Here is a 56488-nt window from a genome sequence, read left to right as displayed (position 1 = left end):
TCATCCTCGCGCTGGTCGGGCGGCTGGTCGGCGGGGCGGCCGAGCGGGACGTGGGCGCCGGCGTCGAGGCCGGTGTGCTGCGGCGAGCGGACGTGCACCCAGCGGTCCTCGGAGGCGGTGCCGGCGGTGCGCAGCGGGCCGTCGAGGCCGTAGTGGACCTCGCGGACCCCGGGGGAGGGCCAGGGGTCGTCGCCGGTCCACCGACCGGCGCGCCAGCTGCGCACGGCGGGGGCGGCGAGGGCGCCGGCGTCGATGTCGCGCAGCCAGTGGTCGTACCAGCGCAGGGCCTCGGGGAGGAGTTCGTCGGGCAGGCCGTGCGGCCAGGGGCCGAGGACGGCGCGCACGGCGGGCCCGGTGGTGGCGGCGGCGAGGGCGAGGACGGTGGCGGCGGACGGGTCGGACCAGCCGGCGGCGGCCAGGGTGGGGACGGCGGCGACCGGTGCGGGGGCCGGGGCGGCGGCGAGCCAGTCGGCGAGCGGCGGTTCGAGGGCGTCGAGCCGGGCCAGCCACATCGCCCGCCAGGCGTCGCCGACGTACCGCGGGTCCGGCGGGCGGGCCGCGTCGGCGAGCCGGTCGGTGGCGCGGGTGTGGCCGCCGGAGGCGAGGACGGCGCCGCCGAGGCGGTGCGGGCCGTCGGGGCAGACGACGACCGCCGCGTGGACGGCGTCCGGGGCGAGGGCGGCCAGGCGCAGGGCGGTCTCCCCGGCGGCGCCGGTGCCGAGCAGGCCGACCCGGCCGCTGCACCAGGGCCGGGCGGCGAGCCAGCGGACGACCTCGGCGCCGTCGCCGGCGAGGCCGTCGGCGGTGGGCGGGACGCCGCCGGAGTTGCCGTGGCCGCGGGCGTCGACCCGGACGGCGGCGTGGCCGTGGCCGGCGATCCAGGGGTGGCGGCGGGCGTCGTCGGTGGCGGTCCAGTCGGTGAGGCGGCCGGTGGAGTACTCCAGCACCACGGGGACGGGCTCCTCGGTCACCGGGCGCCAGAGGCGGGCGAACAGCTCGGTGCCGTCGGGGAGGGGGACGCGCAGGTCCTCGCGGGTGGTGCGGTAGGGGTACGAGGGCATGGCCGCTCCATCGGGTCCCGGTCGGTGCGCATCGGTGCACATCGGCGTGGATCGGCGCGGATCCCTGTGGATCGGCGTGGATCGGCGAGGATCGGTGCGCATCGGTGCGGATCATTCCGACAGTAGGGGAGGAAGCGGGCGCGCGCCCGGCGAAGGGGCGGTCGGGCGCGCGGGAGGCGGCAGGGGTGTCAGGCCTTGCTCAGCCAGGCGGTGGCGTTGAGGGCGAGGGCGGCGTCGGTGCCGGCCGGGTCGTTCCAGCCGTCGTGCAGCGCGTTGTGCGGTTGCCCGGTGCCGTCCTCGGGGGGCGAGCTGTCGCCCCAGGCGGCGATCCGGCCGTTGCCGAAGGTGCTGGTGACGAAGAAGGCGCCGGTGTTCCCGGAGGAGTCCGGCCGGTAGACGATGCCCTTGACCGTCGGGTTGTCGGCGGGGTGCAGGGTCATCGTGGTCCCGTCGCGGATGATCGAGCCGGTGACGGTGCCGAACGGGCCGTGCAGCACCGGGTCGGCCGGGTCGTCGACGGCGCGCGGGTTCTCGTTGTGGATCTTCACGAGGTCGACGCTGAACCCGAAGGGGTCGCTGTTGTCGACGCCGTTGTTCGTGAACAGGTCGTTGATGATCGCGGGCGAGTCGAAACCGTCGTTGTTGCGATCGCTCATGGTGTGGTCGGAGATCAGGAACAGCCCTCCGCCGTTCTGGACGAAGTGCATCAGGGCGGCCTTCTCGTCGGGCGTGAACCTGATGTTCGGCTCGGGGATCACCACGGTGTCGAAGTTGGCCAGGTCCAGCGGGGCGCCGGTGCCGAAGGTGAAGGTGCCGCCGGGCGGCAGGGTCTTCAGGCTGTACTGGCCGGTCTGCTGGAGGGCGATGCCCCAGGAGGACAGCGCGCCGGTCCAGTTCTTGTCGGTGGTGGGGTGGGCGTTCTCGGCCAGCGGATCGGGCTGGGCGGTGGAGACGATCCAGTCGGCGTTGCCGGCCGTCTCGGCCTTGCTGTTGTCGAACAGCACGCGGTGGGTCGTGACGGCGGAGGCGGTGGGCGTCACAGGGGCGCCGGGTGCCGTGAGGCCGACGGTGACTAAGGCCGTCGCGAGCAGTGCGGCGGCCGTGCGCAGGCGGGGCATGAGCGGTACCTCCCGAGGGGCGAGCGTGCGGGAGGTGAGGCCGGTACTCCCATCATCCTCCTGTTCGACTGCCACCCGGTGACCAGTTCGTAATTGCGCATGACTTGCAACTAATTGCGGCGAGAAGGAAAGATGGCCCAGCTCCGAGGCCCGGACAGGCCCCCGGAGCTACGACGGCCTCATGAAAGGACCCCCGATGACCGGCCCCCGCTGGCGCGACCGGCTCACCCGTGAGGAGTGGATCCGCCTCGCAGGCATGGGCGGCTTCATCCTCGCCCTGCACGTGATCGGCTGGTTCACCCTGCTGGCGCTCGTCGCGCCCGAGCAGTACGACGTCGGCGGCCAGGTCTTCGGCGCCGGCATGGGCCTCACCGCGTACACCCTCGGCATGCGGCACGCCTTCGACGCCGACCACATCGCCGCCATCGACAACACCACCCGCAAGCTGATGGGCCAGGGCAAGCGGCCGCTGTCGGTCGGCTTCTGGTTCTCCCTGGGCCACTCGTCGATCGTCTTCGGCCTCTGCGCGCTGCTCGCCTTCGGCATCCGCTCGCTGGCCGGCCAGATCGAGTCGGACGACTCCACCCTGCACGAGACCACCGGCCTGATCGGCGTCACCGTCTCCGGCACCTTCCTGCTCGCCCTCGGCCTGATCAACCTGGGCGCGTTCAACGGCATCCTCAAGGTCTTCCGCCGGATGCGCGAGGGCGAGTTCGACGAGGCCGAGCTGGAGGCGCAGCTGGAGAAGCGCGGCTTCATGAACCGCATCCTCGGCCGGGTGACCAGGGCCGTCACCAAGCCCTGGCACATGTACCCGGTCGGGCTGCTCTTCGGCCTGGGCTTCGACACCGCCACCGAGGTGTCGCTGCTGGTGCTGGCCGGCGGCGCGGCGGCGTTCCAGCTGCCCTGGTACGCGCTGCTGGTGCTGCCGATCCTGTTCGCCGCCGGGATGAGCCTGCTGGACACCATCGACGGCTCCTTCATGAACTTCGCCTACGAGTGGGCGTTCTCCAAGCCGGTCCGCAAGATCTACTACAACCTGACCGTCACCGGCCTCTCCGTGCTGGTCGCCCTGGTCATCGGCTCGATCGAGCTGATCGGGCTGCTCGGCGAGAAGCTCGACATCACCAGCGGGCCGGTCGGCTGGATCGGCGAGCTGAACCTCGACCTCGTCGGCTACGCCATCGTGGGCCTCTTCGTGCTGACCTGGGCGGCGGCGATCGCCTACTGGAAGTTCGGCAACGTCGAGGAGAAGTGGTCCGCCGGGCTCACCGCCGCGGCGGCCGACAAGGCCGAGTAGCGCGGGAGCCGGATCCGGGAGCGCAGCGCGGAAGGCCCGCCCGACCTGGTGGTCGGGCGGGCCTTCCGTTTCGGGCCTTCCGTTCTGTTTCGGGCCTCCGGCCTCAGCCGGGCGTCCGGATCAGCAGCTGTACGTCCAGGACCGCACGCCCGGGAAGGGCAGCGAGTTCCAGCCGGCCGCGCCGATGGCGATCGCCAGGCACCGGTGGTGGTAGTACGCCTTCGAGGCCATGTGCTGGACGTAGCCGGAGTAGGCGCCCGCCGCGAGGGCGAAGCCCGCGCCGACCGGTCCGAGCAGGCCCACGCCGACCCAGATGGGGCCGTAGACGTAGTGGGCGTTGCGGCCGATCTTCCCGGTGTACGCGCGGTTGAAGTAGAAGGTGAGCTGCGCCAGGTACTTCAGTCCGCGCCAGCCGAAGTGCGCCTCCATGTGCGCCCAGAGCCGGCCCCAGGAGTAGTAGCGGGTCTTCGACCAGCTCCAGCGCCCGTCCAGGTCGAAGGAGTTCACCGGGTCGGTCGGGTAGGTGTAGGCGTTGGCGTTGCCGCCCGGGACCGGGTCGGCCTGCAGGAACCGGCCGAGGCTCGGGTCGTACAGTCGCGAGCCCATCAGGATGACGCCGCTGGCGGTGGAGGAGTCGCGCTGCTCGCCGCCGACCCAGCCGTAGCCGGTCACCGGGTCGCCGAGGCTGACGCCGTACTCGTCGAAGACGCGCACGCTCAGCGACTGGGCCGGGTCCAGCGGGAGCTGGACGGACACGTCACCGTGCAGGTTGGTGAGCTGCAGGACGGTGCCGTCGGTGGCGCCGGTGATGGCGCCGAGGGTGCCGCCGAGGTCGGTCACGCTGCGGGCGACCGCGCCGTTGCCGGCCTTGGACCAGGTGGGGCTGTCACAGGCGCAGCCGTAGTGGTTCACGCTGGTGGCCGTGGTGCTCCAGGTGCCGTCGCCGGCCTGGGTCTCGGTGGTGCGGGAGGCCAGGCGGCCGGCCGCGTCCAGCGCCCAGGTGCTGCGCTGGGTGCCCGAGGTCTCGGTGCGGACCAGGTCGTTGGCGTAGTAGCCGAACTGGGCGCCCTTGGGGTGGGTGGTGGTGCGGCCGAAGGCGTCGTAGACGGCGCCCTTCAGCCGGTCGGCCGAGTCGTACAGCGAGCCCACCGTGCTGCTGGTGGAGTCGACGGTGGCCGGGTCGCAGTCCTCCTTGGTGGTGGTCAGCGCGGTCCGGTTGCTGTTCTTGTCGAACGTGTAGGCGCGGGTGGTGCAGCCGCCCAGGGCCTTGTCGGCGGCCTTGGTGAGGCGGCCGGAGGCGTCGTAGCCGAAGGCCGACTCGACGCTGGCGCCGGCGGTCAGCGCGTGCCCGGCCTGCTGGCCGTGGACGGTGAAGTCGGCGTAGTCGGCCAGCACGACGGTGCCGTCGGCGGCGGTGTAGACCTTGCCGGTGAGGATGCCCTGGGTGTCGTAGGTGTTGGTGAGGACGTAGCCGCCGGGCAGGGTCTGCTTGGTGAGCCTGCCCTCGGAGTCGTACTCGGCGGTCATGGTGCCCGCCACCGAGTCCGTGAGGGACTGCGTCCGGCCGTAGCCGTCGTAGGCCAGGGTGGTGGTGGACGGGGCCGAGTCGCCGCGCTTGACCGGGCGGTCCGCCACGTCGTACTCGGTGGTGGTGACGCTGCCGGCGCCGTCGTCGTAGCCGACGACACGGCCGAGCCTGTCGTACGCCGTCTTCACGGTGGTGGTGCCGTTGGAGGTGCTGAGGGTCCGGCCGGTGGCGGCGTCGTACCCGATGGTGGTGTCCGGCACCGCGGTTCCGGTGCCGCCGGTCACCGCGACCTTGGTGGTGCGGCCGGCCGCGTCGGTGGTCGTGGTGGTGGTGCGGGTGACGCCGTTGGCGGTCTCCCGGACCACGGCCGGACGGCCGTAGCGGTCGTACTCGGTGGTGCTGGTCGGGGTCTCCGCCGGGTTGCTCCCGGCGTCGGTCGCCGCGGCGGCCGGGCCGGTGGCGCAGGGCAGGTCGGCCCACTCCGGGCGGCCGGCGCAGGCGCCGGTGCCGGTGGCGGACCAGTAGGTGGTGACGGTGGTGCCGACGTCGGTGCCGTTCGAGTTGGGCAGGGAGGTCCTGACGGCCCGGCCCTGGCCGTCGTAGGCGACCGTCTTGGTGAGCTTCAGGCCCGCCGGGTCCTCGGTGGTCCGGGTGGCCAGGCCCTTGGCCCAGTCGTAGGCGGTGGCGGTGGTCCGGACGTCCGCGTCGGCGGCGTAGCCCTCGACGCGCGCGCCGATGGTGGCGGTGGTGGGCTCGTTGCTGACCGCGGCGTCGGCCGGGCGGCCCTCGTCGTAGGCGGTCGCGGTGTGCGTCCGGGCCGGGAGCTCGTCGCCGGCCGGGCGGGCCGGGCTGGAGCCGGAGGCGGCCAGGTCCCGCTCCAGGGTGACCAGGTGCAGCGGGCCGAACTCGTCGGTCTGCCGCTCGCCGTCCGCCGAGTAGACGGTCAGGGTGGACAGCGCCTGGGCGCGGTCGGCGGTGCTCGCCTTGTCGAGGCCGAGCGCGCTCAGCCTGGCCAGGCCCTCGGGGGAGGTGGACAGCGCGAGCGCCCGGTTCTCCGCGCTCAGCTTGCGCACCGAGTTGCCGAAGGCGTCGTACTCGGTGGTGGTGACGCCACCCGCGGAGGCGGTGTTGACCTCGCGGCCGGAGGCGTTGGTGTAGGTGATGCCCGCCTTGGCGAAGTCGCCCGAGCCGAGCAGCCGGCCGTCGTGGCTGGCCGGCGGCGCGTCGGCGGGGAAGATCGCGGTGGCGTCGGTGGGCGCGTTGGTCTGGCCCCACGCGGCGACGTCCGTGATGCCCAGCTTGTACGGGGCGTTGGCGCCGCTCAGCGGCACGTCGTAGACCAGGTTGGTCGCGGCGGTGCCGTTCACCACGTCGGTGCTGCCCTGCTGGAGGGACGGCCGGGAGGCCGCCAGCAGCATGCCCTCACCGGCGGTGGCGGCGTTGCCGGCCTTGCCGTAGGTGAAGGTCCAGGCGAGCTCGCCGGGCGGGGTCAGGGTGATGACCCGGCCGGCCGCGTCGTAGCTGTACGCGGTCTTCAGCGCGGGGCTGATCCGCGGGTCCCACTCCTCGCGCAGGCGGGTCATGTCGTCGTAGCGGTACTCGGCGACGGCGACCGCGGTGGCCGCGGTGGCACCCGGCAGGTCGGACCAGAGGCGGACCTGCTTCACCTGGCCGGCCACGTCGCCGAGCGCGGCGGTGGTGGCGGTGGTGGCGTCGGCGTAGACGTACTCCAGGACCCGGCAGCCGTTGGCGGCGGGGTTGGCGGCGCAGGTGGAGTTGGCGACGGCCGTGGTCGGCGCGACGACGAACTTCGGGCGGGCCAGGGTCTTCCCGCCGACGACGACCTTCTCCGAGACCACGGTGGTGGTGGAGTTGTCGGTGGCCGTCGAGGAGGTGGTGACCTGCCAGGTGGTGGCGGCCGGGTCGACCTTGGCGAAGTCCGTGGTGGCGCCGTTGGTGCTCTTCAGGGTGAAGGTGCCGGTGAGCGCGCCGGTCAGGGTGAGCGTCTCCGCGCCGGGCTCGGGCTTCCAGCCGCCGCCGGTGGTGGCGGTGAAGCCGGTCTCGCGGCCGGTGGCGTCGACGACGGACACCGAGGTGGGCGAGGTCTGCCGGACGTACGCCCAGTCCGAGGCGGTGAGCTCGGCCATGGTGCCGGCGCTCCACTGCGGGCCGAAGATGGCCGCCTGGCCCTCCTGCGCGGCGCCGTTCTCGGGGTGCCGGGAGGAGAAGGTGCGGCCGGTGCTCAGGCCGAAGGCGGCGGCGTCGTTCGCGGTGAGGGTGTAGTCGCCGGTGAGGGTGTTGACCCGGCCCGGGCCGACCTCGGCGTCCGGCGCGTTGCCGCCGTTGCGGTCGACGGTGATGGTGTTGGGCTCCGAGGCGTCGGTGCCGGTGCCGACGGTGAAGACCGCGCGGACGTCGACCGGGCCGTCGGTGGCCAGGGTGTCGGTGAGGTTCCAGGTCAGCGGCGCGGGCTTGCCGCCGGTGACCGCGAACGGCCAGGCGGCGACGGCGCCGCCGGTGGCGGTGGTGACGTTGGCGACCGGGATGTCGGTCCAGGCGGCCGTCTCGCCGCGGCGGTACTGGTAGCGCACGCCGGTCGCGGTGGTCTGGCCCTCGGCCGCCAGCGTGGTGCGGCGGGCCGACCGCTCGCCGGCGCCGGGCGAGGTGAGGGCGGCGCCCTTGCCCGCGTTGAACACGTAGGTGGTGTCCGCGGAGACGTTGCCCGCCGCGTCGCGGGTGTGCGCGGTGACGGTGTGCTGGCCGCCCTTGAAGGTGAGTGCCGCGTTCACCGGCGCGCCGGTGGTCGGGACGGTCACCCAGGCGCCGCCGTCCAGCCGGTACTGGATGTCCTTCACGTCGCCGGCCGGCGGGGTGAAGGTGAAGGAGCCGGTGAAGTTGCCGGAGGCGTCCGGGGAACCGGCCCACTGGCCGGCCGGGAAGTCGCCGGAGGAGACGGCGGTGGTGGCCGGGGCGGTGGTGTCCACGGTGAAGGTGCGGAAGCCGGACCAGGCGCTGTTGGCGGTGCCGTCCCAGGAGCGGGAGCGCCACTTGTAGCCGCCGGCCGGCAGCGCGGTGCCCGGGGTCCAGGTGAAGGTCGAGCCGGAGGCCGCGTAGGCGGTGCGGCCGGACTGCAGGGCGGCGGTGCCGTTGGACGCCCAGACCTCGAAGTCGAGCAGGACGTTGCCGCCGTCAGGGTCGGTCGCCTTGGCCGACAGGGTCGGCGTGGAGTCGCCGGTCAGCGCGCCGTTCGCCGGGGAGACCAGGGTGGAGACGGCCGGGGCGGTGTTGTAGGTCACCGACAGGTACGGCGTGCTGGAGGCGGCGTTGCCGGAGTAGAACTTCTTCCAGCCGTACGGGTCGTTCTCGTCGGTGGCCCGGATGCCCAGGGTGTTGTTGGCGTTGCCGTTGCCGGCCCAGGCCTGCACCAGCGAGGTGATGTCGGTGTTGGTCCAGCCGTCGGCGCAGGCGCTGGAGTAGCCCTTGGTCGCCGTGGTGGAGGCCCACTTGCGGTTCCAGCCGGGCTGGGCCGTCCAGCGGGAGGCGGTGGTCGCCGTGCCGGTGTCCCAGATCTCCCAGCTCTTGGCGGTGCAGGACCAGGAGTGGAACTCGTACAGGTTGAGCTTGGCGGCGGTGACCTGCTTGCCGCTGATGGTGCCCATCGGGAACTGCAGGAAGGAGCGGGCCACCTGGCCGGAGCCGTTGTTGCCCAGCTTCAGCTCGGTCTGCGAGGAGACGTCGGTGCCGTAACCCTCCTGGACGAAGGTGTCGAAGCCGACGCCGATGTTGACCGCGGGGTCGATGGTGACCGGGTACCGGGTCTTCGGGTCGTTGAGGAACGCCGCGTCCGGGGTGAGCGTGAGATCGACGGCGTTGCCGTTCTGGGTGACCTTCAGCGCGACCGGGGCGGTGCGGACGTGGTCGCCGCTGCGCTCGTCGACCTGCGCGTCCCACATCACCGGGGCGGGCAGCTGGCCCTTCTCCTCGCCGGTCTTCGGGTCGAGGAAGGAGACCGAGTTGTCCTCGTTGTGGCGGGCCTGCAGGCCCGCCGCGTCCAGGGTCATCGTGACGGTGCCGTTGGCGCCGACCGCGGAGCGGTCCTTGAGCTCCAGGAACTGCTCGAAGCCGGTCCGGGTGGACTCGATGATCAGGTCCGTCGCGGTGAGCGCGTTCTCGTAGCGGGCCTTGGTGCCGTCCACCGTGGGGGCGGGCAGGGTGCCGCGCCAGGACAGCGACATGGCGGTGCCGCTGCCGTTGTCCAGCGAGACCAGCGGGACGGACGGGGCCTGCTGGTCGCCCGCCGGGGCGCCGGCCGCCTTGAACTTGGAGGCGGCGGCGGGCGGGGTGGCGCCGGCCAGCGAGAGGCCGAGCGGGTGGCCCTTGGCCTTGACGGACCCGTCGGGCTGCTGGGCCAGGGTGACGTCGATCGGCTGGAGCCTGCCGGAGCTGTCCTTGTACCGGACCGGGCCGGTGGCCATGTCCAGGGTGGTGGTGCCGTCCGGGTTGATCCAGCTGGTGGTGGACTCGGTGCGCTCGCCGACCACCTCGATCCGGCGGTTCTCCAGCCGGGCCTTGAGGTGGGCGGAGGCGATGTCCTGGGCCTCGGCGGGGCCGAGGGCCTGCGCGGACCTGGGGGCGGCGGGCTTGTCCGGGCTGACGGCGAAGGACTGGCCGCTGGTCAGGGCGACGACGGCGGTCTCGGCGGCCAGGACGACCGCCAGCGCGACGGCGGTGTTGCGCAGCACGCCGTTGCGGCGGCGTGACGCGGGGACGGCTGGCACGGTGTCCCCGGCGCGGGGCCGGGGTGGTGTGCCGGTCGGGTGAGACATGGAGCTCCTCGACGGTCTTGGGTGAGGGGGGTTCGTTGTCGACGGCGACGCGCGCCCGTCCATCCGGGCACGGCGGCGCGGACCCGGGGGGACCGGGCCCGGACGGGCCGTACTGGATGGGCGTGCGCATGTCATGAGGCCGGTCGTGCCGGTAGGCATGAATCGGCCAAATTTGCGAGTGAGGGCAACCGTCCGAAAACCGGACGGAAGATCAGGAAGTGTCTGGCGGAGGGCCCGGCGGCCTACGGTGGAGCCGCCACCGCGTAGCGGCGCACGGGACCCTCCGCCAGTGCCCGGTCGAGCAGGGCGTGTGCCCGCAGCTCGGCCGCCTCCCGGTCGGGCGCGCGGACGTACAGCACCAGGCCGACGCCTCCCGGGACGGCTCCGGCGCGCACGTGTTCCAGGCCGTCGCCCGGAACCGCGCGCGCCCACAGGGCGTCCTGGACGCCGGCGGGTCCGGCCTCGCCCGTCGGCGCGGTCGAGACGTCCAGGAGAGTCAGATGGACGGCGAACATGGGAACGGTCAGTCCCAGCCGATGCCCGGCCCGTCGGCCGGAGCGGTGTCCCAGCCGATGATCCGGACGCTCGGGGCGTCCCAGCCGATGCCGGGGCCGTCCCAGCCGATCCCCGGCCCGGCGGCGGGGGCGGTGGCGGCGAGGGTGACGGCGGCCGCGGCGGCCTGCGGGGCGGAGAAGGCCGGGGCGGCGGCGGTGGCGAGGGAGAGCGCGAGGGCGGCGACGGCGAGCAGCCGGACGGTCTTCGGCACGGCGGTTCCTGTTCTGTGCACGGTGGTTCAGGGCGTGGTGGGCGGTGCGTTGCGCGCAGACCGAATACTTCCGGTACCGGGCCCGCCGCGGGAGGGTGATCGGCGGGCAGCATCCGGCCAGGCAGCATGCTGCAACCCCGCGGCGGCAACCGGGGGTGGCGCGGTCGGCCGGGCACCGTCCACGGAACAGACCGGATGGTCTGGTTCTGGGTGGGTGACCGGATCGCCCCTTGTGGCGGCGTGTGCACCGGCGGAAGATCGGGGATCGGCGGCCCGGGCGGACACACCGTTCGGGGTGGGGGGATGCTGTGTGACGATCAGGGGTCGTTGACGTGCTGGAACTGCTGGGCCTGGACGCCACCGCGGAAGCCGTGTACCGCGAGATGCTCGCGGATCCGGAGGGCGGAGTGGCCGAACTCTGTGAACGCCTCGACATCTCCGAATCCGTCGTGCGGGCGGCCCTCGACCGCCTCGGCGACCTGACCCTGCTGCGGGCCTCCCGGGAGCGCCCGGGGGCCCTGTGGCCGGTCAGCCCGGAGCGCGGACTGGAGCTGCTGCTGCGCCGTCAGGAGGAGGAACTCGCCCGCCGGCAGCAGGAGCTGGCCGTCTCCAAGGCCGCCGTGGCGCGCGCCGTCGCGGAGTACGCCACGCTCCGCTCGGCCACCCTGGTGGACGGCGGCGAGCGGTTGGTCGGCCTCGACGCCATCCAGTCCAAGCTGGAGGTGCTGACCGCCCGGCTGACCACCGAGTGCCTGGGCGTGATGCCGGGCGGCGCGCAGTCCGCGGCCAGCCTGGCCGCCTCCCGCCCGCTCGACGAGGACGCCCTGCGGCGCGGCGTCAGCCTGCGCACCATCTACCAGGACAGCGTCCGCAACGACCCGGAGACCTTCGCCTACACCCAGTGGATGGCCTCGCTGGGCGGCCGGGTCCGCACCGCCCCGGTGCTGCCGCCGCGGATGCTGGTCTTCGACGGGACCACCGCCGTGGTGCCGATCGACCCGGAGAACACCCGGGCCGGCGCGCTGTGCACCGAGGAGCCCGGGATCGTCGCCTCGCTGGTCGCGCTGTTCGAGCAGACCTGGGAGACGGCCGTCCCGCTCGGCGGCGACCCCCGCCCCGAGGACGCCGCCACCGGGCTGAGCCCCGGCGAGCGCGAACTGCTGCGGCTGCTGTCCACCGGGCTGACCGACGACGCGGCGGCCAAGCGGCTGGGCGTCTCGGTGCGCACGGTACGGCGGCAGATGGCGGCGCTGATGGAGCGTCTGGAGGCGGCGAGCCGCTTCGAGGCGGGTCTGAAGGCCGCTCAGCGGGGCTGGCTGTAGTCGCCCGGGGCGGCCGTCGCGGCCGCGGGGCGACGATTGTCGGACGTAACGGAGAAGTTCACTTCCGGGCTCTTGTCCGGCCATTTTCTACGCGCGTATCTTTGGGCGCTGCGGGGGGCGGTTCCCGGCTTCCGCACGGCTTTCTACGCGGGTAGCGGGGCCCTGCGCGCGGTGCGCCCGGCCGACCGACCCTCACCCACAGCTAGGAGTCCCGTTCCGGTGACCACCCCCACTGCTCCCCGTCCGCGCTCCCGCCGCGCGCTGCTGCGCGCCGCGGTCCTCCCGGCCGGTCTGGCCGCCTCCCTGGTGCTGGCCCCGCTGCCGGCCGCCGTGGCCGCGCCCTCCGCCGACGCGCTGATCGCCGAGGTCTACGGCGGTGGCGGCAACTCGGGCGCCACCCTGAAGAACGACTTCGTCGAGCTGGCCAACAAGGGCGGCGCCGCCTTCGGCCTGGACGGCTGGAGCGTCCAGTACATATCCGCCGCCCCCGGCGCCAACTCCCAGTGGGGCGTCACCCCGCTGACCGGGTCGATCGCCCCCGGCGGGCGCTACCTGGTCGCCGAGTCGGCCGGAGCGGCGGGCACCGTCGAGCTGCCCACCCCGGACGCGGCCGGCTCGCTGGCGCTCTCCGGCACCAGCGGCACCGTCGCGCTGGTCCGCGGCACCGACCCGCTGACCTGCAAGACCGCCGCCGACTGCGCCGCCGACGCGCGGGTGCGCGACCTCGTCGGCTTCGGCACCGCCGTGGTCCACGAGGGCTCGGCCTCGGTGCCCGGCGCCTCCAACACCGCCTCGGTGGCCCGCAAGGCCGGCCTGCCCGACACCGACGACAACGCGGCCGACCTCGCGGCCGGCGCCCCGACGCCGACCAACAGCCGCGGCGAGGTCGCCGAGGGCTCCACCCCGACCGGCCCGACCGAGCCGGGCACCGTGCGGATCCACGACATCCAGGGGCGGACCCGGGTGTCGGACCGCACCGGCAAGACCGTCGCGGGCGTGCCCGGTGTCGTCACCGGCGTGCGCGCCTACGGCTCCAAGGGCTTCTGGATCCAGGACACCGCCCCGGACGCCGACCCGGCCACCAGCGAGGGCATCTTCGTCTACACCGGCTCCGCCAACCCGACCGTCAAGGTCGGCGACTCGGTGCTGGTCACCGGCAAGGTGACGGAGTACTACCCGAACTTCAACGGCGGCTCGCAGTCGCTGACCCAGCTGAGCAACCCGGCCGTCACCGTGGTCTCCTCCGGCAACCCGCTGCCGGCCGCGGTGGTCGTCGACACCCGCAACATCCCCGGCACCTACAGCCCCCGGGCCGGCGCCGACGGCACCGTCAACGGCGTCACCCTGGACCCGGAGAAGTACACCCTCGACTTCTACGAGTCGCTGGAGGGCATGCTCGTCGAGGTCCGCGACGTTCGGGTGGTCCAGGCCACCGACAAGTACAACGAGCTGTGGGTGGCCGCCGACCAGCAGGACCAGAAGAGCAAGCGCGGCGGCCTGCTCTACGAGTCCTACGCCGAGCCGAACGTCGGCCGCCTGATGGTCCAGCAGCAGGCCCCGGTCTCCCAGCAGCCCTTCCCGGTCGCCAACGTCGGGGACGTGCTGACCGGTACCACCTCCGGCCCGCTGGACTACAACCAGTTCGGCGGCTACACCCTGGTCGCCGGCGCCCTCGGCGCGCTCCAGGACAACCACCTGCAGCGCGAGGTCACCGCGCAGGCCGGCGAGCGCGAACTCACCGTCGCCACCTACAACGTGGAGAACCTGGCCGCCACCAACCCCGACGCCAAGTTCGCCGAGCTGGCCGCCGGGATCGTCACCCACCTGCGCTCGCCCGACGTCGTCGCCCTGGAGGAGATCCAGGACAACAACGGTGCCAAGAACGACGGCACGGTGGACGCGAGCGCGACCGTCGCCAAGTTCGTCGCCGCGATCAAGGCGGCCGGCGGCCCGGCGTACGACTGGCGCTCGGTCGACCCGCAGGACGGCAAGGACGGCGGCGAGCCCGGCGGCAACATCCGCCAGGTCTTCCTGTTCAACCCGCAGCGGGTCTCCTTCACCGACATCCCGGGCGGTGACGCCACCACCGCCGTGGACGTCGCCGGCACCGGCGCCGCCGCCTCGCTGACCGCCTCGCCCGGCCGGATCGCCCCCGCCGACGCGGCGTGGGCCAACAGCCGCAAGCCGCTGGTGGGCCAGTTCTCCTTCCGCGGCAAGAAGGTCTTCGTCATCGCCAACCACTTCAACAGCAAGGGCGGCGACCAGGGCATCGACAGCCGCTTCCAGGCCCCGACCCGCTCCTCCGAGGTCCAGCGGATCGCCCAGGCCACCGTCGAGCAGGCCTTCGTCGCCAAGCTGCTGGCCGCCGACAAGGAGGCCAAGGTGGTCTCGGTCGGCGACTTCAACGACTACCAGTTCTCGCCCGCGCTGGCCGCGCTCACCAAGGACGGCGTGCTGCGCGACCTGGTGAACGAGCTGCCGGAGAAGGAGCAGTACTCGTACGTCTACCAGGGCAACTCGCAGGTGCTGGACCACATCCTGGTCAGCCCGGAGGTCGGGTACGCCAAGTACGACGTGGTGCACATCAACGCCGAGTTCGCCCGGCAGGCGAGCGACCACGACCCGCAGGTGGTCCGCATCAAGCCGTGAGGCGGACGGGCGCACGACCGAGGGGGCGGTGACCGGGGTCGGGTCACCGCCCCCTCGGGGCTCCCGGCGTCCTCGGGCGGGTCTCAGCGGAGCGCGGCGAGGACGGCGTCCGCCATGACCCGCTCGCCGGTGGCGTTCGGGTGGAAGGGGACGGCCGGGGAGCCGGGCAGCGCGCCCTCGATCCAGCGGTCGTCCGAGCAGACGTCGTGCCCGCGGGTCGGGGCGGCGGTGTCCACGTAGGTGGCGCCGGCCGCCGCGGCGGTGGACCGCAGCATCGCGTTCAGCCGCCCGAGCACGGCGTGCAGGTAGGGGACGTCGCGCGGGGCGAGCGGCTGGCGCAGGACGCAGGACGCGCCGTCGGCGGGCAGCACCGAGGGGTAGCCGACCAGCAGGATCCGGGCGTTCGGGGCCTTGGCGCGCAGCGTGCTCAGGGCGGCGGCGAGCCGGGGGCCGGTGGCGTCGATCCGGTCGGCGAGGTCGTCGTTCCCGTACTGCCAGGACCAGTTGGACCAGTCCCAGTGGCCGTGGTGGTAGACGTCGGTGCAGGGGGTGCCGAGCGGGTTGACCACCGCACCCGCGATGCAGGTGGCGATCACGTCGCCGATCCCGATGTCGCTGTCGCCCAGGTCGTTGCCGCCGATCCCGAGGGTGATGAGGTCGGTGTCGGCGGTCACCGCGTCGATCTGCGGGTCGTTGACCCGGATGAAGGCGTCGTACTGGGGCTGGGTGATCGACTTGACCTTCGCGGCGGCGCAGGTGACGTCGCGGTAGGCGGTGGCGTTCAGGGCGGCGGCGACCAGGTGTCCGTAGTTGCGGTCGGAGCGCAGGCAGAGGCCGGCCGACTGGTTCGGGACGCCGGCGCCGGCCGCGTAGGAGTCACCGAGGGCGACGTAGCGGTGCGGGGCGGGAGTGGCGGCCTGCGCGCCGGTGGCGGTCATCGCCAGGGCGGCGCCCAGCGCGGCGGAGGTGAGCAGCAGGGAATTCCGGGCACGGCGGAGCACGGTTCCTCCTGGGGGAGAGAAACGGGTGGGTGGGGGGCGTACGAGCCGGGCCACAGCTACTACCGACAGGTAAGTTACTGGCAGGTTTCGGTGCCGTCCATGCCGCGCGCGCATATTTCCGAAAATCCGTCAAAGGTTTCGCCGGTCGCTTCGGCGGGAATTTCGAATTTCGCTCCACGGTGTATCGAAGACATTTCCGGAACGAGGCGGAGCGGAATGCGCGGGACCGTTCGCCGCCGGCCTTGAGGAGCTGCCCGGATGGCCCTGGACGCCGACGTCATCGTCATCGGAGCCGGACTCGCGGGCCTCGCCGCGACCGCCGAACTCGCCGACGCCGGGCGGCGGGTGATCCTGCTCGACCAGGAGCCCGCGGCCTCGCTCGGCGGCCAGGCGCACTGGTCCCTCGGCGGCCTGTTCCTGGTCGGCTCGCCCGAGCAGCGCCGGATGCGGATCCGCGACTCGCGCGCCCTCGCCCGGCGGGACTGGCTCGCCGCCGCGGGCTTCGACCGGCCCGGGGACGACTGGCCGCGCCGCTGGGCCGAGGCCTACGTCGACTTCGCCGCGGGGGAGCAGCGGGCCTGGCTGCGCGCGATGGGCGTGCGGTTCTTCCCGGTGGTCGGCCGGGCCGGGCGCGGCGGGCCGCTCGCCGACGGCCCCGGCAACTCCGTCCCGCGCTTCCACGTCGTCTGGGGCGCCGGCCCCGGGCTGCTCGAACCCTTCGTCCGCCGGGTCCGCGCGGCCGCCGCCCACGGCCTGGTCGACCTGCGCTTCCGGCACCGCGTCACCGGCCTGGCGGCGAGCGCCGGCGCCGTCGACACGGTGACCGGAGAGGTGCTCGTCCCGAGCGCGGCGGCGCGCGGCGAGGCGAGCTCCCGCGAGGCGGCCGGCCGCTTCGAGCTGCGCGCGCGGGCCGTCGTCCTCGCCTCCGGCGGCATCGGCGGCAACCACGAACTCGTCCGCGCGGCCTGGCCCGCCAGGCTCGGCACCCCGCCCGGGCGGATGCTCTCCGGGGTGCCCGCGCACGTGGACGGGCTGATGCTCGGCGTCGCCGCCGACGCCGGGGCCGCCCTGGTCAACGGCGACCGGACGGGGCACCGCGCCGAGGGCATCGCCGACTGGGACCCGGTCTGGGCCCGGCACGGCATCCGCGTCCTGCCCGGCCCCTCCGCGCTCCGGCTCGACGCCCTCGGCCGGCGGCTGCCCGCGTCGCCGTTCCCCGGCCCCGACACCCCTGGCTTCGGCACCCCTGGCTCCGACATCCCTGGTTCCGACACCCCCGGCCCCCTGGAGCAGCTCGGGGCCACCGGGTACGACCACAGCTGGCTGGTGCTCAACCGGGGGATCGTCGAGAGGGAGTTCGCCCTCGCCGGCTCCGCACAGAACCCCGAGCTCACCGGCCGCTCGCTGCGCGGCGTGCTGCGGCGCGCGCTGCCCGGCGTCCCCGGCCCGGTCCGCACCCATCTCGCCCACGGCCCGGACTTCGTCGTCGCGGGCACCCTGCACGACCTCGCCCGCGGAATGAACGCCAAGGCGCGGGCCCGGCTGATCGACACCGCCGACCTGCGCCGCGTCGTCGAGGACCGGGACCGCCGGATCGCCGGCCCCTTCGGCGCGGACCCCCGGGCGGCCGCCGTCCACGGTGCCCGCCGCCGGCTCGGCGACCGGCTGCTCCGCGCCGCCGCGCCGCGCCGCATCCTCGACCCGGCGGCCGCCCCGCTGATCGCCGTCCGGCTGTCCGTCCTCACCGGCGCGTCGCTCGGCGGGCTGCACACCGACCTCTCCGCCCGCGTGCTGCGCCCCGACGGCTCCGTCCTCGACGGCCTCTACGCGGCGGGCGAGGCCGCCGGATTCGGCGGCGGGGGCCTCCACGGCCACCGCTCCCTGGAGGGCACCTTCCTCGGCGGCTGCCTCTTCTCCGGCCGCACCGCCGGCCGCGCGGCCGCCGCGGCGACGGCGTAGGGCGGGTCCGACGGGCCGCCGTCAGTCGAGGGTGAGGCCGATCCAGTAGAAGAACACGGTCGTCGCGGCGAACAGCACGCAGGCGTACCCCAGGAGCCCCACGCCGTCGGCGCTGGGGTGACCGAGGACGACCACGTTCCGGGGGTGGCTCCGGTGGTAGGCGATCTCGACCAGGTCGCCCGGCTCCAGCCCCGTCGGGCCCCGCAGGGAGATCGACGTCGCCGCCTCCACCACCGCGCCGTCCGGGAGTTCGAAGCGCACCTTGACGTCGTCCTGGACGCCGCCCTCGTCGCCCACGGGCCGGCTGTCGACCTCGGTGACCCGGGCGCGCAAACGCTGGCCGTACCGGCGGATCCGGAACGTCCGCACGGACCGCGACCCGGTGTAGTACGAACTGCCGCCGAGGACCGTCCCGATCGTGAGCGCGAGGAGGTTCACGGCCCGCAGCCTAGTGCCGGGGTGCTCCCGTGCCCACCGTTACGGCGATCAACTGCCGTTCGTTGGCAGGGAGTTCGCCCTTCCGTTGTCGACGATGCCGAGGCGGAGGTGGTCGACGTGGTAGACCGCCTGGTCGAGCAGGGCGGCGACGTGGCCGTCGTGCAGGGAGTAGACGACCGAGCGGCCGCGGCGCTCGCCGACGACCAGGCCGAGGTTGCGCAGCAGGCGCAGCTGGTGGGAGCAGGCGGACTGCTCCATGCCGACGGCGTCGGCGAGTTCGGTGGCGGCCCGCGGCCCTTCGCGGAGCTCGGCGAGGATCAGCAGCCGCGAGGGGGTGGCGAGGGCCTGGAGCGTGCTCGCCACCTTGGCGGCGTTGGACGCGTCCAGGCGCATCCGCGGCACGGCGTTCTCGGCGGCTGCGTGTCCCATGGGGGAATCCTACGGGGCGCGGCCGCGGGGGAGCCGGGGGCCGATGGAACAGGTCATATGAACACATGAAGGTGTGTTCATGTATTCCTGTAGGGTGACGGCCATGTCCGTCGCCACGCCGCCCACCCCGCTCACCCGGCCCGCCGCCCCGGCCCCGCCCGCCGGGCCGCCGCGCCCCCGCCGCACCCGGGTGCTCGCCCTGCCCGAGGCCCGCTGGGCGGCCGGCAGCCTGGTCGCCTTCCTGGCCGCGCTCGGCCTCCAGCTCGGCGGCGCCCCCGGCTGGGCGTCCGGCGCGCTGTACGCCGTCGCGTACGCCGCCGGCGGCTGGGAGCCGGCCCTCGCCGGCCTGCGCGCGCTGCGTGAGCGGACCCTGGACGTGGACCTGCTGATGGTCGTCGCCGCGCTCGGCGCCGCCGCCATCGGGCAGGTGCTGGACGGCGCGCTGCTGATCGTCATCTTCGCGACCAGCGGCGCCCTGGAGGCCCTGGCCACCGCCCGCACCGCCGACTCCGTCCGCGGCCTGCTCGACCTCGCCCCCGCCACCGCCACCCGGCTGCGCGCCACCACGGCCGTCGCGGTCGGCGGGGTCGGCGGGGGTGCGTCAGGCGGGGGTGGGGTCGGCGGGGACGCGGTCGGCGGGGACGTCGAGGAGACCGTCCCCACCACCGCCCTCGCCGTCGGCGACACCGTGCTGATCCGCCCCGGCGAGCGGATCGGCGCCGACGGCCGCGTCCTCGACGGCGCGAGCGACGTCGACCAGGCCACCATCACCGGCGAACCGCTGCCCGCCGCCAAGCGCCCCGGCGACCAGGTGTACGCGGGCACCCTCAACGGCGCCGGCGTGCTGCGGGTGCGCGTCGAGCGGGACCCCGCCGACACCGTGATCGCCCGGATCGTGGCCATGGTCGAGGAGGCCTCCGAGACCAAGGCGCCCACCCAGCTGTTCGTCGAGAAGGTCGAACAGCGCTACGCCGCCGTCCTGGTGGCCGCCACCCTGCTGCTGTTCGCCGTCCCGCTCGCCCTCGGCGCCGAGCTGGCCGACGCCCTGCTGCGCGCCATGACCTTCATGATCGTCGCCTCGCCCTGCGCCGTCGTGCTCGCCACCATGCCGCCGCTGCTCTCCGCGATCGCCAACGCCGGGCGGCACGGCGTCCTGGTCAAGTCGGCGGTGGTGATGGAGCGCCTCGGGCAGGCCGACACCGTCGCCCTCGACAAGACCGGCACCCTCACCGAGGGCACCCCCCGGGTCACCGAGGTGCACCCGCTCGACGGCATCGCGGCCGACCGCCTGCTGGCGCTCGCGGCCGCCGCCGAGCACCCCAGCGAGCACCCGCTGGCCCGCGCCGTGGTCGCCGCCGCCCGTGAGCGCGGCCTCGCCGTCCCGCCCGCCACCGACTTCACCGCCACCCCGGGCGTCGGCGTGCGGGCCGTGGTCGGCGGTGCGGTGGTCGCCGTCGGCGCCCCCGGCCCGCACCGCGACCACCCCGCCGTCGCCGCCCTGGAGGCGGACGGCCGCACCGCCGTCCTGGTGCTGCGCGACGGTGAGCCGGTCGGCGTCCTCGGCCTCGCCGACCGCCCGCGCGCCCAGGCCGCCGGAGCCGTCCGCGCCCTGGCCGCGCTCACCGGCCGCCCGCCGGTGCTGCTCACCGGCGACAACCCGCGCGCCGCCGCCCGGCTGGCCGCCGAGGTCGGCCTCGGCGACGTCCGGGGCGGGCTGCTGCCGCACGAGAAGGCCGCCGCCGTGCAGGACCTCGCCGCCGCCGGCCGCCGGGTGCTGATGATCGGCGACGGTGTCAACGACGCCCCGGCGCTGGCCGCCGCGCACACCGGCATCGCGATGGGCCGGGCCGGCTCGGACCTCGCCCTGGAGACCGCCGACGCCGTCCTCGTCCGCGACGAACTGGCCGCCGTCCCGGCCGTGGTGGCGCTCTCCCGGCGGGCCCGCCGGCTGGTGGTGCAGAACCTGGTGATCGCGGGAGCGGCCATCACCGTCCTGGTCGCCTGGGACCTGGCGGGTACGCTGCCCCTGCCGCTCGGCGTCGCCGGGCACGAGGGCTCCACCGTGATCGTCGGCCTCAACGGCCTGCGGCTGCTGCGCGAACGGGCGTGGCGGCGGGCCCTGCGGAACGAGGAGGGCTGAGGGAGCATGAGCCGACGCGAGCGCGAACGCGAGCGTGAACGGACCGGCGGGAAGGGCGGCGGGCGCGGCCCGGCGTCCCCGGTGACCGTCACCGTCTGCCGGGGCTGCTGCTGCGGCACCCAGGAGAAGCACCCCGGCGTCGACCACGCCGGCCAGTACGAGCGGCTGCGCGCGGCGGTCGGCGACGCGGGCCGGGTCCGGGCCGTGAAGTGCCTGGACACCTGCGCGCACTCCAACGTCGTCGTGGTCGGCCCGTCCAGCGAGGGCCGCGCGGCCGGCGGCCGCCCGGTCTGGCTGGGCTGGGTGCTCGCCGAGGACATGATCGACGAGATCGCCGCGTGGGTGCACGCCGGCGGCCCCGGCCTCGCCGACCCGCCGGGGATGCTCGACCTCCAGGAGATCGCCGTCTCCCGCCGCGTCAGCGCGGGTCTGCCGGGCTGACCGGGGCCCGCTCGGGGAGGAACGGCCAGCGCCTACGATGGCCGGAAGACAGGGCCTAGGTTCCGACCCGGGAGGAAGACGATGACCACGGTCTGCCGCATCTGCGCGGGCACCGGCCGCACCGCCGGCCTCAGCTGTCGGACCTGCCAGGGCACCGGCACCACCGAGGTCGGCGGCGGCGGCGGCAACTGCTTCCTCTGCGACGGCACCGGCGTCTACGTCCGCTACCGGGTCGACGCCACCGGCGCCAAGCACGCCTACCGCGACGAGATCTGCCGCACCTGCGACGGCACCGGCAACCGGGCGGCGTCCCCCTGGGACGAGGCGCCCTGAGCACGGCGCCGGACCGGCCCGGAAGGTGACGGTTGGTCTGAGCGGGTACGTCCGCACACGGTCAGCGTAGGTGAGCACCCTTCGGGCGGCCGTGCCTCGACGAGCTGACGGACGCTACGACTATGGCTTCCCTCAACCGCTTGTTCGACCGCGTCCGCCGCAAGGCGGTCGCCCTGGCACTGCCGTGCACCATCGTGTCGGCCCTCGTCCCGGTCCTCGCGCTCGGCCCCGGCGCCGTCCCCGCCGCGGCCGCGACCCTTCCGGGCGGGCTGGGGCCCTGCGTCCCCGGCAGCTGTCCCGACCCCTTCCCCCCGATCAGCAACGGCCCGATCGCCGGGCGGGACAACGGGATCAACATCTTCGTCGGCTCGGACTTCCTGGTCCGCGGCCGCGCCGCCGAGGCCGAGGGCCGGATCGTCGTCGTCCACGACTTCGACCAGTCCAAGGACGTCGGCGCCAGCTCCATCTACAACATCGGCATCGTCGGCGCGGGCTCCCGGGTCCCCCCGCCGGACGGGGCCGACTTCCTCACCACCGGCGACGACGTCGTCGTCACCGCCGGCCAGACCCTGGTGGCCGAGGGCGGTGTCGTCCGCTACGCCAGCACCGTCACCGGCAACGTGACCGGCACCCTCGTCCAGGACCCCAACGCCATCCAGCCCTACGCCGGCCTGCGTGACCAGCTCTCCACCGCCTCCGACTGCTACGCCCGGGTCAACGGAGTGCCGCGCACCCCGACCGGCATCGCCGTGAACGCGGGCTTCGAGACCCTGTTCACCGGTGACGGCGTGTCGGCGCTCCAGGTCTTCAACGTCGACTTCGACCTCGCCGGCCCGGGCGGCGGCCAACAGGGCATCGCCTTCGCCAACATCCCGGCGGGCGCCACCATCCTGGTCAACCTGACCGGGGCCGCCCGGACCATCAACACGTACAGCGGCGACATCGCCGACACCGACCCGCTCAACGCCTACCGCGAGCGCCTGCTGTGGAACTTCCCCGACGCCACCACGGTCAACCTGGTGGGCACCGGCCAGTTCCAGGGCAGCATCCTGGTCGGCGAGCAGGCCTCGCAGACCACGGTCACCCTGCCCGGAATCAACGGTCGCGTCTTCGTCACCGGCGACCTCATCCACACCAGCTCGCCCACCGGGGGCGGCGGCCAGGAGTTCCACGCCTACCCCTTCGACGGCAGCCTGCCCGACTGCGCCGTCGCCCCGGTGACGGGTGAGGTGCGGGTGCTGAAGACGGACGTGGTGACGGGTGCGCCGCTGGCGGGCGGTGTGTTCGAGCTGTGGGAGGAGACCAACGGGATTCCCGGTCTCCAGACCACCGGCGTGAACCCCGACACCCAGGTGGGCACCACCTGCACCACGGGTGCGGACGGCCTCTGCCGCCGGACGGTGCCGCTGGGCACCTACTACTGGCGGGAGACCGCCGCGCCGGCCGGGTACGACCTGCCGATCGACCCGGTGTTCGGCCCGCTGGTGCTGACGGAGGCGAACGCCCCGGCCGGTGTGCAGGTGACGGCTCCCGACGTGCCGCAGGTACCGGTGACCGGTGAGGTCCGGGTGCTGAAGACGGACTCGGTGACGGGCCTGCCGCTTGCGGGCGGCGTGTTCCAGCTGTGGGAGGAGACCAACGGCATTCCGGGCCTCCAGACCACTGGCGTGAACCCGGACACCGAGGTGGGGTCGGCCTGCACGACGGGTGCGGACGGCCTCTGCAGCCGGACGGTCGCGGTCGGCACGTACTACTGGCAGGAGACCGCCGCGCCTCCCGGGTACGTGCTGCCGGCCGATCCGGTGTTCGGGCCGCTGGTCCTGACCCCCCTGAACGCCGCCGAGGGCGTGCAGGTGACGGCCCCCGATGTCGCGCAGCCCCCGGTGACGGGCGAGGTCCGGGTGCTGAAGACGGACGTGGTGACGGGTGCGCCGCTGGCGGGTGGTGTGTTCGAGCTGTGGGAGGAGACCAACGGGATTCCAGGCCTCCAGACGACCGGCGTGAACCCGGACACCCAGGTGGGTGCCAGCTGCACCACCGGTGCGGACGGTCTGTGCCGTCGGACGGTGCCGCTGGGCACCTACTACTGGCGGGAGACCGCCGCGCCGGCCGGGTACGACCTGCCGATCGACCCGGTGTTCGGCCCGCTGGTGCTGACGGAGGCGAACGCCCCGGCCGGTGTGCAGGTGACGGCTCCCGATGCCCCGGTCGCGCCGGTGACGGGTGAGGTGCGGGTGCTGAAGACGGATTCGGTGACCGGTGCCCCGCTGGCGGGTGGCGTGTTCGAGCTGTGGGAGGAGACCAACGGGATTCCCGGTCTCCAGACCACCGGCGTGAACCCGGACACCGAGGTGGGTGCGGCCTGCACCACCGGCGCGGACGGCCTGTGCCGTCGGACGGTCGCGGTCGGTACGTACTACTGGCAGGAGACCGCCGCACCTCCCGGGTACGTGCTGCCGGCTCAGCCGGTGTTCGGGCCGCTCGTGCTCACTCCGGCGAATGCCGCCCAGGGTGTGCAGGTGACGGCTCCCGACGCGCCGGTGGCTCCGGTGACCGGTGAGGTCCGCGTCCTGAAGACGAACGCCGAGACCGGTGCGCCGCTGGCGGGTGGTGTGTTCGAGCTGTGGGAGGAGACCAACGGCATCCCCGGTCTCCAGACCACCGGCGTGAACCCCGACACCCAGGTGGGCACCACCTGCACCACCGGCGCGGACGGTCTCTGCCGCCGCACGGTGGACGTCGGTACGTACTACTGGCGGGAGACCGCCGCACCTCCCGGATTCGTGCTGCCGGCCCAGCCGGTGTTCGGTCCGCTGGTGCTGACCCCGGAGAACGCCGCGGCCGGTGTCCAGGTCACCGCCCCCGACGCGCCGCAGCCGGTGACGACGGGTGAGGTGCGGGTGCTGAAGACGGACGCCGAGACCGGTGCGCCGCTGGCGGGTGGTGTGTTCGAGCTGTGGGAGGAGACCAACGGGATCCCCGGTCTCCAGACCACCGGCGTGAACCCGGACACCCAGGTGGGCGCGGCCTGCACCACCGGCGCGGACGGCTTCTGCCGCCGGACGGTGGACCTCGGTACCTACTACTGGCGCGAGACCGTGGCGCCTCCCGGGTACGACCTGCCGGCCGAGCCCGTCTTCGGTCCGCTGGTGCTGACGGCGGCCAACGCCGCCGAGGGCGTCCAGGCCACCGCCAGTGACTGCCCGTCGCCGAAGCCGCCGGGCGACGGCGCGATCCACCTGACCAAGAGGGACGCGCATTCGGGCGAGCCCGTGGGCGGCGCGGTGTTCCAGCTGTGGCGGGAGAGCAACGGCGTCCCCGGCCTGCAGGCCGACGGCGCCGCCCCGGACACCCAGGCGGGTGACTGCACCACCGCCTCCGACGGTGGCTGCGACTTCTCCCACCTGCCGGCCGGGCAGTACTACCTGCGGGAGACCGCGGCGCCCCACGGCTACCAGTTCCCGCGTGACCCGGTCACCGGTCCCATCCAGGTGAACGCCGACGACTGCGTCACCGTCGACCTCACCAACAAGAAGAAGAAGGACGGCCACGGCCACGACTGCGACCACGGCTACGGCCATGGCTACGGCTACGGTCACGGCTATGACTACGGCTTCGGACACGGCTTCGGCTGGTAGTCGGCCGGTGGACGGTTGAACCGAGGACCGCCCGGAGCAGCACCGCTGCTCCGGGCGGTCCCGTTCGCTCAGCCGAGCACGTGGCGCAGGCCGCCCAGCAGGTGGCCGCGGAAGGCCCGGTCGGCGTACGCCTCGGGGGCGTGGCCGAGCGCGGTGTAGAAGGTCGGCGCGCCGTCGTGCTCGCCGCACCAGGCGAGCGGGTGACGGTCGGCCAGGCCCATCGCGGCGCCCGTGTAGTCGGCCTCGTCCACGGTGAGCAGCACGCGGGCGCCGCGGTCGCGCGGGTCGGAGCGGAAGTCGTACCACTCGTCGGTCCACTCCCAGCGGGCCGGCAGGTGGGCGGTGGCCGGGTGGTCGGCGTCGGCGACCCGGACCGGCGCGGTCTGGATCGCGGGGTGCCGGTCGAACCGGGCGCCGACGAGCCCCTCGAACCACGGCCACTCGTACGCCGTGCTGGACGCCGCGTGCACGCCCAGCCAGCCGTGACCGGCGGTCAGGTGGTCGCGCAGCGCGTCCTGCCCGGCCTCGTCGAGGACCGGGCCGCCGGTGGAGAGGAACACCACGGCGGCGTACCGGCGCAGGGCGGCGGGCCGGAAGACAGCCGGGTCCTCGCTGGCGTCGACGGTGAAACCGTGCCGTTCGCCCAGCTCGCCCAGCGCGCGGGTGCCGTCGACGACCGAGGCGTGCGGGAAGCGGAGGTTGCGACGGTAGATCAGGATCCGGGCCATGGTGGATGATCCTGCCAGCCCCGGTCGCGGCGCCCGTGCGGGGGGCCGGGAAGCGCGTTTCGCCTGCGTACGGCTTTGCCGAGCCATGGTCGAACATTGGCGGTCGACTGACCGGCACGCCCGGGCGCGTTCACCGCGCGTCCGTGTCCGGTCAACGGGTGGCTGGAAGAGTCCCGCGCATGGAAACTCCGAACATGGGCGTGCCGGTCGAGCTCGCCGAACGCATGAGCATGGCCGAGCAGCACGAGTACCTGCGGGCCCGCTTCTCCCGCCGCCGGATGCTGCGCGCCGGCGCCGTCTCGGTGGGCGCGCTGGCCGTGGGCGGTGCGCTGGGCAGCGGCACCGCCTCGGCGGCCCCGGTCTCGCCGCAGCTGCTGGCCGGCGGCGCCACCGCGGGCGTCGACGGCTCGCTGGTCGCCCCGATCGGGCGTCACCTCTCGTTCGGCCCCGAGCCGGACACCCAGTTCCGGGTCTCCTGGCAGGTGCCGGCCCCGGTGAAGCGGCCGTTCCTGCGCTACGGCAGGAACCCGTGGGACCTCGGCCACAAGATCGAGGCGGAGGTGCGCACCCTGCACACCCCGGCGCTCACCCCCACCGGCCGGCCGGTGGACCAGTACTACCTGCACGTGGCGCTGGAGGACCTGCACCCCGACACCACCTACTACTACGGTGTCGGCCACCAGGGCTTCGACCCGGCCTCGCAGCAGGCCGTCTCCACCCTCGGCACCTTCCGCACCGCGCCCTCGCGCGAGCACCGCTGGGGCAAGGTGTACGAGCCGTTCACCTTCACCGCCTTCGGCGACCAGGGCGTCAGCGACCACGCCAAGGGCAACGACCACATCATCCTGGCCCAGGACCCGGCCTTCCACCTGCACGCCGGCGACATCTGCTACGCCGACCCGGCGGGCTCCGGCCAGGACTCCGACAAGTCGGTGTTCAACGCCACCACCTGGGACGCCTTCCTGGTGCAGACCGAGACGGTCGCCTCGAAGGTGCCGTGGATGGTCGCGTACGGCAACCACGACATGGAGGCCTGGTACTCGCCGAACGGCTACGGCGGCGAGAACGCCCGCTTCTACCTGCCGGACAACGGCCCGGACAAGCGCAGCGTCCCCGGCGTCTACTCGTTCCGCTACAAGAACGTCGGCGTCATCTCGCTGGACGCCAACGACGTCTCCTACGAGATCCCGGCCAACTTGGGCATCTCGGCGGGCCGGCAGACCCGCTGGCTGGAGCGCACCCTGAAGGACCTGCGGGGCGACGAGACGATCGACTTCGTCGTGGTCTTCTTCCACCACTGCGCCTTCTCCACCACTCACCAGCATGCCTCCGAGGGCGGGGTGCGGGAGGCCTGGGTGCCGCTGTTCGAGAAGTACCGGGTCGACCTGGTGATCAACGGTCACAACCACGTGTACGAGCGCACCGACGCGATCCTCGGCAACAAGGTCTCCAAGGCGGTGCCGAGCGGCGCCGCCGTCGAGCCCGCCAAGGACGGCGTGGTGTACGTGACGGCGGGCGCGGCCGGCCGCAGCCTCTACCGGTTCGACGCCCCGGACACCTACGAGGGCCACGAGAACCGCCTGGACTCGGTGGACACCTACTACTTCGCCAAGGGCGGCGGGAAGGTCACCGAGAAGGTCGAGTGGTCGCGGGTCCGCTACACCGGCTACTCCTTCATCAAGGTCGACGTGAAGCCCGCCCACCTGGGCCAGAAGTCCGAGATGACCGTCACCGCCCTGGCGGAGGACGGCACCCGGGTCGACCACTACACCGTCCTCCGCAAGGTCGGCGAGGGCTGGGACAGCGACCACGACGACGACGGCCAGGGCGGCGGCTGGGGCCGGTAGCCCCCCCGCCCCGCACGCCACCGGCCCCCGCAGGCACCGCCTGCGGGGGCCGGTGGCGCGGGTCAGGTCTGGCGGTAGGTGGCGAGGAAGCGGCCGATGCGGTTGATGGCCGTCTCCAGGTCGTCGGCGCGGGGGAGGGTGACGAAGCGGAAGTGGTCGGGGCGGGGCCAGTTGAAGCCGGTGCCCTGGACCACGTGGATCTTCTCGCGGAGCAGGAGGTCCAGGACGAAGCGCTCGTCGTCGACGATGCGGTGGACGGCCGGGTCGAGTTTGGCGAAGGCGTAGAGCGCGCCGCGGGGCTTGACGCAGCTGACGCCGGGGATCTCGTTGAGGGCGCGGAAGGCGACGTCGCGCTGTTCGGCGAGGCGGCCGCCGGGCAGGACCAGGTCGTTGATGGACTGGTGTCCGCCGAGCGCGGCCTGGACGGCGTACTGGGAGGGCACGTTGGGGCACAGCCGCATGCCGGAGAGCATGGTGAGGCCCTCCAGGTAGTCGCTCGCGTGCTGCTTGGGGCCGGAGACGACCAGCCAGCCGCTGCGGAAGCCGGCCACCCGGTAGGACTTGGAGAGGCCGTTGAAGGTGAGGGTGAGCACGTCGTCGGCCAGCGCGGCCAGGCAGTGGTGCTCGACGCCGTCGTAGAGGATCTTGTCGTAGATCTCGTCGGCCAGCACCATCAGCTGGTGGCGGCGGGCGAGGTCGAGGATGCCCTCCAGCAGTTCCTTCGGGTAGACCGCGCCGGTGGGGTTGTTGGGGTTGATGACCACGATCGCCTTGGTGCGGGCGGTGATCTTGGCGGCGATGTCGTCGAGGTCGGGGAACCAGTCCGCCTCCTCGTCGCAGGCGTAGTGCACCGCCTTGCCGCCGGCCAGCCGGACCACCGCCGTCCACAGCGGGTAGTCGGGCATCGGGACGAGCACCTCGTCGCCGTCGTCCACCAGGGCGGTGACGGCCATCTGGATCAGCTCGGACACGCCGTTGCCGAGGTAGACGTCGTTGACGGTCACGCCCTCGACGCCGCGCTGCTGGTAGTACTGCACGACGGCGCGGCGGGCCGGCAGGATGCCGCGCGAGTCGCTGTAGCCGTGCGCCCGGGGGAGGTTCCGGATGATGTCCTGGAGGATCTCCTCCGGCGCCTCGAAGCCGAACGTGGCGGGGTTGCCGGTGTTCAGCCGGAGCACGCTGTGCCCGGCTTCCTCCAGTGCGTTGGCCTGGTCGACCACCGGGCCGCGGATCTCGTAACACACGTCATTCAGCTTGCTGGACTGCCGAAACTCCATCTGTGGCCTCCCGACCGTCACCCCGCGTCGATCCTGGTTGCTTTGTTCTACCAAGTAGGCACTTGGAAAGTCCAACCTCTTGGCTATGCTGATCCACATGTCACGCCGAAGCTACGACCAGTACTGCGCCGTCGCCCGCGCCCTGGACGCGGTGGGGGAGCGCTGGAGCCTCCTGATCGTCCGTGAACTCCTGGCCGGCCCGCGCCGCTACACCGACCTGCACGCCGACCTGCCCGGCGTCTCCACCGACATCCTCGCCGCGCGGCTCAAGCAGCTGGAGAGCGAGGGCCTGGTCGAGCGGCGCCGCCTCGAACGGCCGGCCAACGCCACCGTCTACGAGCTGACCGGGCGCGGCGCCGAACTGCGGCCGGTCGTGGCGGCGCTCGGCGTCTGGGGCCTCGACGCGCTGGGGGAGCAGCGGCCGACTGATGCCGTGCGCACGCACTGGGTCACCGGCGTGGTGGAGCAGGCGGGGGAGGAGACGGCGGGGGAGACGGCGCGGGTCTGACCGGCCGGAAGGCCGCGGTCGGCGGCGCACCCGGAACTCCGGGACCGATTCCCCCCCGGTACCGGTCCAGGATCCGTCGGGCAGCGCCGCCGACCCGCACCACTCTGCCCGGCCCCGATGAACGGAGGATCGGCGACCGATTGCCGCCGCCGTTGATCCGCGGGCCCGCGGCGTTCCGCGGCGCGCGCCCGAGGCCGCCGGATCCCGCCGCGGGCCGCGCGCGTACGATCGTCGGGCCATGGAGAACACGGAGAACACGCCCACCGCCTTCCGCAGTTACGTCGCCGTAGGGGACTCCTTCACCGAGGGCATGTGCGACGACCTGTTGCCCGACGGCCACTTCCGGGGCTGGGCCGACCGCGTCGCCGCCCGGCTCGCCGCCGACCACCCGGCCGGCGCCTTCCGGTACGCCAACCTCGCCGTGCGCGGCAAGCTCATCGGCCAGATCCACGACGAGCAGCTGGAGACCGCCGCCGCCATGGGCGCCGAGCTGGTCACCCTGGCCGGCGGGCTCAACGACGTGCTGCGCCCGCGCTGCGACGTCGCCCGGGTCGAGGAACTGCTGGGCGCCTCCGCCACCCGGCTGCGCGCCACCGGCGCCACCGTGGTGATGTTCACCAGCACCGACCCGACCCGCCGGATGGCCGGCTCCGCCCGGCTGCTCCCGGCGATCCTGCGGATGAAGGCCTTCGTGCACGAGCTCGCCCAGGACCCGGGCATCGCCGTGGTCGACCTCTTCTCCGCGCCCTGTTTCGACGACCGCGGGCTCTGGGCGGAGGACCGGCTCCACCTCTCGCCCGAGGGGCACCGCCGGGTCGCCGAGGCCGTGCTGGAGGCGCTCGGCCGCCCCGCCGGCTTCGACTGGCGCGCGCCGCTGCCGGCCGCCGCGCCGCCGACCCGCGGCGAGAAGCTCGCCGCCGACGCCCGCTGGGCCCGCACCCACCTCGGCCCGTGGATCGGCCGCCGCCTCACCGGCCGCTCCTCCGGCGACGGCCGCCCGCCCAAGCGCGCGGAGCTGCTGCCCTACGAGGGCTGAGGACCGAGGGCCGAGGACCGAGAGCTGCGGGCTGCGGCTGCGGCTGCGGCTGCGGGAGTCTCAGCCGCGGAAGAGGTTGTGGCCCACGTCCGACGGCACCTCGTCCTGGTACGGGGTGGAGTCCGGGCCGGGCACCTGCTCGCCCGGGACCGGCTCGGTGCCCTCCCGGTGCAGCAGGTGGACGCCGTCCTCCGACCAGACGGTCCGGTACCCGTGCGCCAGCAGCAGCTCGATCCGGGCCGCCTGCTCCCGGTCGGTCCGGAACGGGAAGGACCGCTTGTCCGCGCGGATCAGCACGTACTCGCGCCCGCGCGGCTTCTCGTCGACCAGCACCACGTCCGCCCGGGCGGTCAGCCGCGGCGCCGCCTGGTTGTCGGCCTCGACCGAGGCGCCGTCCGGGACCAGCGCCGCGCCGCGCAGCAGCGCCGCCTCGCTGGCCTTCGGCTGCCAGTACGCCGGCACGAACAGGTTCGCCACCCCGAGCGGCAGCGCGGCCGCGACGGTCAGGGCGGCCGCCGCCACGCCGAGCCGGCGGGTCAGCGCGCGGTCGTGGCAGCGGCCCAGCACCTCCACCGCGGCGACCAGCAGGATCGGCCAGAGGAACGCGTCGTAGTGCCGGGCGATCGACCAGTGGTTGGGGTTGCTGGAGAGGACCCGCTCGGCGAGCAGCGGGACGGCCAGGAGCACGGTCGCGGAGCGCAGCGGGAGGAGGAACAGGGTGCCGAAGAGCCAGAGCAGCAGCAGCGGCTTCAACGGGGCGTCGAAGAACGCCGAGACCAGGCGGGTCGGGTCGGCCAGCACGTTGGCGACCGCCGACCCGCCGTCCTCGCCGAGCGCCTGGTAGTTCCAGTAGTAGCCGGGCACGCCGCCCATCGCGGGGATCAGCTTCGCGATCGCCACCGCGGAGGCGAGCGGGCCGCCGAGCAGCAGGCCCAGCCCCCAGCGGACGGCGGGGCGGCGGCGCTCGGGGTCCGGCTCGCGGCGCGCCCGCAGCAGCAGCACCAGGCCGTACGCGCCGACCGCCAGGCCCATGTCCTCCTTGGTGCAGCACAGCAGCAGGCCGGCCAGCGCGGCCGCCCAGTACTGCCGGGCCATCCCGCGCTCCAGCATCAGCAGCGTGAGCGGCACGGCGAACGCCACCTCGTGGAACCCGCCGCGGGAGGCCACCAGCAGCGGCCAGCCCAGTCCGTGGGCGAGCGCGGCGAGGTCGGCGGCGCGGCGGGCGGTGCGGGGGTCGGCGTCGGCGAAGCAGCGGTCGGTGATCCGGCGGATCAGCGGCACGCCGGCGGCGAAGCAGAGGGCCTGGCCGAGGAGCAGCGAGCGGGGGTCGTCCCAGAGCCAGTAGAGCGGCGCCATCAGCGCGATCACCGGTGAGAAGTGGTCGCCGAGGAGCGAGAAGCCAGGGGGGAACTCGTGGTGGAAGCTCTTCAGCGTGGACACTGGCAGGCCGAAGTGCGCGTAGCCGCGCACGCCCTGGTCGAAGATCCCGAGGTCGAAGCCGCCGAGCTGGAGGGTGGTCCACTGCTGGGCGCCGATCGCCAGGCAGACCGCGAAGCAGAGCAGCGTGAACGCGACGGTGCGGGCGCGGGGCGGGAGGCGGAGGGCGGGTGGCTGTCCGGCGGCGGGCGTCGCGGTGCCCTCGGTGTCCGGGTACGGCGCCACGTCGTGCCGGGACATGCCTTGGTTCCTCCGCTGGTGCTGTGCTGCCTGGTGCTGGGCCGCGTGGTGCTTGTGCTGCGTGGTGCCGGGCCGCGCGCGCCCTGGTGCCGCTCGCGCTCGGTCGACCACACTAACCGACGACCGCTCCGGGCTGTCGGTACGCTCTACAGCTGCACCACCGCACCGTCCCACCGCATCGCCGTACCCGGAGGAACAACAGCATCGTGAGCGTCCCGAGCCTCAACCTCGTCTCCGACTGCGGGAGCTGCTTCGGGCTGTGCTGCGCCGCGCTGCCGTTCGCCGCCGGGACGGACTTCGCCGTGAACAAGGCCGCCGGCACCGCCTGCCGCAATCTCCAGGTGGACTTCACCTGCGGCATCCACGAGCGGCTTCGCGACAGCGGCTTCCCCGGCTGCACGGTGTACGACTGCTTCGGGGCCGGCCAGCACGTCTCCCAGGTCACCTTCGGCGGGCGCAGCTGGCGCGAGGCGCCGGAGAGCGCCGGGACGATGTTCGAGGTGTTCCCGGTGGTGCGGCAGCTGCACGAGCTGCTCTGGTACCTCGCCGAAGCGCTCACCTTCGCCCCGGCCCGCCCCGTGCACGGGGAGCTGCGCCGGATGCTGGAGGAGACCGAGCGGCTGGCCGCCGGCACGCCGGAGGAGATCCTGGCGGTCGACGTGCCCGCGCACCGGCAGGCGGTGGCCGAGCTGCTGTTCCGGGCGAGCGAGCTGGTCCGGGCCGCCGTCCCGCGCCGTCGTGAGCACCGGGGCGCGGACCTGTTCGGGGCCCGGCTGCGCGGGGCCGACCTGCGCGGGGCCAATCTGCGGGGCGCGCTGCTGGTCGCGGCGGACCTGGCCGGGGCGGACCTGCGGCTCGCCGATCTGGTCGGCGCGGACCTGCGGGACGCCGACCTGGCGGGCGCCGACCTCACCGACGCGCTGTTCCTCACCCAGGCGCAGCTCAACGCGGCCCGCGGCGACGGAGCCACCCGCCTCCCGGCGGCCCTGAAGCGCCCCGCCCACTGGCCCGACACGGCCGAGGCCGCGCCGGCCCCCGGCGGCGCCTCGGGCGGGCCCGGCAGGTCCCGGGGCGGTGCCCGCGCGGGCACCGGCCGGCAGAACGGCGGCCGCCCGGGCAAGCCCCGGCGGCGCTGAGCCCCGGCCCCGCGGCGGCACTCAGCCGGCCGGCAGGCGCAACGCGGCGGGCGGCTGCCGATCGCGCAGGGCACAGGCCGCGCCGGTGAGCAGCAGCAGGCCGACGGCGGCCAGCGCGGCCGGGGAGCCGGCCGGGTGCAGCGGCCAGGCCCACGGTCGCGGTCGGCCGTCCGGGGACCAGCCCGCCGCCGAGCAGAGCAGCGGGACGCCGGCGAGCGCGGCGGCCGCCGGACGGTGGCCGACCAGCGGGTGGGCCAGCAGGGCCAGGCCCAGGTAGCCGGCGGTGTTGCGGGCCAGGACCAGGGCGAGCGACCCCTGGCCGGCCGCGTGGGCGAGGCCGCCACAGGTCGCCCCGGCGGCCGCGAGGGCGAGCGCGAGCCCGGTGTCCAGACCGCGCAGCTGCCGGGCGGCGACCGACTCGGTCCGCAGGTCGCCCCGGCCGAGCCCGTACAGCAGGGACACCGCCGGGAACAGGGTGATCACATGGGCGAGGAGGAAGTGCCCGGCCTGTCCGCGCAGGGCGGGCACCGGCAGCTCGCCGTCCCCGGCCAGCAGGCCGACGGCGAAGGTCCCGGCGAGGACGGCCGCGAGCGCCGGCACCGCGCGCGCCTTGCACCACCAGATCACCCCGCACCCCCTCCGGCGGCCGCCCCGGCGTGCGGGAGCGGCGGGGGCGGGGTGCCGCAGTCGGCCAGGGCCGCGGCGGTGGCGCGGTACCAGGCGAGCTGGGTGTCGTCGGGCAGCCGGGCCAGTTGGGCGGCGCGGGCCGCGTCGGCCTCGGTGAAGCGGCCGCCGATCCCGGCCGGGGGCACGCTCGCACCGTCCGGCCCGGTCAGGGCGGTGAGCCAGGCGGTGGCCGTGCCGACGGCCGCCGCCGCCGGGTAGGGGTCGCCGCGGCGGGCGCAGTCCGGGGCGTGCGGGAGCAGGCCGCCGACCACGGCGGGGGCGACGTCCCGCGCCAGGGCGTCGGTCGGGACGCCGAGCTTGGCCTCGCCCGGTCCGGGCCGGGCGGCCATGGTGAACGCCTCCGGGACGGCGACGCCGCGCCCGGCCAGGACGTCGGCGACCCGGCGGACCTCGCTGCGGACCGTCGTCGAGCGGGCGCCGCCGAGCTCCGGCCAGAGGCAGACCCGCGGCCGCCCGTCGTCGCAGACCAGCGCGGCGGCGGAGCGGGCGCGCACCGGTTCGGGGCCGAGGTCGCGGGCGGTCCAGCCGCCCAGTGCGACGCCGCCCGCCGTGACGGCCAGCGCGGCGGCGACGGCGAGCGGGGCGCCGCGCCGGCGGATCAGCAGGACGGCCGCCGCGCAGACCGCGCCGGAGAAGACCAGCGAGCCCGCCACCGCCCGTCCGTCCAGCACCTGGTCCACGGCGCAGCAGTCGGAGAGCCCGCCGCCGACCAGGTGCCGCGGCCAGTAGGTGTCGAACGCGGCGGGGTAGGCGTTCAGCACGAAGCTGCTGACCAGCGCGAGCGGTACGGCGACCACCGGTGCCAGCACCCGTCCGACGACCGAGCCGACCAGGGTGTTGGCGAGCAGCAGCCCGGCCCAGACCGCGAACAGGCCGGGCTGCGGGACGCCGTCCGCGGTGCCGCCGGCCAGCATCGCGGTGCCGAGCGCGACGGCCATGCCCAGCCCGCCCATCACGGCGACCGGCAGCAGCACCGGCGCGGTGACGGCCGGCGCGGAGCGGACCGGTGAGCGGTCGAACACGCCGCCGCGCCGCAGCCGCCCGCCCTCCCAGGCGCCGCAGGCCGCGCAGGCCGCGCAGGCGAACGGCAGCGCGAGGCTGGCGTGCCCGGCGGCGGCGAGCCCGTACGCCGGGGTGACCCAGGCGGTCAGCTCGTCGCCGAGCGCGACCAGGACGAAGCCGAGCAGGAACGGCAGCGTCCGGGTGCCCGCCGAGACCCGCAGCACGGTGCGCAGCAGCATGGTCACGTCTCCCGTTCGATCAGGCGCGCGTACGCGGCCTCGGCGGTCGGCGTGCCGGAGCCGCCGCGGGGTCCGTCGCCCGGTCCGCCGCCGGGCCGGTCGTCGGCTCCGTCCTCGGCTCCGTCGCCCGGTCCGCCGCCGACCGCCCCGGGGATCCGGCCGCCGGCCGCGAGGGCGTGGAACTCCTCGGTGGCGCCCTGGAACCGGACCCGGCCGCGGTCCAGCACCACCACCTGCCGGTAGGTGCCGGCGAGGTCCTCGGTCTGGTGGGTGGAGACGACGATGTTCACCTCGCCCGTCAGCTCCTCGACCAGGGAGCGGAACACCGAGCGCTGGGTGGGGTCGAGACCGGCCGTGGGCTCGTCCATCAGGATCAGCTCGCTGTGGTGGGCGAGGCAGCCGGCGATGCCCATCCGGCGCAGCTGGCCGCCGGAGAGCTGGTGGCCGGCCCGGTCGGCGAGCCCGGCGAGGCCGACCCGGGCGAGCGCGCCGGCCGAGGCCCGCCAGGCGGCGGTGCGCGACATGCCCTTCAGCCAGCCGCAGTACGCGACCTGTTCGCGCACGGTGAGCCCGGGGACGGGGGTGATCTGCTGCGGCAGCCAGGCCACCGCGCGCCGGTAGGCGGCCCGGTCTCCGCCGCCCGCCGCCGGGTCGACGCCGTGCCAGGTGACGAACCCGCGGTGCGGACTCAGCTGCGAGGCGGCGAGCGCCATCAGGGTGGACTTGCCGGCGCCGTTGGGGCCGAGCAGGACGGTGGCCGGATTGTCGATCCGCAGATCGAGCCCGGTGAACAGGAGCGCCTTCCGGCTGTACTGGAAGTCGATGCGGTGGAATTCAAGGGCCATGGCGGAGTCGACGCATTTCGCTCGGAACGGGTGCGGGGGCGGGGTCAGTACCGGGCGGTCACGGTGTCCACCCAGAGCTTGGCGCCGCTGCGCACGCCCTCCAGGACGAAGTAGTAGGTGCCGGCGCTCTGGTCGCCCCAAGTGGAGGTGTCGCAGTGGTTGCTGCGGTGGCCGTAGGCCTTGTCGGGGCCGAAGACGTCCTTGTAGATCTGGAGGTCGGCGTCCTTGAAGTCGTTGTTGCCGGTCGCGCAGCCCTGGAAGGTGACGGAGGTGGCGACGTCGTCGCGGTCGGCGTCCTCCCAGCGGCGGGATTCCGATCCGGGCCCCCAGTTGCTGATGTAGGACGTCCAGGAGCCTTCGGCGAGGGCCGGGCCGGCGCCGGTGAGGCCGAGGAGCGCGGCGGCGACCAGGACGCTTCGGACGAGCGTGCGGTCGATGCGGCGGGGGCGGTCGGCTGGGTTCTCTGCGCGCATGTTCCGTCCGATCGTTTCGGTGACACCGCCGTAAGGGCGGGGTCGTGCAGACAGAAGGAAACGAGCGGAGGTCCGACCCGAACGGTCGCGGTCACCCGATCGGCCGAGCCGCCGCGGAAATGACCTTAGCGTGCACGAACAGGTGCTCAGCACTATTTTTTTCGGCCATTCGGCGCGGCGAGGCCGAGGAGTCGGGGTTCGGCAAGAGTCGGATCGACATTCGCCGAAAATTCCCGGAGTCAGGATTTTTCGGTCGAATATCGATCTGTCCTGCCCACTTCTGATCTATTGGCCGATCGATTTCTTTTTCATGCGATTGTCGTTCTGGTGGAGCGCTGGCCGGTTCTCGTCGCCGCCGGGCTACGCCGTGAGCAGTCGGGTCCGCAGTCGGCCGATCAGCGCCTCGTCGAGGCCGACCTTGCCGGTGGCATAGGTGTGCACCGAGCCGTGGGCGGCGGCCAGGTCCGCGAGCGCGAGCCGGATCACCTCCTCCGGCGCGCGTCCGAAGGCGGGCCAGCGCAGGGTGCGCCCCGGGTTGGCGGCGCGCCAGTCGGCCACCAGCCGGGTGGTGACGAGCTCGGTGAGCGCGAAGTCCGCGGCCACGTCGTCCTCGCCGACGCCGAGCAGGGTGAGCACCAGGGCGGCGATCAGCCCGGTGCGGTCCTTGCCGGCCGCGCAGTGGAACACCACCGGCCGCTCGGCCCCGGCGATCAGCTCCAGGACGGTGCGGATCTCCGCCGCCCCGTCCTCGGCCACCTCGGCGAACCGGTCCGCCAGGTACCGCCATGGGTCGAGCCCCGGGTCGATCTCGGCCTGGTCGTACGGCCGGTGCTCGATCGAGAGGTTGTGGTACGCGACCCCGTCCAGCTCCGGTATCCGCCCCCGGCGCTTGATCTCCCAGGGGTAGCGCAGGTCGATCACGGTGCCGATGTCCAGGGCCCGGAACCGTTCGAGGTCGGCGGCCGAGCCGAGCCGGCCGAGCGAGGACGAGCGGTACAGCAGCCCCCAGCGGACCGCCTGTCCGCCGGCGGCCGGATACCCGCCCAGATCGCGGAAGTTGTAGGGGCCCTCGAATGCGAGATGACGTGTCATGTTCGCACCCTACTGGGGCCGTTCCCCTCTCCGTGGACATCGCCGACGCCCCCGGCGCCCGGAGGCGGACCGGCGAACGGGCGGACCGGCGGGATCGCGGTGGCGGTGGCGGTGGCGGCGGACCACCGGCCGGGAGGGACGCGGACCAGGGGGCCGGCACAGGCGATCGGACGGTCACGGCCCGCGGCCGGAGGGCCTGGGTCATGATGGAACGGATGTGACGGGGCGCCGGGACGGCCGTCCGGGTGCGGCCCGTGCACGCCGACCGCACGGAGGCCCCATGGAGCAGCACCGCCCCGACCGAGCCCTCGACCGCGCCCTCGACCGCAACCTCGCCACGTCCGCGGACCGGGCGGACTACCTGGTCGAGCTCTCCAACGTCGTCCGGCGGACCGACTTCGGCGGGCCGGCGCCGCGTTCGCTGCACCGGCTGGGACTGGTGGTGGAGGCGCTGGTACGGCTGACCGGGGACCGGCAGGTGGCGGTGTACTGCGTGGCCGACCGCAGTCTGCTGGGCGGACGGCGGGAGTTCGCCGAGGAGGCGGACGCCCGGACGCTGGCGCGGTGGGTGGCGGAGGGACTGGTGGAGGAGGTGCCGGACGCCGACGAGCGGGTGCTGGAGATCGCCGGCATGACCGGGATCCAGGTGGTCACCGCCGACTACTACGACGACCACCGGATCGAGCACCCGTGGATCCAGGGCAACACCTGGCAGTTCCTGCGGCCCGAGGCGGCCGGGCGCGGGGTGGTGCGGCTGGTCCCGCTCGACATGGGCTACCGGACGGGCGCGGAGATCTCCAAGAAGATGGAGCTGTCGGCGCTCAAGAAGCAGGGCCTGCTGACGGCCGCCAGCAAGCCGCTGGTCGAGGTGGTCGGCCGGGCCTGGCGCTGCCCGGAGACGCGCTGCGGCCTGTACAGCGTGCACCGCGGCGGGCGGGTGATGCTGCCGCGGATGCGCCGCGGTGTGCCCACCTGCGAGCTGCACGGGACGCCGCTGCTCGACGACGGGGCCCGGCCCGGCGCCGCGCAGGTCAAGGTGGTGCTGGACGGGGAGTGCGTGGCCCGGTGCACGCTGGACGAGGGCTCGCGGACGGCGGTCGGCCGGGCGCCCGGGCCGGACGGGGACGGCATCGCGCTGCTCGGCCTGCTGCCGGTCGAGCGGGCGGCCCTGGTCAGCCGCCGGCACCTGACGGTCTCGGTGCGCGGCGGCGCGGTGACGGTGCGGGACACCAGCACGTACGGCAGCCGGATGCGCGAGGCCGGGCGGCGCGGCCACCTGGGCCCGTGGGAGCGGCTCCCGCCGGGCGCCGACCGGCCGTTCCGCCCGGGCGACGAGGTCGAGCTGACGCCCGGGCTGGTGCTGACCCGCAGCGGCCGCCGCTTCCCGGCCGAACTGGCCGGCGCCTGGCAGTCCGGGGCGGCCCGCACCCCGCTGCCGCCGGGGGCCGCCGAGGCGACCCGCTACGTCCAGCCCTGACGCCGCCGCCCGCCCGTCCGCGTGCGCGCGGACGCGCTCACACGCTGCGGTCCGACAGGATCTCCTTGACGACGTGCCGGGCGTTGGCGGCCAGCGGCGGGTTGGTGGTGCGGTAGTAGGGCAGTTGGACGAGCGCGAGGGACAGCGCCCAGGCCCGGCCGCGCTCCCAGGTGGCGTCGTCGGCGGCCAGGGAGGTGCGGAAGACCGGGCGGGCGGTGGCCGGCAGCAGGCTCCAGGCCGGCAGCAGGTCGACGGTCGGGTCGCCGACGCCCAGCAGGCCGAAGTCCAGGACGGCGCCGAGGCGTTGGCCGGTGACCAGGAGGTTGCCGGGGGTGAGGTCGCCGTGCACCCAGCGGGCCGGCCCGGTGTACTCGGGCAGCCGCAGGGCCTTGTCCCACAGGGCGGTCGCCGTCTCGGTGTCGACCACCCCGCGCAGCCGCCCGATGGCGGCCCGGGTGGCGGCGTCGCGGCCGGCCAGCGGTCCGGCGCGCAGCGCGGCGGGGGCTTCCGGGCCCGGCTCGACGGCGCGCAGCGCGGAGACGAACTCGGCGAGGTCGTAGGCGAGCTGGACGGGATTGGGGAGCGATCCGACGACCGGGGTGACGCCGTCGAGCCAGCGCAGCACCGACCAGTCCCACGGGTAGCCGACGGTCGGCCGGCCGTGGCCGATCGGCGCGGGGACGGGCACCGGCAGGTGCCGGGCGAGGCGGGGGAGCCAGTACTGCTCGCGCTCCAGGTTCCCGGCCGCCCAGGCGGCGCGGGGGAGGCGGACGGCGAGTTCGGGGCCGAGCCGGAACATCGCGTTGTCCGTGGCCGTGAGCCCGGCCGACGCGAGCGGCAGGCCCTTCCACTGCGGGAACTGGGCGGCGATCAGCCGCCTCACCAGGCTGGTGTCGATGGAGGGTTCTTCGTCGTGCAGACGGTCGTGCAGGTGGTCGTCGTCGTGCATGTGGTCGGGCGTCCGAGCGGCTGCGCACATGCCCGGCACTGTACGCCGCGACGGGCCCCGCGTTCAGGCGGATTTCGAACACTAGGGTGAGAACATGAGGACTTCGTGGAGGCGTTGGGTTTCCTGGGGGGCGCTCGGGCTCGCGGCGGTACTGGTGGGAGCCGCCGCCCTCGGCCGGGCGAACCGGGGCTCCGGCGGACTCCTGGTGCTGCGCCAATGGCTGGACCACTCCGCGCTGTTCGGGACGCTGGTGCTGGTACTGGTGTTCGTCGGCGTGCTCACCGCGCGCTGGAACCTGTGGGCCAGGATCGTGCTGGGCGGTGTCACGGGCGTGTTCCTGCTGGGCGCCGCGCTCGTCTGGGTGTTCTTCGGATGGCTGCTGACCGACGGTGAACGGGTGATCCACTCCGAGACCGCGCCGGAGCGGACGGACCGTCGCCTGGTGGTCGAGGAGGGGCACGCGATGATCGACCCGTACTGGATCGTCTCGGTGGACGAGGGCTCCGGTCTGGGGAAGCGCCGTTGGCACCTCGCGTACGTCAACGGCGACTGGCAGGGAAGGCCCGAGGTCGTCTGGGACGGCCCGGACCGGATCAGGCTGGTGAAGATGAAGGAGACCGTGCTGATCGGGATCGGCCCGGACGGCGCCCCGGACCGTACCGCAGACGACGCCTACTGAGCGCGGCCGCGGGCGGCCGTACGCCACGCCCGGGGTGCCGGGGCGGGGCGGGGGTGTCGGGGGTTGCTGCGAGAATGCCGGGGTACGGACAGCAACTCTGAAGAAGGTGACCGGCTTCGTGACCACGCCAGTCGAACAGGCGGCCCAGCAGTCCCAGCAGGCGATCGAGCGGAAGATCGCCGAGGAACTGGGCGTCCGCGAGGGGCAGGTGAAGTCGGCGGTCGAGCTGCTGGACGGCGGCGCGACGGTGCCGTTCGTGGCCCGCTACCGCAAGGAGGCGACCGGCTCGCTGGACGACGCGCAGCTGCGCACCCTGGAGGAGCGGCTGCGCTACCTGCGGGAGCTGGAGGAGCGCCGCGGCGCCGTCCTGGAGTCGATCGCGTCGCAGGGCAAGCTGGACGACGCGCTGCGCGCGCAGATCCTGGCCGCCGACTCCAAGGCGCGGCTGGAGGACATCTACCTGCCGTTCAAGCCGAAGCGGCGCACCAAGGCGCAGATCGCCCGCGAGGCCGGGCTGGAGCCGCTGGCCGACACCCTGCTCGGCGACCCCTCGCAGGACCCGGCGGCACTGGCGGCCGGCTACCTCAACGAGTCGGTGGCCGACGCCCCGGCGGCGCTGGAGGGCGCCCGGGCGATCCTGGTCGAGCGGTTCGGCGAGGACGCCGACCTGGTCGGCTCGCTGCGCGAGCGGATGTGGACGCGCGGCCGGATGGTCGCCACCGTCCGCGAGGGCAAGGAGCAGGAGGGCGCGAAGTTCGCCGACTACTTCGACTTCGCCGAGCCGTACACCAGGCTCCCCTCGCACCGCATCCTGGCGATGCTGCGCGGCGAGAAGGAGGAGGTGCTGGACCTCGACCTGTCCCCGTACGACGGCGAGGAGGACAGTGACCTGCCCGGCGCGAGCGACTACGAGCAGCGGATCGCCGCTCGCTTCGGCATCGCCGACCACGGCCGCCCGGCCGACAAGTGGCTCGGCGACACCGTCCGCTGGGCCTGGCGCACCCGCATCCTGGTCCGGCTCGGCATCGACCTGCGCGGCCGGCTGCGCGCGGAGGCCGAGGACGAGGCGGTCCGGGTCTTCGCCGCCAACCTGCGCGACCTGCTGCTCGCCGCTCCGGCCGGCACCCGCGCCACCATGGGCCTGGACCCGGGCTTCCGCACCGGCGTGAAGGTCGCCGTGGTGGACGCCACCGGCAAGGTGGTCGCGTACGACACGATCTACCCGCACCAGCCCGCCAACAAGTGGGACGCCGCGCTGGCGACCCTGGCCGCGCTGGCGAGGAAGCACGACGTCGACCTGGTGGCGATCGGCAACGGCACCGCCTCCCGGGAGACCGACAAGCTCGCCGAGGACCTCATCAAGCGCCACCCGGAGCTGAAGCTCACCAAGGCGATGGTCAGCGAGGCCGGCGCCTCCGTCTACTCGGCGTCCGCCTTCGCCTCGCAGGAGCTGCCGGACCTCGACGTGTCGATCCGCGGCGCCGTCTCGATCGCCCGCCGGCTGCAGGACCCGCTGGCCGAGCTGGTCAAGATCGACCCCAAGTCGATCGGCGTCGGCCAGTACCAGCACGACCTGAGCGAGGTGAAGCTCTCCCGCTCGCTGGACGCCGTGGTCGAGGACTGCGTCAACGCGGTCGGCGTGGACGTCAACACCGCCTCCGCCCCGCTGCTCACCCGGGTCTCCGGGATCACCGGCACGCTCGCCGACAACATCGTCGCCCACCGTGACGCCAACGGCCCGTTCCGCACCCGCAAGGCCCTGAAGGACGTGACCCGGCTCGGCCCCAAGGCCTTCGAGCAGTGCGCCGGCTTCCTGCGGATCCCGGGCGGCGACGACCCGCTGGACGCCTCCAGCGTGCACCCGGAGGCGTACCCGGTGGTGCGCCGGATCCTCGCCTCGACCGGCGGGGAGCTGCGCGAGCTGATCGGCAACAGCGGGAAGCTGCGGGCCCTGCGGCCCGGCGACTTCGCCGACGACACCTTCGGCGTCCCGACCGTCACCGACATCCTCGGCGAGCTGGACAAGCCGGGCCGCGACCCGCGCCCGGCGTTCCGCACCGCGACCTTCAAGGAGGGCGTCGACAAGATCGGCGACCTGGAGGTCGGCATGGTCCTGGAGGGCGTGGTGACCAATGTGGCCGCGTTCGGCGCCTTCGTCGACGTGGGCGTCCACCAGGACGGCCTGGTGCACGTGTCGGCGCTGTCGAAGAACTTCGTCAAGGACCCGCGCGAGGTGGTCAAGCCCGGTGACATCGTGACCGTCCGGGTGACCACGGTCGACGTGCCGCGCAAGCGGATCGGGCTCACCCTGCGGCTGGACGACGAGGTGGGCCGCGGCGGCGAGGGCGGCGGCCGCGGCGGCGACCGCCAGGCCCGCCCGCCGCGCCAGGAGCGCCGCGGCGGCCAGGGCGGCCAGGCCGGTCAGGGCGGCGGGCGCGGGCAGGACCGCCGCGACCGCGGTGACCGGGGCGGCTCCGGCGGCTCGGCGGCGCCGGGCAACAGCGCCATGGCGGACGCGCTGCGCCGGGCCGGGCTGGCCGGCGGCGGCTCGGCGGACGACCGCCGCTCCGGCGACCGCCGTTCCGGGCGGCGCTGAGCGGAGGACCGGGCAGCCGGCGGTGGCCGGTGGACGCCTGTCCACCGGCCACCGCCGCCGCTCCCGTCGGCGTCACACCAGCAGCTTGTCCTTCGCCTTCTGGTACTCCTCCTCGGAGATGGCCCCGCTGGCCTTGAGATCGGCCAGCTTGGCCAGGTCCTCGACGTGGCTCCGGCCGGGCGGCCCCTGTGCGGCGCCCTCCCCGGGCTCGGCGGCCGCCGCGTCGCGGATGTAGGCCTTGAACGCGGCGTCGGCCTTCTGGGCCTGGGCGATGTCGCGTTCACCCATGCCCCTGCCGCGCGCGATGACGTAGACCAGCACACCGATCAGCGGCAGCAGGATCACCAGGACCATCCAGCCGGCCTTGGCCCAGCCGCCCATGTCATGGCTGCGGAAGATGTCCGTGATGATCTTGAAGAGCAGGAAGAACCAGAGGATCCAGAGGAACAGCTCCAGCATCGTCCAGAAGATGTTGAGCAGCGGGTAGTTGTCCATGACGGCTCCCGTCGGTGCGGGCCCGAGAAGGACCCGAGTCCCTTCGAGTCATACCACCGGACACCGGGGGCCGCGGCCCGCTGCTGCGCCATTCCGGTGGTCTTCCGGTGGTCGCCCGGTGCTCTCCCGGGAGCGGGGGAAGGGCGCGGCTCAGCGCGGACTCGACCGCAGCTCCACCGCCAGGGCGATCAGCTCGCCCCACCAGGCTTCGTGGCCGCGCAGCAGCAGCTGCTGCGCCTCGACCGGGTCCGCCGCGCGGACCTCGACCACCTGCTCGCCGTCGTCCGGGTTGGTCGGGACGGAGTCCACCGTGATGTCGGCCCAGCCCCAGAGCCAGGCCTTCTCGGGGTGCGGCTGCCAGGGGCGGTAGGGCACCGGGTCGTCGGTCACGCAGCGGTGCGCGCCCAGCCAGACCGGCTCGCCGAGCAGCCGGGCGCCGGCCTCCTCGCGCAGCTCGCGGACCAGGCAGGAGTCCACCGACTCGCCGTGCTCGCGGGTGCCGCCGGGCAGGAACCAGTGGTCGCGCTCGTCACGGCAGAGCACCACCCGGCCGCTGTCGGTGAACCCCACCAGGTGGATGTTGGTGACCAGCTCGTCCGGCGGCAGGACGGTGGAGAACTGCGCGTCGTAGCGGCCCCAGGCCCAGTACTGCGGGGCGTGCAGCGCGGGGAAGCGGGCGGCCAGCTCGTCGGCGCGGCCGGTTCCGGAGGGCGCCCGGTCGGCCTCGGCGGGGCGGGGCGGTCTGGGAATCAGCGGGGCTCCGGCGCCGTCCGGTGTCGCGGCGGGCCCGTCGGTTCCGGTGGTGCCGGTGGTACCCCTGGCATCCGTGGTATCGGTCATTCGGTGATCGTAGTCCCGGCCGGACGCAGCAGGGTGGCCGTCTGGTGAGCGAGCGTCAGCTCCGCGGTGTCCATCGCGCGCGACCGGCGCGGGACCACCGCCTCCAGCGACGTGCCGACCCAACTGCCCAGCGAGATCTCGGCGGTGATGCCCGGACCGAAGCCCGCGATCAGCCCCTGGGTGCCGTCCTCGACCCCGCCCTCCTCGAACATCCGGGCCAGCGCGTCGAAGACCACGGCGCTGGCGATGTTGCCGCGCTCGGTGAGCGTGGCCCGGGAGAACCGGAACGCGGCCGGCTCCAGGTTGAGGAAGTGGCAGAGGTCGTCGAGGATCCGCGGGCCGCCCGCGTGCACGATGTAGAACCCGAGGCCGGAGACGTCCCAGGCGTGCTCGACGGCCAGCGCGCGCAGGGCGGGGGCGAGCATCTCCATCGTGCCCGGGACGCGCTTGTCGAGCTGGAAGTGGAAGCCGGTGTCCTTGACCCCGTAGGAGATCCAGTTCTCGGTGTCCGGCACCAGGTGCGAGCCGTTGCGCTCCAGGTGGACGCCGGTGCCGCCGCGGCCGCGCAGCACGACGGCGGCGATCGCGTCGCCGAACAGGCCGTTGGAGAGCAGCGAGCCGACGCCGATGTCGGTGGGCTGGTAGCAGAGCGAGCAGAACTCGCAGGCGACGATCAGCACGTTGGCGCCGGGGTAGGCGCGGCAGAAGTCGTGCGCCCGGTTGACGGCGGCGCCGCCGGCCGCGCAGCCGAGCTGGGCGATCGGCAGCTGCCGGGTGTCGGAGCGGAACCCCATCTCGTTGATCAGCCACGCGGTCAGCGAGGGCATCATGAAGCCGGTGCAGGACACGTAGAGGATGAGGTCGACGTCCCGGGCGGCGAGCTCGGCGTGGTCGAGGGCGCGCTCGACCACCTCGGGGACGCGGCGCTTGGCCTCCCGCTCGTAGACCGCGTTGCGGACGGTGAAGCCCGGGTGGCGCAGGGTCTCCTCGATGGGCTGGACCAGGTGTCTGGTCCGCACCCCGGTGTTCTCGATCAGCCGCAGCGCGAGGCCGAGTTGCGGGTGGTCGGCGTGCAGGGTGCGGGCCAGGTCGAGGGTCTCGTCGAGCGTGATGACGTGCTCGGGCACGGCGATGGCGGGTCTGCAGAGTGTTGCCATGGGTGGATCTCCCGTCGGGCGGGCCTGGGTCTACGGATGCGGCTGGGGGTGGTGGGGGGTCACCAGGCGACCGGCAGGGTCTGCGGGTAGCGCCAGATCGAGCCGGTCTGCCAGTCCAGCTCGGCGGGCGGCACGGCGAGCCGCAGCCCGGGGAACCGGTTCAGCAGGGTGCCGATCGCCACCTGGAGCTCCATCCGGGCCAGGTGGGAGCCGAGGCAGTGGTGGGTGCCGTTGCCGAAGGTCATGTGGGTGGGCGTGCCGCGGTCGAGGTCGAGCTCGTCGGGCCGCTCGTACACCGCCGGGTCCCGGTTGGCGGCCAGGTAGGAGACGTGCACCGGCTCGCCGGCCCTGATCAGCACCCCGCCGAGCTCGACGTCCTCGGTGGCGACCCGGGCGATGCCGACCCCCTGGCGGAACGGGATGAAGCGCAGCAGCTCCTCCAGACCGCGCGGCAGCAGGTCCGGCTGGGCGCGGAGCTTGGCGAGCTGCTCGGGGTGGGTGAGCAGGGTGTAGGTGATGTTGGAGAGCTGGTAGGTGCTGGTGTCGTGGCCGGTGACCAGCAGAACCATGGCCATGACGGCGAGTTCGTCGTCGTCCAGCAGCTCGGCGCCGTCCCGGGCGGTGGCGAGCGCGCTGATGAGGTCCTCGCCGGGCGAGCGGCGGCGGGCCGCGGTGAGCTCGGCGAAGTAGGCGCGCAGGGCGGCCTTGGCGTTGACCTGGCCCGCGCCGCTGCCCGGCCCCATGGACATCATCGCGACGGCGTGGCCGCGGAGTTCGGCGCGGTCCTCGGCGGGGATGTCGAGCAGCTCGCAGATGGTGGTGAGCGGCAGCCGGGCGGAGAGGAAGCGGACGAGGTCGGCGGGGGCGCCGTGCTCCTCCATCTCGTCGAAGTAGCCGTCGACGACCCGCTGGGTGTGCGGGCGCATCCGCTCCACCTGGCGGTTGGTGAAGCCCTGGGCGACCAGCCGGCGGAGCCGGTTGTGGGCCGGCGGGTCCATCAGGTTGATCGACTCGACCTGCGCGATCGGGGCGGGCGTCATCCGGGGCAGGTCGCGGCCGATGCCGGCGGCGCGGCTGAACCGGCGGTCGGTGGTGACCACCCGGACGTCCTCGTAGCGGGTGGCGAGCCAGGCCTCGCCCTCGCCGTGCGGAAGACGGATCCTGGCGATCGGCTCCTCGGTCAGCAGGCGCTTGAGCAGAGGGTCGAACTCCAGGCCGTCGGTGTGGTTGAAGGGGCAGTCCCACACGGGGGTAGAGGTAGTCACGGGCTGGTCCCAGGGGGCGGTTTCTGCCGCCCGGACGGAGGTCGTCCGGGCGCGGACGTGCCGATGTTCCCTCATCGGGCCGCAAAAGTGGGGACTCGGACGATAGTTCCCTCGAACGAGGTAAATAGAGGATTTTCATGACATATGGGGGAGTTGGGACGCCGAGAGTGGGCGCGGAAGGGGCGTGTGCGATCGATGGGGGGTGCGGCGCGGTAGGCTGCGCGCCGCGCAGATGATCAAGTGGGCGTGCGGGCGGGCCCGGACGCCGAGGGGAGTGCTACGTGGACGCGACGACGCGGACGGAACCGGGCGAGTCGGTGGACGGATCGGCGGCCGGACCGGCGGGCGAGCCGGTGGCGAACGAGGTGGCCGGGGGCGGTCGGCGGGCCTCCGGGCGCACCTGGGCCCTGGTCGCCGGCGCGCTCGTCGTGCTGGCGGGGGCCGTCACCGGTGGCGTGGTGCTGCTGGGCGACGACGAGCCGGCGGTGGTGCGGCAGACCCTCTGCGGCTTCCCGCGGGATGCCGGAACGCCGCTGAACTCCCTGATGCCGAAGGGGAAGCCGGGGGTGGAGGACTGGCGGACGAAGGTCCACGAGGACGGCTCGCCGGACACGCGGAGCTGCTGGATCACCGTGGACGGGGAGGAGGGCCTGGCGGTTCAGCTGGCGGCGCTGGGGGCGGACGACAAGATCGACGCGCCGGGTGGGGCGCAGAGCCCCCGCGAGCTGGCCGGGCGCGGAATCGTGCGGACCGAGGGCGTCGCGGCGGGGATGGTGCCCTGCCCGGGCAACCCGGACCGGGTGGCGGTGGTCTCGGTGATGCTGCACCGGGCGCTGTACCCGGCGAAGCCCGACGACGCGGCCGTCGCCGAGCAGACGCGCCTGCTGGGCGTCCTGGCGGACCAGGTCAAGGCCGAGCGGCTGGCGGAGGTCTGCGGCTGATCCCCCGCCGGCGGCCGGTCCCCCTTCCGCGGGCCGGCCGCCGGCGCGCCGGGCCGCGCTCCGGCGCTCAGCCCGTCCTGCGCGGCCCCACGCCGTACAGCAGGGTGTCGACGATCCGGGTCGCCAGGGTCTCCGGATCGGTGTCGGCGGGTGCCGCGCCGGCGTCGCCGTGCAGGGCCTCGCCGATGAGCGCGTAGAAGACCCGGCGCACCCACTCCAGGTCCGCGTCCGCGGCGATCACCCCCTGCTCGCGGATCCGGCCGAGCAGGTCGACGCAGCGGCGGGCGATCTCGTCGTGCGTCCGCGCGGCCTGCTCGCTCTGCGCGGCCGCCGGCCCCAGCGCGAAGCCCCAGGCCGCCTTCACCCGCAGCACGTTGGCCGTCGCGCGGTGCAGCGCGACCAGCGGCGGGGCGGTCTCCGGGTGGCCGTCCTCGATGGCCTCGGCGAGCTTGGCCGCGGCCTCGGTGGCGAGCGCGTCGACCAGCGCCTGCCGGTTGGCGAACCGGCGGTGGACGGTGGTCCGGGTGACGCCGGCCGCCTCGGCGATCTGCTCCACGGACGCGCCCGGGGTCTCGGCCAGGACGCGTTCCGCCGCCGCGAGGATCGCGCGGACGCTGCGTTCGGCGTCGGCGCGCAGCGGGCGCCCGGGCGTGTTGCTCATGATGTGCCTCCAGCTCTGACGTACCGGGGAACGGTACAGCGGGGGAACGGGTCGCCCATTAAGTGAAACAATGTTGTCGCATCTTTGCTGTTATCCGATACTCTCGTGCCACACATCGCGAGACAAGGAGCACCACCGTGCGTACTGCCACCACTGCTCTGATCACCGGCGCCTCCTCCGGCCTCGGCGCCGAGTTCGCCGCCCAGCTCGCCGCGCGCGGCCACGACCTCGTCCTGGTCGCCCGCTCCGCCGACCGCCTGCACGACCTCGCCAAGCGCCTCGGCGAGGCCCACGGCGTCACCGCCCACGTCCTCGTCCAGGACCTCTCCGCCCCCGACGCCGCCCGCCGGACGGCCGCCGAACTCGCCGACCGCGGCCTGACGGTGGACCTGCTGGTCAACAACGCCGGCTTCGGCACCTGCGGCCGGTTCGAGACGATCGACCCGCGGCGCGACCACGACGAGCTGATGGTCAACGTCGTCGCGCTCGTCGACCTCACTCACGAACTGCTGCCCGGCATGCTCGCGCGCGGCCGGGGCGCGGTGGTCAACGTGGCCTCCACGGCGGCCTTCCAGCCGACCCCGTACTTCGCCGTCTACGGCTCGTCGAAGGCCTTCGTGCTCAACTTCAGCCTCGCGTTGCGCCAGGAGTACCGGCGGCGCGGCATCCGCGTCCTGGCCGTCTGCCCGGGCCCGGTGGAGACCGAGTTCTTCAAGGTGATCGGCACCCGGAAGGCCGCCGTCACGGGGAGCTTCACCACCCCGGAGCCGGTCGTCCGGGCGGCGCTGCGGGCCCTGGACGCCGACCGCTCCTACGTCGTCCCCGGCCTCGGCAACCGGATCGGCGCCCACCTGGCGCCGCGCCGCCCGCGGGTGATGGTCGCCGCGGTGGCCGAACGGCTGTCACGCGGGGTGCGCGACGCGATGGCGGCCTGAGGCCCCCGTCCCGCGCGATCAGCTCCAGTCGGCGACGAGGATCGCGCCCATCACCCCGCCGGCGGCGTTGTAGAGGACGAGCATCCGGCCCGGTTCGTTCGGCCCGGCCCACTTCAGGTAGGCGCGGATGACGGTGCGGGTCCGGGCGTCGATGTTCTCGGGGAAGTCGGTGGCCAGGTAGGTGTTGACGTGGTCGTCCTGCTTCACGGCGCGGTTGAGCTTGGTGACGTGGCCCAGGACGGCCGCCCGCTCCTCCTCGGTGCCGTGCTGCTCGACGTACCGGGTGAAGGCGGCCGAGCTGTCCTCGGCCCCGGGTACGGAGGGCATGGCGGAGGGCGCGTAGGCGGACCCCGGCGTACTGGGCTTCGGCGCGTGGTCGGTCGGCCGGAACGCGACGGCGATCAGCACGGTGGCCGCGACGCCCACGGCGACCGCGATCGGGCGGAACTTCATCGGGTGGTCCCCCTCGGTCGGAATGCCAACCGACTCTAACAGTGCGACAGTTCAACGGTCGGTCGGGGGCGAACGCCACTTCGGGGAGAACCGCGCGGGCACCGGCGGCGTCCGTGCGGGCGTGATCAAAACCGTGTTGAACGGGCTGCCGATGTTCTGGCCCGGGCTGCTCGCCTCCCTCGTCCCGGCGGCACTGCTGAACCGCCCCGTCGGGCGGCTGCTGCGCACCCACTGGGCGGTCGGCTTCCTCCTGCTGCTCGCCCTCGGCGGGGTGGCCACGCTGACCCTGCTCCCCGAGCACCCGCGCCCGTTCTGGCAGGGGCTCCCCTGGCCGGGCGTCGTCCGCCACTGCACGCTCGACGGCCTCCGCCTGCGCCCGCCGGGGGAGTGGTTCACCTCGCGGCAGGCCGACCTGGCCGTCCTGATGTTCGCCCCGATCGGCCTGGCCGCCGCCCTGACCGGCTCCCGCCACCGGGCCGCCGCCGTGCTCCTCGGCGCCGCCGCCCTCCCCTTCGCGCTGGAGGCCGCCCAGTACGCCGTGCCCGCCCTGGGGCGCGCCTGCGACGCCCAGGACGCCCTGGACTCGCTGCTCGGCCTCGCCCTCGGCGCCCTTCTCGGCCTGCTCGCCCGCCCGGCCCTCCGCCACACCTGAGGCGGGCCGGTGGGCCGACGGGTCGGTGGGCCGGTGAGCCGGTGGGCGGAAAATCGCTTGACCGGGCCACCCGGGGGCGTTGCACTGGGCCGGGCACCGCGCGCCGCGGTGCCGTGACCAGGGGAGGCAGCTGCACTCATGGAGATCCGTTCCACCACCGAGCAGGACCACGACGTCTTCGTCGACACCCTCCTCACCCCGTTCGGGCTCGTCCGGGACACGCCGGCCGAGGACGGCGGCGGGGTTTGGTGGTCGGCTCTGGAGATGGACCGGGGCGTGATGGCGGTGGCGGACGACGGGCGGCCGATCGGCACGGCCGGCGCGTACAGCTTCGAGCTCACCCTGCCCGGTGGCGCCGTCGTCCCGGCCGCCGGGGTGACCGCCGTCGGCGTGCTGCCCACGCACCGGCGCCGGGGCGTGCTCACCGCGATGATGCGCCACCAGCTCGCGGACGTGCGGGAGCGGGGGGAGTTCCTCGCGGTGCTGCTGGCCTCCGAAGCCGTGATCTACCGCCGGTTCGGCTACGGCCCGGCGACGTACACCCGGCGGCTGACGGTGCCGCGCCACCGCTCGGACCTCGCCGCCCCGCGGGCGGGCGGTGCGGACACCGGCACGGTCGAGCTGCTGCGGCGGGAGCAGTGCGTCGACCTCATGGAGGAGGTCTACGACCGGTACCGGCGGACGCAGCCCGGCGCGGTGTCGCGCCCGCACCGCTGGTGGGCCCGGCGGGCGGGGCAGCCGCCGATAGCCCCGGCACCGCGCTACGTCGCCGTCCACCGCGACGCCGACGGCGTGCCGGACGGGTACGCGAGCTACTCGCGGAGTGACTACGATCCCGTGACCAAGGCGGTCGTCCTGACCGTGGACGAGACCATCGCCCTCGACGACGCCGCCTTCACGGCCCTGGCCCGGTTCGTGCTCCAGCACGACCTGGTGACCCAGATCGTCTTCAAGCACCTCCCGACCGAGCACCCGCTGCGCTGGCAGCTCGCGGACTTCCGCGCGGGCGACGTGGTCGGGGAGACGGACTGGCTCTGGGTGCGCCTGCTGGACGTCCCGCGCGCCCTGACCGCGCGCGGCTGGTTCGCCGACGGCGAGCTCGTCCTCGACGTCGAGGACCGGTTCCTCGGCGAGCGGAACCGCTACCTGCTGACCGTCCGGGACGGCCGGGCCGAGTGCGTCCCGACCGACCGGGAGCCGGACCTCACCCTCGACGTCAGCGACCTCGGCTCGGTCTACCTCGGCGGCACCACCCCGAGCACCCTGGTCCGCGCCGGCCACATCCGCGCCCACCACCCGGCCGCCCCCGCCCTCGCCGACACCCTCTTCCGCACCGACCGGTCCCCGCACTGCCTGCACTGGTTCTGACCGCCCTGTGGATGAGCTGCTGAGGATCACGCAGGCCTCGGCGGTTCACCTGGAGATGCGCGACGGAGCCGTGGGAGAGCCGGTCAAAGGCTCGGAGATACAGATCGAGCCGGCTGCTGAGGCCCCGCCTGTCGACGGCATCGGACACCGGCGATAATCAACCGATGAGTGCCATCGATCGCCCTATGCCGCCCCTGAACGCCGACGAGCGCACGACGCTTGAAAGTTGGCTTGACTTTCACCGCACCACACTGGCCATGAAGTGCGAGGGGCTGGACGACGAGCAGGCCGCCGAGGCGTCCGTGCCGCCGTCCGGCTTCACGTTGACCGGCCTGGTCCAGCACATGGCGGAGGTTGAGCGGAATTGGTTCCGTCGCGTGTTCGCCGGTGAACAGGCTCCGCCTATCTACGACCCGCAGGCCGACCCGGACGGACCCGACGGTGGTTTCGATGTGGCTGAGGGCACCACCCTGAGCGAGGCCCTCGCCACCTGGCACGCGGAGATCGCCCGCGCCCGTGAGAACTGTGCCGAGCGTGCTCTGACCGATACGGGGCGCTTCATGGAGCAGGATGTCAGCCTTCGCTGGATCTACGTCCATATGATCGAGGAGTACGCCCGCCACAACGGCCACGCCGACCTGGTCCGGGAACGCGTCGATGGCACTACCGGCGTGTAGCGCCGCAGGGTGAAGGTCTTGGGCCGGCCGCCCTTGTCCTTCGGATACAGGGAGTCGAAGCCGTCGGCGTATCAAGCCTCGCCGGCCACCCCCTTGCGGAGCCGTCCCTGAGCGCCTCGATCTGCAGGTGCGTGCCGGGGCGCGGGTTCGAACTCGCGCCCCCGTTCACCACCGTGCGCTGTGGCGCGCACCTCCGTTCACCTCGCCGCAGTCTCCGCCCGCACCCAGTCCAGGTAGGCGGCGCTGCCCGCCACCACGGGGACGGCGATGACCTCGGGGGTGTCGTAGTCGTGCTGCTCGTTGATGAAGTCCGTCAGGGCGGAGGCCAGTTCGGCGCGGGTCTTGAGGTCGATCCGCCACTCGGCCGCGTCCTGGACCTCGCCCTCCCACCAGTACACCGACTGGATCCGGTGCACCTGCGCGCAGGCCGCGAGCCGCGCCCGGACCGCGTCCGCCGCCAGGGACCGGGCCTTCGCCTCGTCGTCGTGGGTGGTGGTGATCACAAGAAGGTCGCTGTTGTTCGTCGTCATGCCGAAAGCCTAGGTGCGGCGGTAACCTACTCACTCACCCAGCGGGGGACACACCCGAACCGTCCTGAAGTCGCCTTTTCTGACGCGTGCCTGACGATCCGTCGTGTCGTGGCACGTTCGAGGGAGTACCTATGTCCCGGAGCCGCAAGCTCCACCGCCTCAGCAGCCCCGACACCGCCGAGCGCCGCGCGCAGCGCATGCTGTTCCGGCACCTGCGCGACGACACCAACGCCAACCGCGGCCGGATGGCGCGGCGGGTGCGCGAACTCCAGCTCCTGCTGGAGATGGACCCGATCGAGTTCGAGGGGCTGATAGCCCGGCTGATGGAGTCGATGGGCATGAGGGTCGAGCTCACGGCCCGGTCGAAGGACGGCGGGGTGGACGTCCGGGGCATCGACACCGACCCGTTCCGGGGCGGGAACGTGATCGTGCAGGTCAAGCGGTACCGGGACACGGTGACGCCGTCGGCCGTGCGGGACCTCTTCGGGACGCTGCAGCACGACCGGGACGCCACCAAGGCCGTGCTCGTCACCACCAGCAAGTTCGGGCCCAGCTCGCACCAGTTCGTCTCGGGCAAGCCGATCACGCTGATCAACGGGGCCGAGCTGGTCGGCCTGCTCAAGCACCACGGCTTCCACGAGGTGTTCGCACCGGCCTACGGCGAGGTCGCGGGCGACGCCGTCGCCGGGCAGCCGGCGATCGAGGTGGCCGCCGAGCCGTCCCGGCTGCTGCTGCACTGGACCGGTGAGGACGAGTACGACATCGCCGCGCTGGTCTGCCGGGGCAACCGGGCGCTCTCCGACGACCACCTCGTCTTCTACAACAACGCCTCCACGCCGGACGGTTCCGTCCGTCTGGTCACCGGGTACGAGGACGCCAACGCTTGTCTGATGGTGGACTTCGAGGCGCTCCCCGCGGAGGCGGACCGGCTGGTCGTCATCGCCGCCGCCGACACCGAGAACCACCCCGACGCGACCATGGCCGGGTTCGCCGGACCGGCGCTGATCCTGGAGGCGGGCGCCGACCAGGACGCGGCGATCGTGCACCTCGCGGACGGCGCGGAGTCCAACATCGCGATGCGGCTCGGCCGCTTCGACCGCGACGAGGCCGGGAACTGGGACTTCACCCCCGCGCTGGCCGGCTATCCGGGCGGCCTGCGGCAGGCGGTGGTCGCCTACGGTCTGGAGGTCGCGGACGAGGAGTCGGTCGCGGCGGGGGCGTAGTCGGCGTTCGGTGCGGGAAGCCGGCGGGTCCGGCTTCCCGCGCGGAACGATCGTGCACCGTCCGGGCGTTGGGCCGGACATGGTGGTGACGGTGGTCCTGGTGGCGGCGGCGCTGGTGACCGCGCTGTTCGCGGTGGCGGCGGTGCGCAGCGGACGGCGGGGGAGGCGGCCGCGCGGCGGGTCGGTGGCCGGCGGCCTCGGGATGACGGCGGTCGAGGAACTGCACGCCCTGTTCAACGCCAACAAGCGCGTCCAGATCGAGCAGCGCCAGGCTCAGTCGGTCCTGCGTGACGACGAGCACGCCGGCGCTCCGCCCGGGGCGGGGGTCGACCTGGACGGGGGCGTCGCGGTGGTGCGGCACCGGGAGTAGGCGGCCGGGTCACCAGGCGGCTTCGCGGTAGTCCTTGAGGAAGACGCCGGAGACGGGGGAGCCGGCCTCGCCGCGGACGATCGGGTCGTAGACGCGCGCGGCGCCGTCGACGATGTCGAGCGGGGGCCGGAAGCCGGCGGCGGCGAGGCGGGCCTTCTTGGGGGCCGGGTTCTCGTCGGTGATCCAGCCGGTGTCGACGGCGCACAGGTGCACGCCCCGGGTGGCGAGTTCCTCGGCGCTGGTGCGGGTGAGCATGTTCAGCGCGGCCTTGGCCATGTTGGTGTGCGGGTGGCCGGCGGTCTTGTTGCGGACGGCGAACCGGCCCTCCACCGCCGTCACGTTGACGATGTAGCGGCGCGGGTGCGGGGAGGCCAGCAGCAGCGGGAGCAGCCGGTCGCAGAGCAGGGCCGGGGCGAGCGCGTTGACCAGCTGGACCTCCAGCACCTCGGCCGGATCGAGCGAACCGAGCCGCGCGGACCAGGAGTTGGCGGCCGCGAGGTCGGGCAGCAGGCCCGCCTCGTCGGCTCCGGCGAGGGCGAGCGCGGGGGCCAACGGGTCTTCGGCGGAGGTGAGTTCGGTCATCGGGCGGAAGCCGGGCGCGTGCGCGACGGTGGCGGCGTCGGCGGCGGGCAGTGCGGACCGCTCTCCGGCGGCCAGCAGCGCGTAGGACCCGGGCGGGCGGCGCAGGGTCTGTGCGGCGTTGTTGACCAGGATGTCCAGCGGGCGCCCGTCCGCGCGCAGTCGATCGGCGAGGCCGAGCACCTGGCGCGGGTCGCGCAGGTCGATGCCGACCACGGTGAGCCGCTCCCACCAGCCCGCGCTGCCCTCGGCGGCCCGGAACCGGCGCACCGTGTCGTGCGGGAACCGGCTGGTGACGACGAGTTCGGCGCCGTCGCGCAGCATCATCAGCGCCAGCTGGAAGCCGATCTTCACCCGGCCGCCGGTGAGCAGTGCGCGGCGCCCGCGCAGATCGGTGGAGAGGGCGCGGCGGGCGGTGTTGTCGGCGGCGCAGGGGCGGCAGAGCATGTGGTAGAAGGCGTCCACCTGGCGGTACGGCTGCTTGCAGACGTAGCAGCGGCGGCCGCCGCGCAGGGTGCCGACCGGGGCGGAGCGGGCGGCCGGGGCGGCGAGCGGGGCGTCCTCCCGTCGGTCGCGGGCGCCGGTGGCGGTGGTGGCGAGCAACGCGGCGTCGGCGGAGCGGATTTCGGCGCGGCGGCCCTGGCGGCGGCGCCGGCGGCTCTCGCGGACGAAGGACTCCAGCTGCCGTTCGGCGTGCAGCCGGGCGCGGTGGCCGTCGGGCAGGGCGCGCAGCCGGCCGAGGGTGCGGCTGAACGCGGCCAGCTCCTCGGTGGTGGGCTCCCCGATCACAGGGTCCGCCATGTCCGCCCCCTCGTGTGCGCCGTTGCGTAGGACCGGCCCCGACCGGATTCGAACCGGCGTGCTCCACCATGCGGACGGTGGTGCGCCTGCCTCTGCGCTACGGGACCGGCCTGCCCGGGGGGACGGATTCGAACCGACGTGTCCGCCTGAGCAAGGCGGTGCGCCTGCCTCTGCGCTACCCCGGGGCACGGGCAGGACTGTAGTCGATCACCCGGGAACGCGCGCTCGAATAACGGCGGCGGGGGGGGGGGCCGGGGGGGGGGGGGCCCGCCCCGGGGGGGGGGGGGGGGGGGCGGGGGGGGGGGGGGGGGCCGGTCAGGCCTCGCTGAGGGCGGCGGTGGGCG

General features: G+C 74.0%; 46 protein-coding genes, 2 tRNA genes and 2 pseudogenes (1 of these 50 cut by a window edge). 22 read left to right on the top strand and 28 right to left on the bottom strand.

Annotation, left to right across the window (positions count from 1 at the left end):
• Together ACFC0B_RS07965 and ACFC0B_RS07960 are read right to left on the bottom strand one after the other, a co-directional pair.
• A protein-coding gene (locus ACFC0B_RS07965; protein WP_376083689.1) for a CocE/NonD family hydrolase crosses the window boundary here: on the bottom strand, window positions 1–1061 show its 5' portion. The gene continues 799 nt to the left of window position 1, outside the view; 1061 of the gene's 1860 nt are visible here — the first part of the coding sequence; the start codon lies at window positions 1059–1061; its stop codon lies beyond the left edge, outside the window.
• A 188-nt stretch (window positions 1062–1249) separates the two neighbouring features.
• The gene (locus ACFC0B_RS07960; protein ID WP_376083687.1) at window positions 1250–2179 is read right to left on the bottom strand and encodes a hydrolase; all 930 of its coding nucleotides are present in this window, start codon (window positions 2177–2179) and stop codon (window positions 1250–1252) included.
• A 196-nt stretch (window positions 2180–2375) separates the two neighbouring features.
• Between ACFC0B_RS07960 and ACFC0B_RS07955 the strand changes: the two genes are divergently transcribed.
• Window positions 2376–3479, top strand: coding sequence for a HoxN/HupN/NixA family nickel/cobalt transporter (locus ACFC0B_RS07955; RefSeq protein ID WP_376083685.1), 1104 nt, complete (start codon window positions 2376–2378; stop codon window positions 3477–3479).
• 120 nt (window positions 3480–3599) lie between these two features.
• On the opposite strand, the gene ACFC0B_RS07950 is transcribed toward ACFC0B_RS07955, so the two are convergent.
• The 3 genes from ACFC0B_RS07950 to ACFC0B_RS07940 form a co-directional block, all read right to left on the bottom strand.
• A complete protein-coding gene (locus ACFC0B_RS07950; protein WP_376083683.1) occupies window positions 3600–9833 on the bottom strand; it encodes a DNRLRE domain-containing protein in 6234 nt (2077 codons plus the stop codon).
• 242 nt (window positions 9834–10075) lie between these two features.
• On the bottom strand, window positions 10076–10348 hold the full coding sequence (locus ACFC0B_RS07945) for a hypothetical protein (RefSeq protein WP_376083682.1): 273 nt from the start codon (window positions 10346–10348) through the stop codon (window positions 10076–10078).
• Between the two features lie 8 nt (window positions 10349–10356).
• Window positions 10357–10599: a hypothetical protein gene (locus ACFC0B_RS07940; RefSeq protein WP_376083681.1), complete on the bottom strand. Its 243-nt coding sequence runs from the start codon at window positions 10597–10599 to the stop codon at window positions 10357–10359.
• Between the two features lie 332 nt (window positions 10600–10931).
• On the opposite strand from ACFC0B_RS07940, the gene ACFC0B_RS07935 reads away from it, so the two are divergent.
• Window positions 10932–11921: a LuxR C-terminal-related transcriptional regulator gene (locus tag ACFC0B_RS07935; protein WP_376083679.1), complete on the top strand. Its 990-nt coding sequence runs from the start codon at window positions 10932–10934 to the stop codon at window positions 11919–11921.
• A gap of 219 nt (window positions 11922–12140) precedes the next feature.
• Window positions 12141–14570: an endonuclease/exonuclease/phosphatase family protein gene (locus tag ACFC0B_RS07930; protein ID WP_376083677.1), complete on the top strand. Its 2430-nt coding sequence runs from the start codon at window positions 12141–12143 to the stop codon at window positions 14568–14570.
• 83 nt (window positions 14571–14653) lie between these two features.
• Here the strand turns inward: ACFC0B_RS07930 and ACFC0B_RS07925 are convergent, their stop codons facing one another.
• Window positions 14654–15571, bottom strand: coding sequence for an SGNH/GDSL hydrolase family protein (locus tag ACFC0B_RS07925; protein ID WP_376083675.1), 918 nt, complete (start codon window positions 15569–15571; stop codon window positions 14654–14656).
• Between the two features lie 258 nt (window positions 15572–15829).
• Between ACFC0B_RS07925 and ACFC0B_RS07920 the strand changes: the two genes are divergently transcribed.
• Window positions 15830–17530 carry an FAD-binding dehydrogenase gene (locus tag ACFC0B_RS07920; protein WP_376083673.1) on the top strand — a complete coding sequence of 567 codons (1701 nt, stop codon included), beginning with the start codon at window positions 15830–15832 and terminating at the stop codon, window positions 17528–17530.
• Between the two features lie 21 nt (window positions 17531–17551).
• Here ACFC0B_RS07920 and ACFC0B_RS07915 read toward each other — a convergent pair whose 3' ends face one another.
• Window positions 17552–17968: a DUF3592 domain-containing protein gene (locus ACFC0B_RS07915; protein ID WP_376083671.1), complete on the bottom strand. Its 417-nt coding sequence runs from the start codon at window positions 17966–17968 to the stop codon at window positions 17552–17554.
• Between the two features lie 48 nt (window positions 17969–18016).
• Complete coding sequence (locus ACFC0B_RS07910) at window positions 18017–18397, bottom strand: ArsR/SmtB family transcription factor (RefSeq protein WP_376083669.1); 381 nt, start codon at window positions 18395–18397, stop codon at window positions 18017–18019.
• Window positions 18398–18500: 103 nt separating this feature from the next.
• Between ACFC0B_RS07910 and ACFC0B_RS07905 the strand changes: the two genes are divergently transcribed.
• From ACFC0B_RS07905 to ACFC0B_RS07890, 4 genes are all read left to right on the top strand, one after another.
• A complete protein-coding gene (locus ACFC0B_RS07905) occupies window positions 18501–20537 on the top strand; it encodes a heavy metal translocating P-type ATPase (RefSeq protein ID WP_376083667.1) in 2037 nt (678 codons plus the stop codon).
• Window positions 20538–20543: 6 nt separating this feature from the next.
• Window positions 20544–20978 carry a (2Fe-2S) ferredoxin domain-containing protein gene (locus ACFC0B_RS07900; RefSeq protein WP_376083665.1) on the top strand — a complete coding sequence of 145 codons (435 nt, stop codon included), beginning with the start codon at window positions 20544–20546 and terminating at the stop codon, window positions 20976–20978.
• A gap of 81 nt (window positions 20979–21059) precedes the next feature.
• Entirely contained in the window at window positions 21060–21311 is a 252-nt protein-coding gene (locus tag ACFC0B_RS07895) for a hypothetical protein (RefSeq protein WP_376083663.1), read from the top strand.
• A gap of 122 nt (window positions 21312–21433) precedes the next feature.
• On the top strand, window positions 21434–24949 hold the full coding sequence (locus tag ACFC0B_RS07890) for a SpaA isopeptide-forming pilin-related protein (protein WP_376083661.1): 3516 nt from the start codon (window positions 21434–21436) through the stop codon (window positions 24947–24949).
• Window positions 24950–25017: 68 nt separating this feature from the next.
• On the opposite strand, the gene ACFC0B_RS07885 is transcribed toward ACFC0B_RS07890, so the two are convergent.
• Window positions 25018–25677: a ThuA domain-containing protein gene (locus ACFC0B_RS07885; RefSeq protein ID WP_376083659.1), complete on the bottom strand. Its 660-nt coding sequence runs from the start codon at window positions 25675–25677 to the stop codon at window positions 25018–25020.
• A gap of 179 nt (window positions 25678–25856) precedes the next feature.
• On the opposite strand from ACFC0B_RS07885, the gene ACFC0B_RS07880 reads away from it, so the two are divergent.
• Window positions 25857–27524, top strand: a complete 1668-nt coding sequence (locus tag ACFC0B_RS07880; RefSeq protein WP_376083658.1) for a fibronectin type III domain-containing protein — start codon at window positions 25857–25859, stop codon at window positions 27522–27524.
• Between the two features lie 62 nt (window positions 27525–27586).
• Here the strand turns inward: ACFC0B_RS07880 and ACFC0B_RS07875 are convergent, their stop codons facing one another.
• Window positions 27587–28801, bottom strand: a complete 1215-nt coding sequence (locus ACFC0B_RS07875) for a pyridoxal phosphate-dependent aminotransferase (protein WP_376083657.1) — start codon at window positions 28799–28801, stop codon at window positions 27587–27589.
• Between the two features lie 97 nt (window positions 28802–28898).
• On the opposite strand from ACFC0B_RS07875, the pseudogene ACFC0B_RS07870 reads away from it, so the two are divergent.
• Window positions 28899–29249 (top strand): annotated as a pseudogene (locus ACFC0B_RS07870) (winged helix-turn-helix transcriptional regulator); the annotation flags it as partial.
• Between the two features lie 298 nt (window positions 29250–29547).
• A complete protein-coding gene (locus tag ACFC0B_RS07865) occupies window positions 29548–30345 on the top strand; it encodes an SGNH/GDSL hydrolase family protein (RefSeq protein WP_376083655.1) in 798 nt (265 codons plus the stop codon).
• 60 nt (window positions 30346–30405) lie between these two features.
• Here the strand turns inward: ACFC0B_RS07865 and ACFC0B_RS07860 are convergent, their stop codons facing one another.
• Window positions 30406–32022 carry a DUF2079 domain-containing protein gene (locus tag ACFC0B_RS07860; RefSeq protein WP_376083654.1) on the bottom strand — a complete coding sequence of 539 codons (1617 nt, stop codon included), beginning with the start codon at window positions 32020–32022 and terminating at the stop codon, window positions 30406–30408.
• Window positions 32023–32228: 206 nt separating this feature from the next.
• On the opposite strand from ACFC0B_RS07860, the gene ACFC0B_RS07855 reads away from it, so the two are divergent.
• Window positions 32229–33158 (top strand): pentapeptide repeat-containing protein, encoded by a 930-nt coding sequence (locus tag ACFC0B_RS07855; RefSeq protein WP_376083652.1) that lies wholly within the window; start codon window positions 32229–32231, stop codon window positions 33156–33158.
• A gap of 21 nt (window positions 33159–33179) precedes the next feature.
• Here ACFC0B_RS07855 and ACFC0B_RS07850 read toward each other — a convergent pair whose 3' ends face one another.
• The 5 genes from ACFC0B_RS07850 to ACFC0B_RS07830 all read right to left on the bottom strand — a co-directional run bounded on the left by ACFC0B_RS07850 (window position 33180) and on the right by ACFC0B_RS07830 (window position 37496).
• On the bottom strand, window positions 33180–33785 hold the full coding sequence (locus ACFC0B_RS07850) for a hypothetical protein (protein WP_376083651.1): 606 nt from the start codon (window positions 33783–33785) through the stop codon (window positions 33180–33182).
• Entirely contained in the window at window positions 33782–35086 is a 1305-nt protein-coding gene (locus ACFC0B_RS07845; protein ID WP_376083650.1) for a hypothetical protein, read from the bottom strand. The genes ACFC0B_RS07850 and ACFC0B_RS07845 overlap by 4 nt, the downstream gene beginning before the upstream one ends.
• A 2-nt stretch (window positions 35087–35088) precedes the next feature.
• Window positions 35089–35931, bottom strand: a complete 843-nt coding sequence (locus ACFC0B_RS07840) for an ATP-binding cassette domain-containing protein (RefSeq protein WP_376083648.1) — start codon at window positions 35929–35931, stop codon at window positions 35089–35091.
• 44 nt (window positions 35932–35975) lie between these two features.
• Complete coding sequence (locus ACFC0B_RS07835; protein ID WP_376083646.1) at window positions 35976–36404, bottom strand: hypothetical protein; 429 nt, start codon at window positions 36402–36404, stop codon at window positions 35976–35978.
• Window positions 36405–36764: 360 nt separating this feature from the next.
• The gene (locus ACFC0B_RS07830) at window positions 36765–37496 is read right to left on the bottom strand and encodes a tyrosine-protein phosphatase (protein WP_376083645.1); all 732 of its coding nucleotides are present in this window, start codon (window positions 37494–37496) and stop codon (window positions 36765–36767) included.
• A gap of 280 nt (window positions 37497–37776) precedes the next feature.
• Here ACFC0B_RS07830 and ACFC0B_RS07825 point away from each other — a divergent pair, with 280 nt between their 5' ends.
• Complete coding sequence (locus tag ACFC0B_RS07825; RefSeq protein ID WP_376083643.1) at window positions 37777–38973, top strand: FHA domain-containing protein; 1197 nt, start codon at window positions 37777–37779, stop codon at window positions 38971–38973.
• A gap of 37 nt (window positions 38974–39010) precedes the next feature.
• Here ACFC0B_RS07825 and ACFC0B_RS07820 read toward each other — a convergent pair whose 3' ends face one another.
• Complete coding sequence (locus tag ACFC0B_RS07820; RefSeq protein ID WP_376083641.1) at window positions 39011–39952, bottom strand: aminoglycoside phosphotransferase family protein; 942 nt, start codon at window positions 39950–39952, stop codon at window positions 39011–39013.
• A 64-nt stretch (window positions 39953–40016) separates the two neighbouring features.
• Between ACFC0B_RS07820 and ACFC0B_RS07815 the strand changes: the two genes are divergently transcribed.
• Entirely contained in the window at window positions 40017–40601 is a 585-nt protein-coding gene (locus ACFC0B_RS07815) for a hypothetical protein (RefSeq protein WP_376083639.1), read from the top strand.
• A 118-nt stretch (window positions 40602–40719) separates the two neighbouring features.
• Window positions 40720–43197 carry a Tex family protein gene (locus tag ACFC0B_RS07810; protein ID WP_376083637.1) on the top strand — a complete coding sequence of 826 codons (2478 nt, stop codon included), beginning with the start codon at window positions 40720–40722 and terminating at the stop codon, window positions 43195–43197.
• A 72-nt stretch (window positions 43198–43269) separates the two neighbouring features.
• Here ACFC0B_RS07810 and ACFC0B_RS07805 read toward each other — a convergent pair whose 3' ends face one another.
• The 4 genes from ACFC0B_RS07805 to ACFC0B_RS07790 all read right to left on the bottom strand — a co-directional run bounded on the left by ACFC0B_RS07805 (window position 43270) and on the right by ACFC0B_RS07790 (window position 46954).
• Complete coding sequence (locus ACFC0B_RS07805) at window positions 43270–43692, bottom strand: SHOCT domain-containing protein (RefSeq protein WP_376083635.1); 423 nt, start codon at window positions 43690–43692, stop codon at window positions 43270–43272.
• 150 nt (window positions 43693–43842) lie between these two features.
• Window positions 43843–44532, bottom strand: coding sequence for an NUDIX domain-containing protein (locus ACFC0B_RS07800; RefSeq protein WP_376083633.1), 690 nt, complete (start codon window positions 44530–44532; stop codon window positions 43843–43845).
• Window positions 44529–45689: a type III polyketide synthase gene (locus ACFC0B_RS07795; protein ID WP_376083631.1), complete on the bottom strand. Its 1161-nt coding sequence runs from the start codon at window positions 45687–45689 to the stop codon at window positions 44529–44531. The genes ACFC0B_RS07800 and ACFC0B_RS07795 overlap by 4 nt, the downstream gene beginning before the upstream one ends.
• Before the next feature lie 59 nt (window positions 45690–45748).
• A complete protein-coding gene (locus tag ACFC0B_RS07790; protein WP_376083629.1) occupies window positions 45749–46954 on the bottom strand; it encodes a cytochrome P450 in 1206 nt (401 codons plus the stop codon).
• 281 nt (window positions 46955–47235) lie between these two features.
• On the opposite strand from ACFC0B_RS07790, the gene ACFC0B_RS07785 reads away from it, so the two are divergent.
• A complete protein-coding gene (locus ACFC0B_RS07785) occupies window positions 47236–47895 on the top strand; it encodes a hypothetical protein (protein ID WP_376083627.1) in 660 nt (219 codons plus the stop codon).
• A gap of 67 nt (window positions 47896–47962) precedes the next feature.
• Here the strand turns inward: ACFC0B_RS07785 and ACFC0B_RS07780 are convergent, their stop codons facing one another.
• Window positions 47963–48556 (bottom strand): TetR/AcrR family transcriptional regulator, encoded by a 594-nt coding sequence (locus ACFC0B_RS07780; protein ID WP_376083625.1) that lies wholly within the window; start codon window positions 48554–48556, stop codon window positions 47963–47965.
• Window positions 48557–48693: 137 nt separating this feature from the next.
• On the opposite strand from ACFC0B_RS07780, the gene ACFC0B_RS07775 reads away from it, so the two are divergent.
• Window positions 48694–49491: an SDR family NAD(P)-dependent oxidoreductase gene (locus ACFC0B_RS07775; RefSeq protein WP_376083623.1), complete on the top strand. Its 798-nt coding sequence runs from the start codon at window positions 48694–48696 to the stop codon at window positions 49489–49491.
• Window positions 49492–49509: 18 nt separating this feature from the next.
• On the opposite strand, the gene ACFC0B_RS07770 is transcribed toward ACFC0B_RS07775, so the two are convergent.
• Window positions 49510–49944, bottom strand: a complete 435-nt coding sequence (locus tag ACFC0B_RS07770) for a hypothetical protein (RefSeq protein ID WP_376083621.1) — start codon at window positions 49942–49944, stop codon at window positions 49510–49512.
• Between the two features lie 121 nt (window positions 49945–50065).
• Here ACFC0B_RS07770 and ACFC0B_RS07765 point away from each other — a divergent pair, with 121 nt between their 5' ends.
• The 3 genes from ACFC0B_RS07765 to ACFC0B_RS07755 all read left to right on the top strand — a co-directional run bounded on the left by ACFC0B_RS07765 (window position 50066) and on the right by ACFC0B_RS07755 (window position 52641).
• The gene (locus tag ACFC0B_RS07765) at window positions 50066–50596 is read left to right on the top strand and encodes a hypothetical protein (RefSeq protein ID WP_376083619.1); all 531 of its coding nucleotides are present in this window, start codon (window positions 50066–50068) and stop codon (window positions 50594–50596) included.
• A 138-nt stretch (window positions 50597–50734) separates the two neighbouring features.
• A complete protein-coding gene (locus tag ACFC0B_RS07760) occupies window positions 50735–51964 on the top strand; it encodes a GNAT family N-acetyltransferase (RefSeq protein WP_376083618.1) in 1230 nt (409 codons plus the stop codon).
• 164 nt (window positions 51965–52128) lie between these two features.
• Window positions 52129–52641, top strand: a complete 513-nt coding sequence (locus ACFC0B_RS07755) for a DinB family protein (RefSeq protein ID WP_376083616.1) — start codon at window positions 52129–52131, stop codon at window positions 52639–52641.
• A gap of 1 nt (window position 52642) precedes the next feature.
• Here the strand turns inward: ACFC0B_RS07755 and ACFC0B_RS07750 are convergent.
• Window positions 52643–52709 (bottom strand): annotated as a pseudogene (locus ACFC0B_RS07750) (helix-turn-helix domain-containing protein); the annotation flags it as partial.
• 129 nt (window positions 52710–52838) lie between these two features.
• Complete coding sequence (gene cutA, locus ACFC0B_RS07745) at window positions 52839–53171, bottom strand: divalent-cation tolerance protein CutA (protein ID WP_376083615.1); 333 nt, start codon at window positions 53169–53171, stop codon at window positions 52839–52841.
• A 131-nt stretch (window positions 53172–53302) separates the two neighbouring features.
• On the opposite strand from cutA, the gene ACFC0B_RS07740 reads away from it, so the two are divergent.
• Entirely contained in the window at window positions 53303–54394 is a 1092-nt protein-coding gene (locus ACFC0B_RS07740; RefSeq protein ID WP_376083613.1) for a restriction endonuclease, read from the top strand.
• 52 nt (window positions 54395–54446) lie between these two features.
• Window positions 54447–54764: a DUF6191 domain-containing protein gene (locus ACFC0B_RS07735; RefSeq protein ID WP_376083611.1), complete on the top strand. Its 318-nt coding sequence runs from the start codon at window positions 54447–54449 to the stop codon at window positions 54762–54764.
• 9 nt (window positions 54765–54773) lie between these two features.
• Here the strand turns inward: ACFC0B_RS07735 and ACFC0B_RS07730 are convergent, their stop codons facing one another.
• The 3 genes from ACFC0B_RS07730 to ACFC0B_RS07720 form a co-directional block, all read right to left on the bottom strand.
• Window positions 54774–56144, bottom strand: a complete 1371-nt coding sequence (locus tag ACFC0B_RS07730; RefSeq protein ID WP_376083609.1) for an SDR family oxidoreductase — start codon at window positions 56142–56144, stop codon at window positions 54774–54776.
• A gap of 33 nt (window positions 56145–56177) precedes the next feature.
• Window positions 56178–56251 (bottom strand) — tRNA-Arg (locus ACFC0B_RS07725).
• A gap of 5 nt (window positions 56252–56256) precedes the next feature.
• Window positions 56257–56329, bottom strand: a tRNA-Ser gene (locus ACFC0B_RS07720).
• Window positions 56330–56488: the final 159 nt, after the last annotated feature.

Origin of the sequence: Kitasatospora sp. NPDC056184 (genome assembly GCF_042268405.1) — a bacterium.
Taxonomy (GTDB): domain Bacteria; phylum Actinomycetota; class Actinomycetes; order Streptomycetales; family Streptomycetaceae; genus Kitasatospora.
This window is presented reverse-complemented; position numbering and strand designations above follow the sequence as displayed.

Coding starts and splice junctions, on each gene's coding strand:
- ACFC0B_RS07960 (WP_376083687.1), bottom strand. CDS start 2,179: ATGCCCCGCCTGCGCACGGCCGCCGCACTGCTCGCGACGGCCTTAGTC.
- ACFC0B_RS07955 (WP_376083685.1), top strand. CDS start 2,376: ATGACCGGCCCCCGCTGGCGCGACCGGCTCACCCGTGAGGAGTGGATC.
- ACFC0B_RS07950 (WP_376083683.1), bottom strand. CDS start 9,833: ATGTCTCACCCGACCGGCACACCACCCCGGCCCCGCGCCGGGGACACC.
- ACFC0B_RS07945 (WP_376083682.1), bottom strand. CDS start 10,348: ATGTTCGCCGTCCATCTGACTCTCCTGGACGTCTCGACCGCGCCGACG.
- ACFC0B_RS07920 (WP_376083673.1), top strand. CDS start 15,830: ATGGCCCTGGACGCCGACGTCATCGTCATCGGAGCCGGACTCGCGGGC.
- ACFC0B_RS07910 (WP_376083669.1), bottom strand. CDS start 18,397: ATGGGACACGCAGCCGCCGAGAACGCCGTGCCGCGGATGCGCCTGGAC.
- ACFC0B_RS07905 (WP_376083667.1), top strand. CDS start 18,501: ATGTCCGTCGCCACGCCGCCCACCCCGCTCACCCGGCCCGCCGCCCCG.
- ACFC0B_RS07900 (WP_376083665.1), top strand. CDS start 20,544: ATGAGCCGACGCGAGCGCGAACGCGAGCGTGAACGGACCGGCGGGAAG.
- ACFC0B_RS07895 (WP_376083663.1), top strand. CDS start 21,060: ATGACCACGGTCTGCCGCATCTGCGCGGGCACCGGCCGCACCGCCGGC.
- ACFC0B_RS07890 (WP_376083661.1), top strand. CDS start 21,434: ATGGCTTCCCTCAACCGCTTGTTCGACCGCGTCCGCCGCAAGGCGGTC.
- ACFC0B_RS07885 (WP_376083659.1), bottom strand. CDS start 25,677: ATGGCCCGGATCCTGATCTACCGTCGCAACCTCCGCTTCCCGCACGCC.
- ACFC0B_RS07880 (WP_376083658.1), top strand. CDS start 25,857: ATGGAAACTCCGAACATGGGCGTGCCGGTCGAGCTCGCCGAACGCATG.
- ACFC0B_RS07875 (WP_376083657.1), bottom strand. CDS start 28,801: ATGGAGTTTCGGCAGTCCAGCAAGCTGAATGACGTGTGTTACGAGATC.
- ACFC0B_RS07865 (WP_376083655.1), top strand. CDS start 29,548: ATGGAGAACACGGAGAACACGCCCACCGCCTTCCGCAGTTACGTCGCC.
- ACFC0B_RS07860 (WP_376083654.1), bottom strand. CDS start 32,022: ATGTCCCGGCACGACGTGGCGCCGTACCCGGACACCGAGGGCACCGCG.
- ACFC0B_RS07845 (WP_376083650.1), bottom strand. CDS start 35,086: ATGCTGCTGCGCACCGTGCTGCGGGTCTCGGCGGGCACCCGGACGCTG.
- ACFC0B_RS07840 (WP_376083648.1), bottom strand. CDS start 35,931: ATGGCCCTTGAATTCCACCGCATCGACTTCCAGTACAGCCGGAAGGCG.
- ACFC0B_RS07835 (WP_376083646.1), bottom strand. CDS start 36,404: ATGCGCGCAGAGAACCCAGCCGACCGCCCCCGCCGCATCGACCGCACG.
- ACFC0B_RS07830 (WP_376083645.1), bottom strand. CDS start 37,496: ATGACACGTCATCTCGCATTCGAGGGCCCCTACAACTTCCGCGATCTG.
- ACFC0B_RS07825 (WP_376083643.1), top strand. CDS start 37,777: ATGGAGCAGCACCGCCCCGACCGAGCCCTCGACCGCGCCCTCGACCGC.
- ACFC0B_RS07820 (WP_376083641.1), bottom strand. CDS start 39,952: ATGTGCGCAGCCGCTCGGACGCCCGACCACATGCACGACGACGACCAC.
- ACFC0B_RS07815 (WP_376083639.1), top strand. CDS start 40,017: ATGAGGACTTCGTGGAGGCGTTGGGTTTCCTGGGGGGCGCTCGGGCTC.
- ACFC0B_RS07805 (WP_376083635.1), bottom strand. CDS start 43,692: ATGGACAACTACCCGCTGCTCAACATCTTCTGGACGATGCTGGAGCTG.
- ACFC0B_RS07800 (WP_376083633.1), bottom strand. CDS start 44,532: ATGACCGATACCACGGATGCCAGGGGTACCACCGGCACCACCGGAACC.
- ACFC0B_RS07795 (WP_376083631.1), bottom strand. CDS start 45,689: ATGGCAACACTCTGCAGACCCGCCATCGCCGTGCCCGAGCACGTCATC.
- ACFC0B_RS07780 (WP_376083625.1), bottom strand. CDS start 48,556: ATGAGCAACACGCCCGGGCGCCCGCTGCGCGCCGACGCCGAACGCAGC.
- ACFC0B_RS07770 (WP_376083621.1), bottom strand. CDS start 49,944: ATGAAGTTCCGCCCGATCGCGGTCGCCGTGGGCGTCGCGGCCACCGTG.
- ACFC0B_RS07760 (WP_376083618.1), top strand. CDS start 50,735: ATGGAGATCCGTTCCACCACCGAGCAGGACCACGACGTCTTCGTCGAC.
- ACFC0B_RS07755 (WP_376083616.1), top strand. CDS start 52,129: ATGAGTGCCATCGATCGCCCTATGCCGCCCCTGAACGCCGACGAGCGC.
- cutA (WP_376083615.1), bottom strand. CDS start 53,171: ATGACGACGAACAACAGCGACCTTCTTGTGATCACCACCACCCACGAC.
- ACFC0B_RS07740 (WP_376083613.1), top strand. CDS start 53,303: ATGTCCCGGAGCCGCAAGCTCCACCGCCTCAGCAGCCCCGACACCGCC.
- ACFC0B_RS07730 (WP_376083609.1), bottom strand. CDS start 56,144: ATGGCGGACCCTGTGATCGGGGAGCCCACCACCGAGGAGCTGGCCGCG.